Annotated in this window: 53 protein-coding genes (2 of these 53 cut by a window edge); 38 read left to right on the top strand and 15 right to left on the bottom strand. The window is 39.8% G+C overall.

The window, feature by feature from the left end:
• Positions 1 to 498, bottom strand: partial view of a hypothetical protein gene (locus tag BSR19_RS09245; protein ID WP_060973392.1) — the 5' portion only. Its footprint begins 207 nt before the window's first position; the window shows 498 of its 705 coding nt (coding positions 1-498); its start codon is at positions 496 to 498; its stop codon lies off the left edge, out of view.
• A 141-nt stretch (positions 499 to 639) separates the two neighbouring features.
• Here BSR19_RS09245 and BSR19_RS09240 point away from each other — a divergent pair, with 141 nt between their 5' ends.
• The 5 genes from BSR19_RS09240 (at position 640) to BSR19_RS09220 (ending at position 5,290) form a co-directional block, all read left to right on the top strand.
• Positions 640 to 1,839: a phosphoglycerate kinase gene (locus BSR19_RS09240; protein ID WP_002884739.1), complete on the top strand. Its 1,200-nt coding sequence runs from the start codon at positions 640 to 642 to the stop codon at positions 1,837 to 1,839.
• 188 nt (positions 1,840 to 2,027) lie between these two features.
• Entirely contained in the window at positions 2,028 to 2,531 is a 504-nt protein-coding gene (locus tag BSR19_RS09235; protein WP_037602725.1) for an FUSC family protein, read from the top strand.
• Positions 2,532 to 2,704: 173 nt separating this feature from the next.
• Positions 2,705 to 3,079, top strand: coding sequence for a MerR family transcriptional regulator (locus BSR19_RS09230; RefSeq protein ID WP_008535631.1), 375 nt, complete (start codon positions 2,705 to 2,707; stop codon positions 3,077 to 3,079).
• 48 nt (positions 3,080 to 3,127) lie between these two features.
• Positions 3,128 to 4,471: a type I glutamate--ammonia ligase gene (glnA, locus tag BSR19_RS09225; protein ID WP_002884322.1), complete on the top strand. Its 1,344-nt coding sequence runs from the start codon at positions 3,128 to 3,130 to the stop codon at positions 4,469 to 4,471.
• A 186-nt stretch (positions 4,472 to 4,657) separates the two neighbouring features.
• Positions 4,658 to 5,290, top strand: a complete 633-nt coding sequence (locus BSR19_RS09220; protein WP_002891908.1) for a CHAP domain-containing protein — start codon at positions 4,658 to 4,660, stop codon at positions 5,288 to 5,290.
• A 100-nt stretch (positions 5,291 to 5,390) separates the two neighbouring features.
• Here the strand turns inward: BSR19_RS09220 and rnjA are convergent, their stop codons facing one another.
• Together rnjA and BSR19_RS09210 are read right to left on the bottom strand one after the other, a co-directional pair.
• A complete protein-coding gene (gene rnjA, locus BSR19_RS09215; RefSeq protein WP_002884294.1) occupies positions 5,391 to 7,073 on the bottom strand; it encodes a ribonuclease J1 in 1,683 nt (560 codons plus the stop codon).
• Between the two features lie 4 nt (positions 7,074 to 7,077).
• Complete coding sequence (locus BSR19_RS09210) at positions 7,078 to 7,308, bottom strand: DNA-dependent RNA polymerase subunit epsilon (protein ID WP_002884752.1); 231 nt, start codon at positions 7,306 to 7,308, stop codon at positions 7,078 to 7,080.
• Between the two features lie 260 nt (positions 7,309 to 7,568).
• On the opposite strand from BSR19_RS09210, the gene tsaB reads away from it, so the two are divergent.
• Genes tsaB through BSR19_RS09185 form a run of 5 tightly spaced genes read left to right on the top strand, consistent with a single transcriptional unit; the run spans position 7,569 to position 10,740 of the window.
• Positions 7,569 to 8,255: a tRNA (adenosine(37)-N6)-threonylcarbamoyltransferase complex dimerization subunit type 1 TsaB gene (gene tsaB, locus BSR19_RS09205; protein ID WP_060973391.1), complete on the top strand. Its 687-nt coding sequence runs from the start codon at positions 7,569 to 7,571 to the stop codon at positions 8,253 to 8,255.
• Positions 8,215 to 8,670, top strand: a complete 456-nt coding sequence (gene rimI / locus BSR19_RS09200; RefSeq protein ID WP_060973390.1) for a ribosomal protein S18-alanine N-acetyltransferase — start codon at positions 8,215 to 8,217, stop codon at positions 8,668 to 8,670. The genes tsaB and rimI overlap by 41 nt, the downstream gene beginning before the upstream one ends.
• On the top strand, positions 8,670 to 9,683 hold the full coding sequence (gene tsaD, locus BSR19_RS09195; RefSeq protein WP_060973389.1) for a tRNA (adenosine(37)-N6)-threonylcarbamoyltransferase complex transferase subunit TsaD: 1,014 nt from the start codon (positions 8,670 to 8,672) through the stop codon (positions 9,681 to 9,683). Before rimI ends, tsaD begins: the two co-directional genes overlap by 1 nt.
• Before the next feature lie 51 nt (positions 9,684 to 9,734).
• Complete coding sequence (locus BSR19_RS09190; protein ID WP_156247034.1) at positions 9,735 to 10,427, top strand: AzlC family ABC transporter permease; 693 nt, start codon at positions 9,735 to 9,737, stop codon at positions 10,425 to 10,427.
• Entirely contained in the window at positions 10,414 to 10,740 is a 327-nt protein-coding gene (locus BSR19_RS09185; RefSeq protein ID WP_060973388.1) for an AzlD domain-containing protein, read from the top strand. The genes BSR19_RS09190 and BSR19_RS09185 overlap by 14 nt, the downstream gene beginning before the upstream one ends.
• Before the next feature lie 87 nt (positions 10,741 to 10,827).
• On the opposite strand, the gene BSR19_RS09180 is transcribed toward BSR19_RS09185, so the two are convergent.
• The 4 genes from BSR19_RS09180 to rnhC form a co-directional block, all read right to left on the bottom strand.
• Positions 10,828 to 11,763, bottom strand: coding sequence for an IS30 family transposase (locus BSR19_RS09180; protein ID WP_156246646.1), 936 nt, complete (start codon positions 11,761 to 11,763; stop codon positions 10,828 to 10,830).
• Positions 11,764 to 11,852: 89 nt separating this feature from the next.
• The gene (gene recD2 / locus BSR19_RS09170; protein WP_060972422.1) at positions 11,853 to 14,357 is read right to left on the bottom strand and encodes an SF1B family DNA helicase RecD2; all 2,505 of its coding nucleotides are present in this window, start codon (positions 14,355 to 14,357) and stop codon (positions 11,853 to 11,855) included.
• A gap of 60 nt (positions 14,358 to 14,417) precedes the next feature.
• Positions 14,418 to 15,041, bottom strand: coding sequence for a signal peptidase I (gene lepB, locus BSR19_RS09165; protein WP_013991198.1), 624 nt, complete (start codon positions 15,039 to 15,041; stop codon positions 14,418 to 14,420).
• An 18-nt stretch (positions 15,042 to 15,059) separates the two neighbouring features.
• Complete coding sequence (gene rnhC, locus BSR19_RS09160) at positions 15,060 to 15,950, bottom strand: ribonuclease HIII (protein ID WP_060972421.1); 891 nt, start codon at positions 15,948 to 15,950, stop codon at positions 15,060 to 15,062.
• Between the two features lie 316 nt (positions 15,951 to 16,266).
• Between rnhC and zapA the strand changes: the two genes are divergently transcribed.
• Both zapA and BSR19_RS09150 read left to right on the top strand, forming a co-directional pair.
• Positions 16,267 to 16,581, top strand: coding sequence for a cell division protein ZapA (gene zapA, locus BSR19_RS09155; protein WP_004183554.1), 315 nt, complete (start codon positions 16,267 to 16,269; stop codon positions 16,579 to 16,581).
• Positions 16,578 to 17,120, top strand: a complete 543-nt coding sequence (locus BSR19_RS09150; protein ID WP_070654666.1) for a CvpA family protein — start codon at positions 16,578 to 16,580, stop codon at positions 17,118 to 17,120. The genes zapA and BSR19_RS09150 overlap by 4 nt, the downstream gene beginning before the upstream one ends.
• Before the next feature lie 102 nt (positions 17,121 to 17,222).
• Here BSR19_RS09150 and BSR19_RS09145 read toward each other — a convergent pair whose 3' ends face one another.
• A complete protein-coding gene (locus tag BSR19_RS09145) occupies positions 17,223 to 19,571 on the bottom strand; it encodes an endonuclease MutS2 (RefSeq protein ID WP_156247033.1) in 2,349 nt (782 codons plus the stop codon).
• Between the two features lie 204 nt (positions 19,572 to 19,775).
• Here BSR19_RS09145 and BSR19_RS09140 point away from each other — a divergent pair, with 204 nt between their 5' ends.
• From BSR19_RS09140 to BSR19_RS09110, 7 genes are all read left to right on the top strand, one after another.
• On the top strand, positions 19,776 to 20,510 hold the full coding sequence (locus BSR19_RS09140) for an ABC transporter ATP-binding protein (RefSeq protein WP_002889290.1): 735 nt from the start codon (positions 19,776 to 19,778) through the stop codon (positions 20,508 to 20,510).
• A gap of 9 nt (positions 20,511 to 20,519) precedes the next feature.
• Positions 20,520 to 22,538, top strand: a complete 2,019-nt coding sequence (locus BSR19_RS09135; RefSeq protein ID WP_013991193.1) for an FtsX-like permease family protein — start codon at positions 20,520 to 20,522, stop codon at positions 22,536 to 22,538.
• A 471-nt stretch (positions 22,539 to 23,009) separates the two neighbouring features.
• Complete coding sequence (locus BSR19_RS09130; RefSeq protein WP_156247032.1) at positions 23,010 to 25,016, top strand: FtsX-like permease family protein; 2,007 nt, start codon at positions 23,010 to 23,012, stop codon at positions 25,014 to 25,016.
• Positions 25,017 to 25,070: 54 nt separating this feature from the next.
• Positions 25,071 to 26,627, top strand: a complete 1,557-nt coding sequence (locus BSR19_RS09125; protein ID WP_002891869.1) for a sensor histidine kinase — start codon at positions 25,071 to 25,073, stop codon at positions 26,625 to 26,627.
• Complete coding sequence (locus BSR19_RS09120) at positions 26,608 to 27,204, top strand: response regulator transcription factor (RefSeq protein WP_037598477.1); 597 nt, start codon at positions 26,608 to 26,610, stop codon at positions 27,202 to 27,204. Before BSR19_RS09125 ends, BSR19_RS09120 begins: the two co-directional genes overlap by 20 nt.
• 80 nt (positions 27,205 to 27,284) lie before the next feature.
• Complete coding sequence (gene polA / locus BSR19_RS09115; protein ID WP_021143606.1) at positions 27,285 to 29,924, top strand: DNA polymerase I; 2,640 nt, start codon at positions 27,285 to 27,287, stop codon at positions 29,922 to 29,924.
• Between the two features lie 416 nt (positions 29,925 to 30,340).
• Positions 30,341 to 31,441: a DUF6287 domain-containing protein gene (locus BSR19_RS09110; protein ID WP_156247031.1), complete on the top strand. Its 1,101-nt coding sequence runs from the start codon at positions 30,341 to 30,343 to the stop codon at positions 31,439 to 31,441.
• 295 nt (positions 31,442 to 31,736) lie between these two features.
• Here the strand turns inward: BSR19_RS09110 and mutY are convergent, their stop codons facing one another.
• Both mutY and BSR19_RS09100 read right to left on the bottom strand, forming a co-directional pair.
• Positions 31,737 to 32,888 (bottom strand): A/G-specific adenine glycosylase, encoded by a 1,152-nt coding sequence (mutY, locus tag BSR19_RS09105; RefSeq protein ID WP_156247030.1) that lies wholly within the window; start codon positions 32,886 to 32,888, stop codon positions 31,737 to 31,739.
• 1,176 nt (positions 32,889 to 34,064) lie between these two features.
• Positions 34,065 to 35,018: a hypothetical protein gene (locus BSR19_RS09100; protein ID WP_156247029.1), complete on the bottom strand. Its 954-nt coding sequence runs from the start codon at positions 35,016 to 35,018 to the stop codon at positions 34,065 to 34,067.
• Positions 35,019 to 35,221: 203 nt separating this feature from the next.
• Between BSR19_RS09100 and rpsF the strand changes: the two genes are divergently transcribed.
• Genes rpsF through rpsR form a run of 3 tightly spaced genes read left to right on the top strand, consistent with a single transcriptional unit; the run spans position 35,222 to position 36,323 of the window.
• Complete coding sequence (gene rpsF / locus BSR19_RS09095) at positions 35,222 to 35,512, top strand: 30S ribosomal protein S6 (protein WP_003093185.1); 291 nt, start codon at positions 35,222 to 35,224, stop codon at positions 35,510 to 35,512.
• Positions 35,513 to 35,523: 11 nt separating this feature from the next.
• On the top strand, positions 35,524 to 36,042 hold the full coding sequence (locus tag BSR19_RS09090; protein ID WP_002891844.1) for a single-stranded DNA-binding protein: 519 nt from the start codon (positions 35,524 to 35,526) through the stop codon (positions 36,040 to 36,042).
• Between the two features lie 41 nt (positions 36,043 to 36,083).
• Positions 36,084 to 36,323 (top strand): 30S ribosomal protein S18, encoded by a 240-nt coding sequence (rpsR, locus tag BSR19_RS09085; protein ID WP_000068665.1) that lies wholly within the window; start codon positions 36,084 to 36,086, stop codon positions 36,321 to 36,323.
• Between the two features lie 130 nt (positions 36,324 to 36,453).
• On the opposite strand, the gene BSR19_RS09080 is transcribed toward rpsR, so the two are convergent.
• From BSR19_RS09080 to BSR19_RS09070, 3 genes are all read right to left on the bottom strand, one after another.
• Positions 36,454 to 37,335: a DUF4300 family protein gene (locus BSR19_RS09080; RefSeq protein WP_156247028.1), complete on the bottom strand. Its 882-nt coding sequence runs from the start codon at positions 37,333 to 37,335 to the stop codon at positions 36,454 to 36,456.
• A 116-nt stretch (positions 37,336 to 37,451) separates the two neighbouring features.
• A complete protein-coding gene (locus BSR19_RS09075; protein WP_048790099.1) occupies positions 37,452 to 38,123 on the bottom strand; it encodes a DUF1129 domain-containing protein in 672 nt (223 codons plus the stop codon).
• 68 nt (positions 38,124 to 38,191) lie between these two features.
• Entirely contained in the window at positions 38,192 to 39,136 is a 945-nt protein-coding gene (locus BSR19_RS09070; RefSeq protein WP_004183470.1) for a magnesium transporter CorA family protein, read from the bottom strand.
• Positions 39,137 to 39,430: 294 nt separating this feature from the next.
• Between BSR19_RS09070 and uvrA the strand changes: the two genes are divergently transcribed.
• The 11 genes from uvrA (at position 39,431) to nusB (ending at position 49,176) form a co-directional block, all read left to right on the top strand.
• Entirely contained in the window at positions 39,431 to 42,256 is a 2,826-nt protein-coding gene (gene uvrA, locus BSR19_RS09065) for an excinuclease ABC subunit UvrA (protein ID WP_156247027.1), read from the top strand.
• 95 nt (positions 42,257 to 42,351) lie between these two features.
• Complete coding sequence (locus tag BSR19_RS09060) at positions 42,352 to 42,594, top strand: DUF3923 family protein (protein WP_082759633.1); 243 nt, start codon at positions 42,352 to 42,354, stop codon at positions 42,592 to 42,594.
• Positions 42,595 to 42,768: 174 nt separating this feature from the next.
• Positions 42,769 to 42,918, top strand: a complete 150-nt coding sequence (locus BSR19_RS11510; protein WP_171966959.1) for a hypothetical protein — start codon at positions 42,769 to 42,771, stop codon at positions 42,916 to 42,918.
• 503 nt (positions 42,919 to 43,421) lie between these two features.
• Positions 43,422 to 44,282 (top strand): thioredoxin family protein, encoded by an 861-nt coding sequence (locus BSR19_RS09050; protein ID WP_060972520.1) that lies wholly within the window; start codon positions 43,422 to 43,424, stop codon positions 44,280 to 44,282.
• 129 nt (positions 44,283 to 44,411) lie between these two features.
• A complete protein-coding gene (locus BSR19_RS11505) occupies positions 44,412 to 45,233 on the top strand; it encodes an ABC transporter ATP-binding protein (protein ID WP_060972521.1) in 822 nt (273 codons plus the stop codon).
• On the top strand, positions 45,223 to 45,945 hold the full coding sequence (locus BSR19_RS09040; protein ID WP_231605965.1) for a hypothetical protein: 723 nt from the start codon (positions 45,223 to 45,225) through the stop codon (positions 45,943 to 45,945). Before BSR19_RS11505 ends, BSR19_RS09040 begins: the two co-directional genes overlap by 11 nt.
• A gap of 132 nt (positions 45,946 to 46,077) precedes the next feature.
• Complete coding sequence (locus BSR19_RS09035; protein WP_002891832.1) at positions 46,078 to 47,139, top strand: M24 family metallopeptidase; 1,062 nt, start codon at positions 46,078 to 46,080, stop codon at positions 47,137 to 47,139.
• A gap of 18 nt (positions 47,140 to 47,157) precedes the next feature.
• Entirely contained in the window at positions 47,158 to 47,613 is a 456-nt protein-coding gene (locus BSR19_RS09030) for a deoxycytidylate deaminase (RefSeq protein ID WP_037598468.1), read from the top strand.
• 115 nt (positions 47,614 to 47,728) lie between these two features.
• Positions 47,729 to 48,289 (top strand): elongation factor P, encoded by a 561-nt coding sequence (efp, locus tag BSR19_RS09025; protein WP_002891830.1) that lies wholly within the window; start codon positions 47,729 to 47,731, stop codon positions 48,287 to 48,289.
• Between the two features lie 70 nt (positions 48,290 to 48,359).
• Positions 48,360 to 48,749, top strand: coding sequence for an Asp23/Gls24 family envelope stress response protein (locus BSR19_RS09020; RefSeq protein ID WP_002884704.1), 390 nt, complete (start codon positions 48,360 to 48,362; stop codon positions 48,747 to 48,749).
• Positions 48,742 to 49,176, top strand: a complete 435-nt coding sequence (gene nusB / locus BSR19_RS09015) for a transcription antitermination factor NusB (protein ID WP_002884506.1) — start codon at positions 48,742 to 48,744, stop codon at positions 49,174 to 49,176. The genes BSR19_RS09020 and nusB overlap by 8 nt, the downstream gene beginning before the upstream one ends.
• Before the next feature lie 89 nt (positions 49,177 to 49,265).
• Here the strand turns inward: nusB and BSR19_RS09010 are convergent, their stop codons facing one another.
• Both BSR19_RS09010 and BSR19_RS09005 read right to left on the bottom strand, forming a co-directional pair.
• A complete protein-coding gene (locus BSR19_RS09010) occupies positions 49,266 to 50,231 on the bottom strand; it encodes a LacI family DNA-binding transcriptional regulator (protein WP_002891828.1) in 966 nt (321 codons plus the stop codon).
• An 8-nt stretch (positions 50,232 to 50,239) separates the two neighbouring features.
• On the bottom strand, positions 50,240 to 51,682 hold the full coding sequence (locus BSR19_RS09005) for a sucrose-6-phosphate hydrolase (protein ID WP_002891827.1): 1,443 nt from the start codon (positions 51,680 to 51,682) through the stop codon (positions 50,240 to 50,242).
• A 188-nt stretch (positions 51,683 to 51,870) separates the two neighbouring features.
• Here BSR19_RS09005 and BSR19_RS09000 point away from each other — a divergent pair, with 188 nt between their 5' ends.
• The 5 genes from BSR19_RS09000 to secA all read left to right on the top strand — a co-directional run.
• A complete protein-coding gene (locus BSR19_RS09000; RefSeq protein WP_022496300.1) occupies positions 51,871 to 53,772 on the top strand; it encodes a sucrose-specific PTS transporter subunit IIBC in 1,902 nt (633 codons plus the stop codon).
• Between the two features lie 182 nt (positions 53,773 to 53,954).
• Positions 53,955 to 54,848 carry a fructokinase ScrK gene (gene scrK, locus BSR19_RS08995; RefSeq protein ID WP_002891824.1) on the top strand — a complete coding sequence of 298 codons (894 nt, stop codon included), beginning with the start codon at positions 53,955 to 53,957 and terminating at the stop codon, positions 54,846 to 54,848.
• Positions 54,849 to 54,913: 65 nt separating this feature from the next.
• Positions 54,914 to 55,861, top strand: a complete 948-nt coding sequence (gene manA / locus BSR19_RS08990; protein WP_156247026.1) for a mannose-6-phosphate isomerase, class I — start codon at positions 54,914 to 54,916, stop codon at positions 55,859 to 55,861.
• 2 nt (positions 55,862 to 55,863) lie between these two features.
• Positions 55,864 to 56,208 carry a hypothetical protein gene (locus tag BSR19_RS08985; protein ID WP_231605964.1) on the top strand — a complete coding sequence of 115 codons (345 nt, stop codon included), beginning with the start codon at positions 55,864 to 55,866 and terminating at the stop codon, positions 56,206 to 56,208.
• A 182-nt stretch (positions 56,209 to 56,390) separates the two neighbouring features.
• On the top strand, positions 56,391 to 57,671 hold the 5' portion of the coding sequence (gene secA, locus BSR19_RS08980) for a preprotein translocase subunit SecA (protein ID WP_004183450.1). 1,269 nt of this gene lie beyond the right edge of the window; the window shows 1,281 of its 2,550 coding nt (coding positions 1-1,281); the start codon lies at positions 56,391 to 56,393; its stop codon lies beyond the right edge, outside the window.

The raw sequence follows: 57,671 nt of genomic DNA, 5'->3' as shown, positions 1-57,671 counted from the left end.
TGGAAAACGTATGCGTATCTTTTCAGCGATGACTACATAGTTAAATCCTTCCCAGAATCCCCAAATAAGACAGATGAATAGGTATGCTAGGATATTACTAGGAAATGATTGTATCATTACTTCTTTTGTTAATTGTATTGATTGAAGAGGTAGATAGGAATGAATCTGGTGAGTAACTACTTTCAATATGATAAGTGGTAAGGCTATAAGAAGAGATTGAAAAAGGGTAGGAACTAGATTTTTTGTGATTAATCTAAAGTATCTGAAAGATTCTTTACGATAAAGCATAACAGTGCTGGTTCCCAAGCCTGCAATGGCAAATTGACAACTGGCTAATAAGATTAATCGAAGCCATAGTGGTACTGAGGTTTGCTTAGTGTAGGAAAAAAGAGTTGGTTTAAAAGTAAGAAAGAGTAGAAGAGGAACAAGGGTAAGAATGAGGATTACATTTAGATCATAGTCAGCTTGTTGCTGCCTATTGTTTAGTTGTTTTTTCATAGCTTTTTTACCTTTCTATTTTGATTATATGATAAATGTATTATACTAGCAATAAGCTAGAAATCCTTCTGATTTTGCTATCTCTTTTATGCATTTTGTGATATAATGAAAACGTATTAAAAAATTAAGGAGTCTGATCAAATGGCTAAATTGACTGTTAAAGATGTTGACTTGAAAGGGAAAAAAGTTCTCGTTCGTGTTGACTTCAACGTACCTGTAAAAGATGGCGTGATCACTAACGATAACCGTATCACTGCTGCTCTTCCAACTATTAAGTACATTCTTGAACAAGGCGGACGTGCAATCCTCTTCTCTCACCTTGGACGTGTAAAAGAAGAAGCTGATAAGGAAGGAAAATCACTTGCTCCTGTAGCCGCTGACTTGGCTGCGAAATTGGGTCAAGACGTTAAATTTATCCCAGGCGTTACACGTGGTGCAGAATTGGAAGCAGCTGTTAATGCTCTTGAAGATGGACAAGTTCTCTTGGTTGAAAACACTCGTTTTGAAGATGTTGATGGCAAGAAAGAATCTAAAAACGATCCTGAACTTGGTAAATACTGGGCATCACTTGGAGATGGTATCTTCGTAAACGATGCATTCGGTACAGCTCACCGTGCACACGCATCTAACGTTGGTATCTCAGCAAATGTTGACAAAGCTGTTGCTGGCTTCCTTCTTGAAAACGAAATTGCTTACATTAAAGAAGCAGTTGAAACTCCAGAACGTCCATTCGTAGCTATCCTTGGTGGTTCTAAAGTATCTGATAAGATTGGTGTTATCGAAAACCTTCTTGCAAAAGCTGATAAAGTTCTTATCGGTGGTGGTATGACTTACACGTTCTACAAAGCACAAGGTATCGAAATCGGTAACTCACTTGTAGAAGAAGATAAACTTGATGTTGCTAAAGCTCTTCTTGAAAAATCAAACGGTAAATTGATCTTGCCAGTTGACTCAAAAGAAGCTAATGCATTTGCTGACTACACTGAAGTGAAAGACACTGAAGGTGAAGCAGTAGACCCAGGTTTCCTTGGTTTGGATATCGGTCCTAAATCAATTGCTGAATTCGATAAAGCCTTGACTGGTGCGAAAACAGTTGTATGGAACGGACCTATGGGTGTATTTGAAAACCCTGACTTCCAAGCTGGTACAATCGGTGTGATGGACGCTATCGTAAAACAACCAGGCGTTAAATCAATCATCGGTGGTGGTGATTCAGCTGCCGCAGCTATCAACCTTGGTCGTGCAGATAAATTCTCATGGATCTCTACTGGTGGTGGTGCTTCTATGGAACTTCTTGAAGGTAAAGAACTTCCAGGATTGGCTGCACTTACTGATAAATAAGTCTATTAGAATGATAAGAGTTGGGAAACCAACTCTTTTTTGTGTCATCTCATTGAGTGTTTGATAGAGGCTAAAACTATTATTGGAAAGTAAGTTTCTCTCTAAAAATTGGCGATTATTAGTTAGAACTTTGCAGTAACATACTGTATAAGTAGCCAAATGGTTCATAATCATGTTAAAATGGTAAAATGGGATTGAAATTTGAACCGAAAAAATTTAAATTTGGTATGCGTACACTTAAGACGGGACTTGCTGTCTTTCTTGTTTTAGGTCTTTTTTCTGCTTTAGGTTGGGAAGGGCTTCAGATTGGTTGTTTGACAGCAGTCTTTAGTCTTCGAGAAAACTTTGATAGAAGTATTCAGTTTGGTAAATCACGTATTTTTGCGAATACGGTTGGAGGTCTTTTGTCGTTATTATTTTACTTTGTGAATATGTGGTTTCATCATTCAGTTTGGGTGACCTTGCTATTGGTTCCAATTTTGACAATGTTAACGATTGTCATTAATGTGTCTTTTAATAATGCTTCTGGTGTTATTGGTGGTGTGGCTGCACTTTTGATTATTACCTTGTCTATTCCGCCTGATAATACCTTTACTTATGTTATTGCTAGAGTCTTTGAAACTTTCTGTGGAGTCTTTATAGCAATCCTTGTCAATTATGATTATGATTGGCTACTTAAACATTTAAAATAAGAATGATAGGGTTCTATTGGACTCTATTTTTTATGATTTTTCGATAAAATCCTTAAATTAGAGCGAATATACAATGTAATGTTCGGTAATTGCTTATTGTGTAAGAAAAAGTGACATAAACTGTTGACATGTAGAAATATTCAGAATATAATTGTTAGGAAAGGAGGATGATCATGGCAAGAGAGAAAGAATTAAGGCGTTCTCTAGCTGTTTTTCCGATTGGAACAGTTATGAAGTTGACGGATTTAACCGCTCGTCAAATTCGTTACTATGAAGATCAAGGTTTAATTCAACCTGAACGTACAGCTGGAAATCGTCGGATGTACTCATTAAATGATATGGATCGTTTATTGGAAATCAAAGATTTTTTGGATGATGGTTACAATATTGCAGCGATTAAACATGAGTACGAAGAGCGTGAAGTTCGTGCCCAACAAAAACAAGTGGCTTTAACAGATGCGGACGTTCGACGTATCTTGCATGATGAACTCCTTCAGCAAGGCCGTTTTACGACCCCGTCACAACAATTTGGTAACTTGCGTATCTAATTACGCTTTGAACTTTTATTTTTGGTTTTTATAAAGGAGACCCCTATTATGGCAATCACAGCAGCTGATATTCGTCGCGAAGTCAAAGAGAAGAATGTTACTTTCTTGCGTTTAATGTTCTCTGATATCCTTGGTGTTATGAAGAACGTTGAAATTCCTGCGACAGATGAACAGTTGGATAAGGTACTTTCAAATAAAGCTATGTTTGATGGTTCATCAATCGAGGGATTTGTTCGTATCAACGAATCTGATATGTATCTTTACCCAGATCTTGATACGTGGACAGTTTTCCCTTGGGGCGATGAAAATGGTGCAGTAGCTGGTCTTATTTGTGATATCTATACTTCTGCGGGTGAACCATTTGCTGGTGACCCTCGTGGTAACTTGAAAAAAGCTTTGCGTCATATGGAAGAAGTTGGTTATAAATCATTTAACCTTGGACCAGAACCAGAATTTTTCCTTTTCAAATTAGATGAGCAAGGTAATCCTACGCTTGAAGTTAACGATAAAGGTGGTTATTTTGACCTTGCTCCAACTGACCTTGCAGACAACACACGTCGTGAAATCGTTAATGTGTTGACAGAAATGGGATTTGATGTTGAGGCATCTCACCATGAAGTGGCGGTTGGTCAACATGAAATCGACTTCAAGTATACAGATGTTTTGAAGGCTTGTGATAATATCCAAATTTTCAAATTGGTTGTTAAGACAATCGCTCGCAAACATGGTCTTTATGCGACATTTATGGCGAAACCTAAATATGGTATTGCTGGTAGCGGTATGCACTGTAACATGTCTCTCTTCACTGAAGAAGGAAATGCATTCTTTGATCCAGAGGATCCACGTGGTATGCAATTGTCTCAAGACGCTTACTACTTCCTTGGTGGTTTGATGAAACATGCATACAACTATACTGCAATTATTAACCCAACAGTTAACTCTTACAAACGTTTGGTTCCTGGATATGAAGCTCCTGTATATATTGCATGGGCAGGTAGCAACCGTTCACCATTGATCCGCGTTCCTGCGTCTCGTGGTATGGGTACGCGTTTGGAATTGCGTTCGGTAGACCCAATGGCAAACCCATACTTGGCACTTGCTGTTCTTTTGGAAGCTGGTCTTGATGGTATTATTAACAAGATTGATGCTCCAGATCCAGTTGAAACAAACATTTACTCAATGTCTCCTGAAGAACGTAAAGAAGCAGGTATTATTGATTTGCCATCAACACTTCGTAACGCCCTTAAAGCATTGGAAACAGATGAAGTGGTTCGTCAAGCTTTGGGTAATCATATCTATACAAACTTCCTTGATGCGAAACGTATGGAATGGGCAAGCTATGCTACCTTTGTTTCACAATGGGAAATTGATAACTACTTGGACATTTATTAAGGAATTAAATTTGAAAATCAGGTTATGCCTGGTTTTCTTTTTCTTTTAAATTTATTAAGTTCTTGGACAAATTACGTAGTTTTAACTGAGCTGTTTTCTTTTGTCATATTTCTTTATTCCTCCTTAATCGCATTAAAATATGAGAGTGTTAAACTAATTTCATATTAATCTTATTCAGGGGGAAATATGAAAACTACAAAAAAAGCTGCTTTGGCAGCAGCCTCAAGTGCATTATTGCTCGGTCTTACAGTCGCACAAACAGTTAATGCTGATACTTATACAGTTCAAAATGGAGATTCATTCTTCGGGATTGCTAGTCAATATGGTGTAGATCCTTATCAATTAGCAGCTGAAAATGGCATGACTATTTGGTCAACAATTGTTCCTGGTGGAAGCTTGGAAGTTTCAGGAGCTACTACGGCAGTTGAAGAAACAACAGAAGTTTCTTCTTCAGAGGTAACAGCTACTGATTCAGATGCTACTTGGAATCGTTATCCAGTTGGTCAATGTACATGGGGTGTTAAGGAAGTAGCTCCATGGGCAAGTAACTGGTGGGGTAATGGTGGCGATTGGGCCGGAAGCGCTGCTAGCCAAGGTTATGCTGTAGGTTCAACACCTGTGACAGGATCAATTGTATGTTGGACTGATGGTGGTTATGGTCACGTTGGTTATGTAACACAAGTTGGTCAAGATGGTCAAATTCAAATCTTGGAGTCAAATTATCAAGGTCAACAACAAATCAATAACTATCGTGGTTGGTTTGATCCACAAAATTCACTAACACCAGGTTCAGTATCTTACATTTATCCAGGTGCATAAAACGAAAAGAAGCGCTTATAGCGCTTTTTTACTTACTGAAGGATTGTGTATTGGACTAGATTTAAACTTAAAAAATGGTAGCTAGATGGCTACCATTTTTTTATTTATCAGGTGTGAGAATCATTGGAATAATGATTGGTTCACGTTCTGTTTTTTCATATAGGAATGGTCGTAAAGCATTGACGATAGCTCCGTTAACAGATTGGATGCTAGCATCTTTATTCTTAAGAGCGATACGAATAGCATTGAATAGAATGCGTTGGCTTTCGCGGATAAGATCGCCAGATTCACGCATATAGATGAAGCCACGACTGAGGATGTCTGGACCAGCTAGAATCATCTTAGACTTGAAGTCAACAGTAGCTACGGCAAGTACGACACCATCTTCAGAAAGATCACGACGGTCACGAAGAACCGCGGCTCCGATATCCCCAATACCATTACCATCAACATAGATATCTTGGGCATTGAAGTGACCTGCACGACGAGCAGAGTCTTTTGTTAGGGCTAAGACATCACCATTTTCCATAATGAAGATATTATCTTTTGGAACGCCACAATCAACAGCAAGACCTGCGTGGACTTTCTGCATGCGGTATTCACCGTGAACAGGCATGAAGAATTTTGGTTTGATCAAACGAAGCATTAGTTTTTGCTCTTGTTGACCACCGTGTCCAGAGGTATGGATATTGTTGATTTTACCGTGGATAACATCAACACCAGCTTCTTGAATGGTATTAATCAGACGGTTAACGCTAGTGGTGTTCCCTGGAATAGGACTAGATGAGAAGATGACAGTGTCACCAGGTTGTAGTGTCACTTGGCGGTGCATCCCATTGGCGATACGTGCAAGGGCCGCCATAGGCTCCCCTTGAGAACCGGTACACATGATGAGGATCTCACTGGCGTGGTAGTTTTTCATTTCACTAGGATCAATGATAGTCCCTTTTGGAACCTTGATGTAACCTAATTCAACCCCATTGACAATGGCTTTTTCCATAGAACGTCCGAAGACAACAATCTTACGGCCAGTTTTTACAGCGGCTTCGGCAGCTTGTTGAAGACGGAAAATGTTTGAGGCAAATGAGGCAAAAATAATACGTCCGTGGATGCCTTCAATAATTTTCATAATGGATTGGCCAACAACCTTCTCGGAATTAGTGAAAGTTGGTACTTCAGCATTGGTTGAGTCTGAGAGGAGGCAAAGAACACCTTCCTCACCAAGTGCAGCCATACGGTGAAGGTCTGCTGGTTCACCTACTGGGGTGAAGTCGAACTTAAAGTCACCGGTACACACAATTTTACCTTGAGGTGTATGGATGACAATACCGAGAGGTTCTGGAATTGAGTGAGTAGTGCGGAAGAAGGTCACGCTCATATTTTTGAAAGTAAGCTCTGTATTAGCATTAATTTCGTAGAGTTGTGCGTCACGAAGTAGTCCGTGTTCTTCCAATTTTCCTTTGATAAGAGCAAGAGCAAGCGGTCCTGCATAAATTGGGATATTTGCCTGTTTAAGAAGGAAGGGAATCCCACCAATATGGTCTTCGTGACCGTGGGTAATGACAAGTGCCTTTACACGATCAACGTTTTCAACGATGTAAGAATAGTCTGGGATGACATAGTCGATTCCGAGAAGATCGTCTTCGGGGAATTTAATACCCGCATCGACGATGATAATCTCATCTTGGTATTCAATACCATAGGTGTTTTTACCGATTTCCCCCAAACCACCAATCGCATAAACCCCAACTTCTTCAGGTTTTAGATTGATTTTTGATGCCATGGTCTTAGAACTCCGTTACTTCAAAAACGCCTGTTTCTTTTTCGTATTCAAGGGCTTTTTCTGAGAGGAGCTCGATGAATTCGATGTTATAGGCAGTGTTTTTTTCGATGATTTGACGAGCTTGGATACGTCCCTCAAGTTCAGTTTCTGCATCGATATCTAGGTAGAGTGATTTTGTCTGTTCACGGCGTGGATTACGCTCTTTAGTTTCTTGGTAAAAGACTTTATAAATCATGGTTTTCCTTTCTTTCCAAAAGGCTCTGCCATTCTATAAAAAAACCGGTCAAGTTAATCTTTCTATGATTTACTTGACGTTATGATATTCACTTTATGAGTAATAGCTAGTAGCCTTGATTCGTTTAACAATTACTATTATTGTACCATAAGATAAGGGCTAGATAAAGAAAATGGCGGAAAAAGTTGGAAAATGTTCGTTTCTGGGAAACAGTGACTTGTGTTATAATAGAAAAGCATAAAAGGAAACAAGGAAAAAAGATGAAAATATTAGCATTTGATACTTCTAGCACTGCTTTATCAGTAGCCTTGTTGGAAGATGAGAAACTAGTGGCAGAGACAACTGTCACAGTAAAAAAGAACCACAGTATTAGTCTAATGCCCACCATTGATTTTTTAGTTGCTCAGGCAGGCTGGCAGCCGTCTGATTTAGAACGTATTGTGGTTGCACAGGGGCCTGGATCCTACACCGGGCTTCGTGTGGCTGTCGCAACAGCTAAGACGTTAGCCTATGCGCTTGACATTGATTTAGTGGGGGTTTCAAGTCTACAGGCGCTGACAAACCTTTCGGTTGACGGTGTTGTGATTCCTATCATGGATGCCCGTCGTAATAATGTTTACGTTGGTTTTTATGAAAATGGTCAGGCTATCGTTCCTGATCGTCATGCTGCCTTTACAGATGTTCTTGAGCAAGCTAAAGTTTATGAAAAGGTGACATTTGTCGGTGAAGTAGCTCATTTTGTGGATCAGATTAAGGAAAGTCTTCCAGAGGCAACGATCTTGTCTAACCTTCCATCAGCTCAGTTAATTGGTCTTTTAGGCTTGTCCTTGCCTTCTGTTGATGTGGATGCTTTTGTTCCACATTACTTGAAGCGGGTTGAGGCAGAGGAGAATTGGCTTAAGACGCATGAGGAGACTAACCGTGACAACTACATCAAGCGCGTCTAGACTGAGTAGCCAAGAGCAAGCCCAACTGATTTATCAGATTTTGTCGGATGTTTATGACAAGTCTCCGTGGACGATGGAACAAGTCGTAGCAGACTTGGCTTTAGATACTACGGAATATTTCTATGTGTATGATCAGGAAGAAGTTGTTGGTTTTTTAGCCCTTCAAAATTTGGTGGGTGAGCTCGAGGTGACCAATATCGCCGTTTTAAAAGCTTATCAAGGGCGTGGTTATGCTAGTCAGTTGATGAAGCATTTGGAAGATCGTAGTGAGCCTATATTTCTAGAAGTGAGGACTTCAAATCAAGTCGCTCAAGCGCTTTATAAAAAATTTGGTTTTGAAAGTCTAGGAATTCGGAAAAATTATTATCATGAGCCTCAAGAAGATGCAGTTATCATGAGGCGAGAGGAAGTCTAATGGCAGATAGATTTATTTTGGCAGTGGAGAGCTCGTGTGACGAGACTTCAGTTGCCGTTTTGAAAAATGAGAAGGAACTTTTGAGTAATATTATTGCCAGTCAGGTGGAAAGCCATAAACGTTTTGGTGGTGTTGTCCCTGAGGTGGCTAGTCGTCACCATGTGGAAGTGGTGACTCTTTGCATTAAGGATGCCCTTTCAGAGGCGGGTATTACTGCTGAACAACTAGATGCTGTAGCAGTAACCTATGGTCCTGGTTTGGTCGGAGCGCTCTTGGTCGGGATGGCAGCGGCTAAGGCCTTCGCTTGGGCACATGGATTGCCTTTGATTCCAGTTAATCATATGGCTGGGCATCTTATGGCAGCGCGTGAGGTGCAAGAGTTGGAATACCCCCTCCTAGCCCTTTTGGTGTCTGGTGGACACACAGAGTTGGTTTATGTGTCAGAACCAGGAAATTACAAGATTGTTGGTGAGACACGTGATGATGCAGTTGGTGAGGCCTATGACAAGGTCGGGCGTGTGATGGGTTTGACCTACCCAGCTGGGCGTGAAATTGATGAATTGGCTCATAAAGGGAAAGATGTTTATGATTTTCCACGCGCTATGATTAAGGAAGACCACTTGGAGTTTTCATTTTCAGGCCTAAAGTCAGCTTTCATCAATTTGCATCACAATGCAGAACAGAAGGGAGAAGTTCTAGTCAAAGAGGACCTTTGTGCTTCCTTCCAAGCTGCTGTGTTGGATATTCTCCTAGCTAAGACTAAGAAAGCCTTGGAACGTTATCCTGTTAAGACACTTGTTGTTGCTGGTGGCGTAGCAGCTAATCAGGGCTTACGTGAACGTTTGGCTGAAGAAATTACGGATGTAGATGTGGTTATTCCGCCTTTACGTCTCTGTGGTGATAATGCTGGCATGATTGCCCTAGCAGCTGCCATTGAATGTGATCAGAAACATTTTGCTGAGTTGGACTTGAATGCAAAACCAAGTCTTGCCTTTGCAGGATTTGAAGAATAAGAAGAACCTCTTACTAGTCTGGTAAGAGGTTCCTTTAGAAAGGAATTGAGTATGTCTGCCTTTCGTTTAGGTGTAAAAGCTGCAGTACCGACAGCCCTAGGATATGTGGCTATTGGCCTAGCCTTTGGTGTTGTAGCGGCGGCTTCTGGTCTATCGGCCCTTGAGGTTGGCCTCATGTGTGCCTTGGTCTATGGTGGCTCGGCTCAGTTTGCTATGTGTGCATTAGTAGTTGCAGGAGCTAGCCTTGGTGAGTTAACCTTGACTGTTTTCTTAGTTAATTTGCGTAACATGTTGATGAGTTTACATGCAACGACGATTTTTACAAAAACAAGCCTCTGGAATCAGCTGGGAATTGGTAGTCTGATTACGGATGAAAGTTATGGTGTCTTGTTGGGAGAATATGTGCATCATAAAGATATTTCTGCGAACTGGATGCATGGGAACAATATTTTCAGCTATCTAGTTTGGATTGTATCATCAGTTGTTGGGTGTTTGATTGGTTCTATGATTTCTAATCCTGAGCTTTTTGGTTTGGATTTTGCCTTGATTGCCATGTTTATAGGTTTGTTAAGTAGTCAGATAGATGCTTTGTTAGGTAAAGGCGTACGTAAGCTATTCTTGATTTTACTATCTATTGCTGTGGCTTATCTGAGCTTTAGTGTCCTCTTGTCGGAATCTTTGGCTGTTTTAGTGGCTACTTTAGTTGGATGTAGTGTGGGGGTGATGTGTGATGGTCGTCAATAAGTTTATTCTCATTGCCATTCTACTTGGGTTTGTGGTTAGCTGGGTGCCCCGTGTTCTCCCCTTTGTTTTAGTGAAATACAAGGGTTTACCAGATATCGTTGTTCGATTTTTGTACTACTTACCAGTTTCTATCCTCTTTACTCTGATTCTCTCTAGTCTCACGACTGAGAAGATTGGTCACTTGCCACAGTTTAAGTGGATGGAAATACTGGCTACTGTGCCAACGGTAATTGTAGCATTTAAGAGCAAAAATCTGCTCTATGCAGTAATCGTCGGTATAGTGTCTATGGCCCTGATTCGTTTAGTGTTTTAGTAAATGAAAAGACTTGGAGTTGCTCTTAGTGAGTTGCTTTCCAAGTCTTTTTTAGTTATTGATAAATTGCAAGAATAAGTGCAACATTTACTCGAACTCATCCTCTAGAGCTTCACAAGCAGTTCTGTAAGCTAAACATTTTCGCGGTCTGTGATTGATATCATATAAGGCTTTGTTCAAAGCCTCCTCAGAGATAGCGGCTAAATCTGTTTTCTTTGGGAAATATTCTCTTAGTAAGCCATTTGCGTTTTCATTGCTTCCTCTCTGCCAGGATGAATAGGCGTCCGCAAAGAAAAAGGAAGTTCCTAAGTTCTCTACCAGAGGATAGCAGGCAAACTCTTTTCCCCTGTCTGAAGTGAAGGTTTTAAGAGCCTCTTTTGGAAATAGCTTACAAAGTTGTTTGATGGCTAAAAACATGGATTTGGCTGTTCTGTCTGGTATCTTGAAAGCTAAGTAAAAGCGCGTTTTTCGCTCCAGAAAGGTCGCTAAACAGCCCCTGCTTTTGCCTCTGGAAGACACCACAGTATCAAGCTCCCAGTGGCCAAAAGTCTCACGATTCCTGACCTCTTTAGGACGTTTGGCAATTGATGTGCCAATCCTAAATGTCCCACGTGTTTCTTTGGGTTGTCGAGTCTTTCCTTTACGACGCAGGACGCTTAAATCCAGATCAATCAAACCGGCGTAGAGCCAGTTATAGATGGTTTTAAAAGCTACCATTGGCTTTTGTTCAAGCTGATAGCGGCCACAAATCTGTTCAGGCGACCAGGAGGATTTTAAACCGTCCTCAATTTCCTTTTTCAACTCTGGTGTCAAACAAGACTTCCGACCTTTTTGTTTAGCCCTGTGGTCGTACTGTTCCTGTGCTAAGGCTGCGGAATAGCCATTTTGGCATCGTCTTAACTCTCTTGAGATGGTGGATCTATGTACGCCAAGTTTGTTGGCAATTTGGCAAGGTTTCAAACCTAATTCCAAATAGGCTTCTATCTTTATTCGCTCGGTTATGGTAAGATGGGAGTAGCTCATAGTGTTTCCTCGGGTTCTGTTTGTGTGGTTACTTACAGTTTACACCAATGAAACGCTATGAGTTTTTTTGTTGCACTATATTTTACAATTTATCTATTGTTAAAAAAGGCAGCAATATCGTCTTCACTGAGACCAATCATTGGATCTATAGTTGACCAATTATCTTCCGTTAAACGATAGTTTTCTTCGGTTTGCACAGGTTTGTTAACAGACTTATCCACAGGCTGTGAATAAGTGTTAATAAGAGTTGGAGATGGATTTATATTTCCCGAAATATCTTTGTTTTCAAGGGGTTCTGAGGATCCGTTGTTTTCCTTTTTGGTTTGATTGGATGCGTCTGTTGCCTCGTTTGTAACAATCTTCTCGACAGACTTATCAACAGCTTGTGTATAAGTTTGTTCAAAACGTTGGATGAGATAAGTATTTCGTTTAGCCCCCTCGTTGTGAACAGCATAATCGAAGGCTGCGATTTCCCCTAGCATGACTAGTTTACTCTTGGCGCGTGTGATTGCGGTGTAAATGAGATTACGTTGTAGCATACGCCCACTTTGGCGTGTGATGGGAAGGATAACGACTGGGAACTCACTCCCTTGGGATTTGTGGATTGACATAGCATAGGCCAGAGTAATCTTATTCCATTCGTTACGAGGATAGATAACCTCATTGCCGTCGAAGGACATGTAAATTTCGTCCTGTTTGCTTTCAGTATATTTACCAGGAATGAGATCAGTAATGACTCCGATGTCGCCATTGAAGACATTGAGTTCTGTATCGTTGACCAGATGGAGAATCTTGTCGTTCTTGCGGAAGAAGATATCATTAAAGGCGAACTGATTGGCCTTTTCTTGGGGATTAAGTAGGTCTTGCATAATGGTATTGAGATTGTTAATACCAGCCTGTCCTCGGTACATGGGGGCTAGAATCTGAACATCCTGAGCTGCAATCCCACTCTTTATCGCAGCAGAGACGATTTTAGGAACCATCTGTGGAATATGGTTGGCCTTGGCCTCAAAGTAAGAGCGGTCAGCCTTTTTCTCTGTGAAATCAGCGGGTAGTTGGCCTTGGCGCATCTGGCTAGCTAGGGTAACGATAGTGGAATCCTCGGATTGTCTGAAAATTTTGGTTAGGGAAACCTTAGGCAAGTTATCAATCTGCAAAAGGTCAGCCAAGACTTGGCCAGGGCCTACGGAAGGTAGTTGGTCTTGGTCACCCACAATGATAACTTGGGTTGAATCAGAGATACTTTCAAAGAGTTGATTGGCCAACCAAGTATCAACCATAGAGAACTCATCGATGATAATCAAATCGCAATCGAGATAGTCCTCTAAGGTCTTAAAATCGTCCTCGCTATTGAGGCCTAAATGTCTATGAATAGTGGCGCTAGGGAGTTGGGTGAGTTCGTTCATCCGACGAGCAGCCCGTCCCGTTGGTGCTGCTAAAATAATAGGTAAATCAGACTTTTTGAGATCTAGGCCATGAAGGTCAGCATAGGTTTTAATAATGCCGTTAATAACAGTGGTTTTCCCTGTTCCGGGACCACCTGTCAGGATGAAGACCTTACTTTGTAGGGCTTTGATAATGGCATCTTTTTGAACCTTATCATAAGTAATACCAAGCTCCTCTTCCACCCCTTCAAGGCTGTCTAAGATTTTGTCTTCAGAGCTGACGTCAGGTTGGTCCTTCATGATACGAGTTAGGTGGGTATAGATGCCCTGTTCCGCAAAATATAGGGTATTATCAAAGATTTTAGTCTCTACATTTTGCACCTTATCCTCTTGGATAAGATTGGTTAATTGGTTAGCGACCAAGGCGGGGTCAAGTTCAATCGGACGAGCACCTTCCAAAAGAATGATGGTCCGTTCAAGCAAGGCTTTGGCTTCTATGTAGGTATCGCCTTCTTCCATACTGGCTTCTAGTAGACAATGAATCAAGGCTGCTCGTAAACGCTCAGGGGCATCACTAGCAATTCCAAGACGTTCAGCTAGTTGGTCGGCCATTTTAAAACCGATTCCTTGAATCTCCTCTACTAATAGATAAGGGTGTTCCTCAATAAGATTTAGTGACTCTTCCTTATATTGGTTGAAAATTTGTGAGGCGGCCTTTGGTGTGAGGCCATAGCTAGAAAGTTTGGACAGGATTTGCTCGGCTCCATAATTGATTTTTAACTTAGCAACAAAGGCTTCTCGATTGACCTTGGATAGGTTGGGAATCTGCTCTAACTCGCTAGGATCCTCGAGAATCTTGTCAATAGGGTCTTCTCCGTAAATTTCGACAATACGCTCGGCCGTTTTCTTACCGATTCCTTTGAAATTGTCGCTGGCAAAATATTTGATAAGACCGCTGGCAGAAGGTTTTGAACGCTCGTAGCGGGTCATTTGTAGCTGTTCCCCATATTTAGGGTGATTGGTTAGTTGGCCCCAGAAGGTATAGTCTTCACCCTCCATGACATCCCCCATAGTTCCTGTGACAATGATTTCGTAGTCTTCAAAATCACTGTCCGTTTCGTCAATCTCTAAGAGTAAGATACGAAAAAAATTACTAGTGTTTTCGAAAATGACGCGTTCGATAGTTCCTGAAAAATAAAATTCTTGCATGTGTTTTTCCTAGATACATAATAAGGCTGGGTTTCCCCAACCTTATCTTATTTAGTGGTTTTAGTTGTCTTCAACGGTACCAATTTTATTAAGTGGCCAGAAGCGGAATTTGACTTCCCCTACAAGAGCACTCTTGTCAAAGTAACCAACTTCGCGGCTATCTTTTGAAACGATACGGTTATCTCCAAGTAGGAAATATTTGCCTTCAGGAACAGTAACAGAGAAAGTAGTGTTTTTGTCCGCGTTGACAGTGAAGGCCTTAGATTCTTTAGCCAGTTGTTGGAAGTAATCGCGGTATGCATACTCTTTTTGTAGCTTATCTTTGGCAAAGGCAGCCTGGAATTCTTTGAGGTATTCTTCCTTGACTTCTTTACCGTTGACAGTAAGTTTATCGTTTTGATAGGTAATGGTATCACCTGGCATCCCAATGACACGTTTTACGATTTGTTTCGTCTTACCATTTTCAACCTCCTTGGCAACGACAATATCAAAGCGTTCAATGGACGTGTGTTTCAAAACAATAACACGCTGGTTATTGGCGAGAGTTGGATCCATTGAGTGGCCGTCAACCTGAACAGGAAGCCAGAGGAAGAGGCGAGTCAAGAGGAAGAATGTGATAAAGAGGATAAAGAGTCCCCATTCACGAAGGAAAATGAGAAAGTATTGGGTCCATTTGTTTTTCATAGTTAAGGCCTTTCAGGGTTATTTTAAGCGTTGGTAGGCTTTTTTAGTATTGGCGAAATGATATTTAGCAGTAGCTTGGAGAGCCTGATCTCCGTAGGCTTGAAGAAGCTTGGCTGCGATCTGGTCAGACTTAGCACCAGCACCTGAAGGAAGGGTGTAGCCAACCTCTTGGCTGAGTTTGTCCAAATTTTCCAGGAAGAGATTGCGAGCGATGATAGAGCTCACCGCGACAGCTAAGTATTTCCCCTCAGCCTTTTCTTCTAAAGTAATAGGAAAGTCAAAGCGATTGCGTTCATTCTTGAGGTATTTTTGATAATTTTTCTCACTGGTGAAGGCATCAATGACAATCTTATCTGGTTTAGCACCTGATTGTAACAATAGGAAGATAGCCTGATTATGGAGGGCTACTTTAACGGACACAGCATTATGACTCTTACCGTCTCCAACCACTTCATTGTATTTTCTAGGCGAAAGAAGGAGTGCCTTGTGAGGAATTTTCTCCTTCAAAATAGGTGCGATCTGACGAATCTTGATATCGTTAAGATTTTTAGAATCATCAACTCCTAGAGATTTCAAAAAGGCATGGTCAGCTGGGGTAACTAGACTAGCTACAACAGCTAGACCACCAAAATAGGAGCCATTTCCGACTTCGTCTGATCCAATTAGGGCTAGGTTTTGCCCATCAGGTGAATGCTCAGGTTCAGCTTGGTATCCAAAACGGCTAGCTAGGATTTCTGGCTTAGCACCTTGGAAAGTTACCTTTCCTGAAGTATAGGCGATGACACTTATTCCATCGACCTTGGCTGAAAAACTTGCATAAGGATTTTTAGTAGCAGTCGCATAGCTTGCTAGGTCCTTCTGGAGTGTCGAAATCTGCTCTGCTGTCATTTTTAATACGATTGTGCCCATGAAATCTATTTTAGCACAAAAAAGGAGAATTGGTAGATATTTTACAGACTCGGAATCCCTGAAAATTATTTTTCTAGAGAAGTGCAAAGTCTAAAATTTACGAAAGTTAAAATTTAGGATATAATGATTAGAAAGAGAATGCCTAACCCTGCTCTTTTTTCCACAATTAGAAGAAAAAGGTTGGCATTTAAGTGTCGAACACGCCTCAGAGTAAGTGTCTGAATCTTGCTAAAAAATGGCGATATAAAAGCAATAAAATAAGGAGAAGCTGCGGTGGCGAATCCGTGACCACCATTGATTGGCAGTTAACAAGCAAATGGCAAATAAGAACCGTTACAAATTTCATTTTGGAGAGAAGAATCTCACGCTAACAACTGATAAGGATAACCTATTCATGGAAGAGGTTGAGCGTGTTGCCCATGAGAAATATAAAATTATCAAAGAGCAGATGAAAAATGCTGACAATGAAACGATTGCTATCCTAATGGCTATCAATTCTTTGTCGACTCAGTTGGAACGTGAAATCCAAGTTGAAGATATGGAAAAAGAGTTGGAAACGTTGAGAGCTAAGCAACTTGAACAACTTAAGGTCAAGGCGACAGCTACAAATGACGATGAGGATGACGCATGATTGGACTCCTTGTCTTAGCTATCGTGGCTTGGAATTTCTACATTGGCTACCGTCGAGGCCTCTTTATGCAAGCTTATTACGTGGTTTCAGTCATTATTGCCATGTGTGTAGCGGCCTACTTTTACCGGTCGCTAGGAGAGGCTATCAATCTTTGGGTACCTTATACCAATCCAACCAAAGATGCTAGTATAGCTTTCTTTAAAGATCAGAACATCTTTTCGCTTGACCGTGTCTATTATGCAGGTGTGGCTTATTTTGCCATTTACTGTGTGGCTTATTATGGTTTGCGCTTTCTTGGGATTTTCTTCCATTTTGTGAGAATTGAGCGACTTGATCAGAGACGTTACCAAGTGGTAGGTGGTGTCTTGGCCTCCTTAGTGAGTCTTGTGCCTTTGACTATGTTGGGGAATATTCTTGCGACTGTTCCCATGAATAACATTCAAACGGTCTTGTCATCTAGCTGGGTTTTGCGCCTTTTGATTAATTGGAATTTTCCAGTTAGTCAGATTATCCAGCACTTGTGGACAAGTGTGATATAGAAAATAGAAGTCTTCCTTGATTAAGGGAGGCTTTTTTGTTCTTTGTTTTGGTAACATATGAAAAAAGACTGAACACAAGGTCTCAGTCTTTCTTATCTATTTTTACCCTAAGGTTGCAATGGTACATCCGGAACCACCGGCACTTTGTGGGGCATATTCAAAACTTTTAACATGGCGATGACGGCGGAGATATTTGGTAACAGCATCACGGATGACACCTGTACCAATACCGTGGATGATGTCCACCTGACTCATGTTATTAAGTAGGGCTTGGTCAATAAAGGCATCAAGCTCTTGTATGGCTTCTTCGTAACGTTTCCCACGAAGGTCTAGACGGGCACGAGGACCGCCAGATGTCTTCGTGGCTTTTTTAACCACGTTAATCTGTTTCTTCTTAGGTTGTTGGGCTTCAGCTTGGGCACGAACCAGAGTGAATTCATCCGCCTTTAGTGTCATCTTGATGAGACCGACCTGAGCTTCCCAGTTACCATTTTTGGCTTGACTGGTAAGGGTACCACGTTGCCCATAGGCGGTAACGATGATATCATCTCCGACACGAGGGGCACGCGCAGCCTTTTCTTTCTTAGCCTTACGAAGGACCTTATTCTTAGAGAGGTCCACTTGTGGGGCAAGTTTCTTGAGTTTTCCTTTGGCGTCGATAACTTCATGAGGTTTGAGTTGACTCTTATCGTGGAGATTTTTGAGAATACTATTGCTCTCAGCCAAAGCGGTATCAACCATCTCTTGAATTTCTTTTTGAGCCTTTTCGAGTTCCTTGTCGTATTCATGGGAGAATTCGTTATAGAGTTTCTTGACCGCACGGTTGAATTTAAGGTTCTCTTGCTCCACGTCCTTGATGTGTTCCAGACGTTTTTGTGTTTCCACAGTTTGGGCTTCAAGTTGCTCGATGATACGGTTGACATCACTATCAGTATCCGTGAGGTTTTCTGCCTCCTTGACAATAATCTCATTCAAACCGAGGCGTCGAGCAATTTCAAAGGCATTAGAACGACCAGGAACCCCTTGCATAAAACGATAGGTAGGGCTTAAAGTCGCTGTGTCAAACTCCATGCTGGCATTTTCCACATGTTGTGTCTCAATCCCATAGGCCTTAAGCTCAGGATAGTGAGTGGTAGCCATGGTCTTAATCTGACTTAAACGGAGGTGCTCTAAGATTGCCATGGCTAGACTAGCTCCTTCCTGAGGGTCGGTACCAGCCCCAAGCTCATCGACCAAGACCAGACTGTTACTGTCGGCAGCATTCAGAATCTCAACAATGTGGGTCATGTGACTAGAGAATGTTGACAAACTCTGTTCGATAGACTGTTCATCTCCGATGTCCGCAAAAATCTCTTGGAAAATGGCGACACGGCTGCCCTTATCAGCCAAAATTGGAAGACCAGATTGAGCCATTAGTTGTGCTAGTCCTAGCGTTTTAAGCATGACCGTTTTACCACCAGTATTGGGACCTGTGATGACAATGGCCGTAAGGTCCTCATCAAAGTGCAAATCGTTGGCTACAGGATTGACCAAGAGAGGGTGACGGACGTTAAGCAGTTGGAGTGTTTGGTTGTCACTAATCTTTGGAATAACCGCTTTTTTATCATGGAGATAGAGGTATTTTCCTCGAATGAAGTCCATGTGACCCAAAATCCAAGCGTTGTTAGCGATAGCAGTAGCTTGTGGGCGCAGTTGATCAGACAGTTCATGCAGGATACGAGCCATCTCGTGGCGTTCGTCTGCACGTAATTGTGTAATTTCTTCGTTAAGCTGGATAACGGCACGTGGCTCGATATATACTGTGTTTCCAGAGCTTGAGATGTCATGCACAACTCCAGCAATACGGTTACGGTAGGTGTTTTTGACAGGAAGCACCGAACGACCGTTACGACTAGCAATCAAACTCTCAGCCAACATGTGGCCAGATTTCTTGAGAATGTCTTGTAAGGTCTGGCGAATGGCATCATCACAAGATTTGAGTTGACGACGAATATTTTGCAACTCTGGGCTAGCAAAATGCTCAATAAAACCACCGTCATTGATGCTCTGAAGACTGCCTTGTAGACTTGGGAAGGCTTCAATCTTTTCGAAAAGACGTTTAAGGGCGATAAGTTCTACATTTTCAAGGTCAGCGTAAAAGCGACCGAGGTCAGCTGAAGCTTGTAGCACCTTCTTGATGGCAATGAGCTCCTGAATGTTGAGGTCAGCATCCAGTTCCAAACGACGCAAGGGCTCAGAAATATCTCGCAAGCTACCAATGGCAAAGCCATGGTGCTCTACGAAAATCTCTGCCATTTCTTGAATTTCTGTAAATTGATTTTGAATTCTTTCTGGATTGGTCATAGGCACCAAGTCACGCAACTCCGCCTGAGCCTGTTCAGTCTGCAGGTATTCTGTGAACTGGTCCTTGACCTTGTTAAATTCTAATTGGTCTAAAATCTTTGTGTTCATAGCTTCTATTATAGCACACCCTGTCAAGAGGGGCGGGGTGGTGGAATGAATTGATTTGCTCACAAAAATAGTAAATTTATGCATATTTTACTCATGATTATTTACAAATACAGTGTTAGCATTTTACTGCATGAATTACTCATGCCAATGTAGGTCAGCTGACTTATACTGTTTATGAAAATAAAAAAGTAGGAGGATTGGCTAATGAGTCAATTAATTGTAAAAAATGTCAGTAAAATATTTGGTGAGGATGATAATCTTGTCCATGCTTTGTCCAATGTTTCATTTGATGTAGATAAAGGTGATTTTCTCGCTATTATGGGGTCCAGTGGTAGTGGTAAGACCACCTTATTGAATTGTATTTCTACTATTGACGAGCCAACTTCTGGAGATATTTCTTTCGAAGGGTTTGATATTGTTCATGCAAAAGACAGTGAGTTAGCTGATTATCGGTCACAAAACATTTCCTATATTTTTCAATCCTATAATTTAGTAGAGACGTTGACAGTATATGAAAATATTGTCTTACCATTGCAAATTCAAGGAAAGAGAGTTAGTTTATCTAAGAAAAAAATTGAGGAAGTTTTGGAAAAATTATCTATTTCAAAACTTAGAAATAAATTCCCAAATCAATTGTCAGGTGGACAACGGCAGCGTGTAGCTACAGCAAGGGCGCTGGTAGATGATTCTAAGCTTTTAATCGCTGACGAACCTACGGGGGCTCTAGATTCTGCAAATTCGGAAAATCTGATGGCTTTATTACAAGAAATCAATCAAAAATTTGAGATCACTATTATTCTGGTTACCCATGATCCTGCGGCAGCTAAATATTCATCGCGGATGCTTTTATTAAAAGATGGTCATATTATCGAGGATTTGTATCGCAATGGCATGTCTAATGATGCATATTTGGAAACTATTTATCAAAAGACTAGATAAGGGGATAATATGTATCCAAAATTAATTATCCGTAACGTTTTGCGTAACATACAAACGTATAGCATTTATTTTTTTAGTTTAACATTAATTTATAGCCTGCTTTATGCTTTTAATGCTCTTCCAAATCATCCAGTTATGACTAGTTTGTCTGGTTCTAAAAAAATGTTAACAACCATTATGACCCAATATATGGGAATAGTATCTTATATGGTTGTTGGAGCTGTTATTTTTTTGATTGTTTATTCGACAAATTTTGTTCTAAAACGAAGACAGAAGGAATTAGGTCTCTATGCGAGCTTGGGAATGAAGAAATGTCATATTATGGGAGTTGTTTTTTGTGAGACCTTGTTCATTAATTTGCTCTCATTAGTAGTTGGGCTCTTGTTTGGATTGATGATATTGATTCCTGTCTCATCTCTTGCTTCAGACTTCTTTATGGGAAATTATTTTGGAAGAAAATTATTTTGGGACAATTATTCAGTTGAATTGTTAGTTGTCTGTTACTTGGTGACGAGCCTTATCATTGGTGCACTGGATGTGTTATCTTTTAGAAAGCAAAAAATTATCAGTCTCATCCAAGATAATGAAAAAAAAAGAACTATTATTTCAAAAGCTCATGGTAAATGGCAGATATTCCTGTTTACAATAAGTACGATATTGTTTTGTGTGATTTGCTTTTATCTTTCAAATTATAGTCATTTGAGATTTTTGAAAAATCATGCCTTAGCTTTTATTGTACTATTTCTGATTGTGGTTGTTTTATTTTATACTTCCTTGAGTCAGTTTATTTTGAGGTTGATTAGTACCACACCGAAACTATATTTTCAAAGATATAACAGCTTTAAAGTTCGTCAGTTTTCAAAGCAAGCGGATAACAATTCTATTGTCATAGCAGTTTTGTCCCTTTTTATGACACTCACATTAACACTACTGATTTTTAGTGGCAGTACCTATACAAGTATGGAAAAGGATATTGAGACCTACACTCCATACGATATGGAAGTCTCTCTTTATCGAGGCGAGGATTTTCATTATTTAAATATGACGACCAAGGATTGTTTGAAAGCAGATGGCTTTAACTTCAATGTGGTTGATACAGAGTATCAATATACTATTCATAAGGCAGATAGTACTTATAAAGATATTATTGACACCAATCATCTTTGGCCGCATGATAAGTATCTACCTGATACTCCTTTGAAAGTAATCAGTTTGTCAAGTTACAATCATTTAATGAAGATACAGGGAAAAGAGGGAATTGCCCTCAAAAATGATGAATATGCTGTAAATCAACATTATAAAGGAACAGAAAAACAAATTAAAGACTTTCTTAAAAAAGGTGAAACATTAACTATTGGTGGGTACAGTTTGAAATCGTTCTCTAAAACACCTCTTGAAAATGTGTATTTTCTTTCATCTGTCGGCACAAATGATTTTGGTACCTTTATTGTTCCAGATAAAGTTGCAAAAGAACTGTCAGTAGATAGCATGGCTTATGTTGCAACATATAAAGAAAAAACAGATATGCGTCAAGTCGAATTATTTTTGAAAAACTGGCTTGAAGGATATTATTTTAAGACGAGTGAGGGAGAGAGTAATGACTTTACCTATCAAACAAAGCTTGGTTTATCGGAACTGAGTATCAGTTCCATGGGGGTTATTGTTTTTGTTATGATATTCGTAGCAATCGTGTTTACGGTAATTTCCTTTAGTATTTTATCGTTGCAGGCCTTGACAAATTCTCTCGATAGCGCTGGTGATTACAAGATTCTATATTTGTTGGGAAATAGATATGGATCCAACAAGAAACTTTTATTCCAACAAATTCTTTTATATTTTCTGACACCCTTTATATTGGCCATCCCACTCAGTATTGCTTTTGGAAATAGTTTATTAGGATATTTTACACATTTTGCCAATACAGATGTTGTTGTAGATTTAAGATATCTCGGATTGACGGTTGTGTTATTTATTGTTTATCTGATACTGACTCATAGGATTTGTAGTAGAATAATACAAAATAATTAATGTGTATATTTTTCATGATGTTCGTTGTAAATAAAGCGATGATGTCAATTGACGCCTTAAAAGATAGTTTGTTAAAATAAGTGGTAGGTAAAATTGACTTCTTATAGTTTGTAACTGTATTTTATGTCATTGAGTTGCTTATTATGATTTGTAGAGTAGTTTAGTGTATGAATAGGAGGATGTTTTATGGCTGCACTGCTTGGTACATTTGAATTTTATGCTCCTATTTTCCTCTTAGGAGTACTAATCATCGGGATTGTCTATTTCATGAAGAGAAGAAATAATCGGAAGAAATAGACTCAGTCTAAAAGAGTTGAGAAGACCATGAAAAAGTTTTCTCAACTCTTTTTTTGCCGAAAATACTCAGGCTTCTGGATTAATAAAATGGTACGATATTGGAAAGGGTAGGGCTGTGAATTCCTACAGAAATACGAAGCTATAAATTTTAACTGTTAGATGAGGTGGTAAACTATGCTTTTTAATTTAATATTGAGAAACGTAAAGAGAAACCTACAGGTTTACTTAATATATTTTTTAAGTCTATCTATCATATATGCATTACTGTATGCCTTCAATGCAGTTCCGCATCATCCTGTTATGGGGAGTTTAAGTGGTGCAAAGGCAAATATGACTAACATTTTTGGTCAGTATATGGGGATTCTAGCCTATGTCATTATTATGATCGTTATCTTTTTGGTGGTCTATTCTACCAATTTCGTATTAAAGCGAAGAAAAAAGGAATTGGGTTTATATTCGGTTTTAGGTATGCGTACTCCTAAGATTGTCAGTATACTATCATTTGAAACCTTAATTATTAATCTTTTGTCTCTTGCTTTAGGATTATGTGTTGGGACAGGTTTTCTCAGTATACTTGCGAAAATAGCAGATATCATGTTTCAATCAGGGTACACTGGGGGATTATTTTATATTGATTTGCCATCTATTTTGCTCTTAGTCATAGCCTACGGATTGACTAGCTTTATCATTGTGTTGATGAACATATTAACATTTAGAAAAAAACGACTCATTTCCTTGATTACTGAATATGAGGGAAGTGATTCGATCCTTGTCGCAAATAATAGGTTTGTAGTCTTATGTGAATTTATCATATCAGTTGTTGTTATCGTCTTCTCCTTATTTTTCGTTAGTAATGAACAAAATTTTCAATACTTTAAAGGTTGGGGAGTACTTCTAGTTTTGGCTTTTGTATTGGCAGTGATATTTTTCTATAGCACTATGGGCGATGCGATGGTGAGAATCATTAAACGATTTGATAGTATTTATTTCCATAAATATAATTCATTTAAAGTTAGACAATTATTTAAACAAGCTGATCAAAATGCAATCACCATAGCAATTTTATCATTTTGTATGGCTTTATCAATGACTCTGCTGACAGTGAGTGGAAGTGCCTATAATGCTGTATCAAATGAACTACAAAAGTATATCCCCTATAGCATGTCAATTATCCAAAGTGTGGATGGTTCAAACAGTATGGTAAGTATTTCTATTAAATCTAAATTGAGGGAAGATAGTTTTGATTTCTCAAATATCAAGAAGGATACGGAGATTACTATCTATGCAAGTAATCTTTTGTATAAAGACGTTTTAGATACCAGTCAGTTATGGTCACTAGACAAGGATTTGGGAAATAGAACAGTTCCTATTATCAGTGTTAGTGATTATAATAAGACGTTAAGTCTTCAAGGGAAAAAAGGAATCTCATTAAATGATGGTGAGTATTTTGTTAATGCCAATTATAAGGGGACAGAAAAACAGATACAGAAATTTGTTAAGAGTACTAAGACTCTTTTGATTGGAAATCAAAAACTTAAGCTTGCATCACCACAGGTCTTGTCTAATGTTTATGTCATGACGTCAGTTGGAAATAATGATAGGGGAACCTTAGTTGTTCCAGATAATACTGTAGATGGGCTATCTATTTACCAAAGAAACTATGATGCTATCTATCGGAAGAACGCTAATAAAGACTATATTAAGGATTTCCTTGAACACCTGAAAAAAGAAGATGTGGTTGGAAATGAACAAACCTACGTTTATCAGACCAAAGATCGACTGATTAATATGTATCTTGGTTTTGTTGGTGTAGTTGTTCTTGTATTGATTTTTGTCGGACTCATTTTTACCATTATTTCACTGAGCATTCTTTCCATTCAAACTCTTGCATCGACCTTGGATAGCCAACGAGACTACGACATTCTATTTTTATTAGGAAGTAAGCAAAATAGAGGACTTCTTTTTCAACAGATTCTTTTTTATTTTCTTGTTCCAGAGTTGATTGGGTTACCAGCATTTATAGCTTTGTCAAAAGGTATGTTAGGATATTTCGCAAATTATGCCAATACTGAAGTTGACTTTAATTTCAGTTATTTAATGATCTATTGGTTATTGTTTGGGCTATATATTGCGTTCACATATACTATTAGTTTACGATTGTTGCGTATAGAGAAGCGTTAACGAGAGAAAAAAGGGATCTTACTACTGTGGTATAATGGAGATAGGTGATGCTATATGATAAGAAATAATATTTTGTCAAGATATCCATTAATCTTGTTTTGGTTAACATCCTTAAGTCAGGTGTTGGCGCTACTGGTGATTTATCAAGGAGTTTCCCCAATCACATTCCAGACAGTCATGATGTTTTCCATTGTAACTATTCTGGTTATCTTTAGCTATGTGTGTTCTGTTGTCCATTTTAAATCAATCCTGCTGAAATTTTTTTTATATGTCAGTATCAATTTATTGATGTGGCAGCTCATTTTAAACAGTTCCATAAGTAGTTCTGTGATGTTATTAACAGATTTATTGAATCCCATTATTTTTTTCATGATGATTTTTAGTGCTATTTCAATTATTTTACTTGGAAAACAATGGGTTGGTAAGGAGTTATTTGTAACCTACTTCCTTGTTGTTCTGATAACAGAGGGCTTGTTCTTTATTAATAAGGGATTATTTGTTACTTTCTCTTTCTTTTGTTCACTGTTTACTTCGCTTCTTCCTATCATATTTCTAGTTATGTATGCCAAAGAATTAAAAACTATATTAGGAAGTCAGCGTCGCTATTTAGTGATACTCTCAGTATGGGCTACTATATTTCTTATTCTTACTTATGAAGTTAGTAATGTTTCATTACTAATATGGTATTTGGGAACGTTCATCTTAATAAGCTTTTTTCACCTAAGGATTATCTTTGAAAAGTTCAGTCAAGTTGTTAAAAACGTAAAAAAAGAATATATTGGACTGATATTTCGGATATTTTTTGGATCGATTATTACGTTTATTGTCTCTTGTTTATTTTTGCAACTTGATGCAAAATTAAGCTTCCTACTACTTAATTTTTATATTCTGATTTTTGCTTTTGCCTTTATACAGTCCTTCCAGGTTTTTGGTAAAGAATTGAATGAAGGAAGCTCTGAGCATTTCAAAACCTTATTTTTAAAAAGAAATACAATGGTAAAAGAGCTACTGGAGGATGAAGAGTATAAAAATCAGTTTTCAGAGTTCCTACATAATGACATTCTCCAGAGTGTTATTGCAATTAAAAATTTTAATAAGCAGGGGGATAAGCCAATCTTTAGGGAACAGATCAATCAAATTAGCCAATCTGTTATTACAGAAATAAGAGAACGTTTAGATACTTATCAACCATTTGTAGAGGGAAAACAAAGTATAGCCCAAAGCTATCGTGAGATGATAGCTAGAATTGTGGCTAAGTCACATACGGAGCGGGAAATTCATTTTCAGGTAGATGATAACATTATTCTGTTGTCTCCATATGACCTCATCGTGTATAGATTATTGGAAGAACTTGCAAATAATTCCATTAAGCATTCAACTAGAATGGTTAGTAATTTGGAACTTTGGACGGCGAATGATATGATTCATATTCATTTAGAAAATGGTTCAGATGAGTCTGTGAACAGGATCGGCTATGGATTGAGATTTATTGAACAGCGTACACTGGTGTTAGGCGGTAATTATTCGATAACAAATGAAAACGGAACATTTAGTGTCTATATTACTATTCCAATTGATAAGGGGTTGTGCCATGAGAATTTTATTGATTGATGATCATAAGTTGTTTAGTAAAAGTATTCAAATGAGCTTGGAGATTTACGATGACTTCGAAAAAGTAGACACCGTGGACGAAATCACAAAATTACAGTATCCTTTGAGTGATCATTACGATATTGTTTTGGTAGATATCAATCTAACAACGCTATATGAACAAGATGGTTTAACCCTGGCAGAAGAAATTATTGCAGAAGATCCTGCTGTTAAGATTGTTATGCTAACGGGATATTCCAAACCAATGTACAGCCATCGTGCGAAAGAAATGGGTGCTAGGGGTTTTATTGATAAAAGTATTGATATTGAACAGTTGGTTTTCCTATTAAAAAACATTGATCAAGGTGGAATTGTCTTTACAACAGATGATATGATTGACATCCTAACAGACAGAGAAATCGCTATTTTGAAATTAGTAAGACAAGGTTTGAGCATTGAAGAAATTTGTGAACAAGCTTTTGTGAGCAAACGGACAGTGTCCAATCATCTAGGTAATATTTTTTCAAAATTGGCTGTGAATAATAGACAGGAAGCCATTTTGAAAGCAGAGATGCTCGGATATTTTTCACCGGATTAGAACCTAGTGCAGGAATTGTTCCTGTGCTTTTTAAATACTCTCATCCCATCCATTTCTCCCATCTATGCTATAATAAACCTATGACTAATCAGAAAAAATTACTCCTAATCGACGGTTCATCCGTTGCCTTTCGTGCCTTTTTCGCACTCTATAATCAAATTGACCGTTTTCGTAACAATAACGGCCTTCATACCAATGCCATCTACGGTTTCCACCTCATGTTGGACAACCTACTTGAGCGAATCCAGCCGACCCATGTTTTGGTAGCCTTTGATGCTGGTAAAACAACTTTCCGTACAGAGATGTTTGCGGACTATAAGGCTGGTCGTGCCAAGACTCCAGAGGAATTCCGTGAGCAGTTCCCTTATATCCGTGAGATGTTGGCTGCACGTGGCATCGCCTATTATGACTTGGCTCAGTACGAAGCAGATGACATTATCGGTACCTTAGCTAAGATGGCTGAAAATACCAGTGAGAACTACCAAATCACAGTTGTTTCTGGGGATAAAGACTTGATTCAGCTGACTGACGAAAATACAGTCGTTGAGATTTCGAAAAAAGGTGTGGCTGAGTTTGAAGCCTTCACACCTGACTACCTCATGGAGAAAATGGGGATTACCCCAATGCAATTCATTGACCTTAAAGCCCTTATGGGTGATAAGTCTGATAATATTCCAGGAGTGACTAAGATTGGTGAAAAGACAGGTCTCAAGCTCCTCTTGGAACACGGTTCCCTTGAAGGTATCTATGACCACATCGATGAGATGAAGAAGTCTAAGATGAAGGAAAATCTCATCAACGACAAGGATCAAGCCTTTCTTTCTAAGACCCTGGCGACTATTGATACCCAGTCTCCTATTGAAATTGACCTAGATGATACGGCCTTTACGGGACCTGACCTTGAAAAATTGGCAGCCTTTTATGACGAGATGGGCTTTGTTCAGTTTAAAAATGCCCTTGGTGGAGAGGCTGTGCCACAAGATTTTGATGTGGCCTATACTGAGCCAAGCCAAGTGACAGAAGATCACTTCAGCCCTGATGATTTCTTTTATCTTGAAATTCTTGGTGAGAATTATCACACGGAGCCTATCATTGGTTTTGCTTGGGGGAATGACAAGCAGATTTATGCATCTACAGATACTGACCTCCTCAAATCAGACGCCTTCCAGGCAGCTCTTTCTAAAGCTGTTAATATCTACGATTTCAAGCGCAGTAAGGTCCTTTTGAGTCATCTAGGCATTGACTTGCCTACGGCTAATTTTGATGCACGTCTGGCCAAGTATCTCCTCTCAACCGTTGAGGACAATGAATTGTCAACCATTGCCCGTCTCTATACAGACTTGCCGCTTGAAACAGATGAAGTGGTCTATGGTAAGGGGGCTAAACGTGCCGTGCCTGAAAAAGAGGTCTTGCTCAGCCACCTAGCTAAAAAAGTCAAGGTCCTTCAGGTAGCTAAACCTGTCATGCTTGAAAAATTGGCTGAACACGGCCAATCAGAGCTCCTCTTTGATATGGAGTTACCACTGGCAAATGTGCTAGCTAAGATGGAAATCGCTGGTATTAAGGTTAAGGGACAAACCCTTAACGAGATGGCAGTGGAAAACCAAGTAGTCATCGATAAATTGACTCAAGAAATCTATGAGATGGCGGGCGAAGAGTTTAATATCAACTCGCCAAAACAGTTGGGTGTCATCCTCTTCGAAAAGATGGGACTACCTTTGGAATACACTAAGAAAACCAAGACCGGTTACTCGACAGCTGTTGATGTCCTTGAACGTTTGGCACCAATTGCTCCAATCGTAGCTAAGATTTTGGAGTACCGCCAAATCACTAAGCTTCAGTCTACCTATGTCTTGGGGCTTCAGGATTATATCCTTGAGGATGGCAAGATCCATACACGTTATGTGCAAGATCTAACTCAGACAGGTCGCCTCTCATCAGTGGATCCAAACTTGCAAAATATCCCTGTTCGCTTGGAGCAAGGTCGTCTCATCCGTAAGGCTTTTGTCCCATCGACTGAGGACGCAGTGCTTTTAAGCTCGGATTACTCACAGATTGAGTTGCGCGTGCTTGCCCACATTTCGGGAGATGAGCATTTGATTGCTGCTTTTAAAGAAGGGGCAGATATCCATACCTCTACAGCCATGCGTGTTTTTGGCATTGAAAAGCCAGAGGATGTCACACCTAACGACCGTCGTAACGCCAAGGCTGTTAACTTTGGTATCGTTTATGGCATTTCTGACTTCGGACTTTCTAATAACCTTGGCATTAGCCGTAAAAAGGCCAAGGAGTATATCGACACCTACTTTGAGCGTTATCCTGGTATCAAGGCCTATATGGATAATGTGGTTCGTGAAGCTAAGGATAAGGGCTACGTAGAAACTCTCTTCCACCGCCGTCGTGAGTTGCCAGATATCAATTCTCGTAACTTTAATGTTCGCAACTTCGCAGAGCGTACAGCCATCAACTCACCTATCCAAGGAAGTGCCGCTGATATCCTCAAGATTGCTATGATTAACTTAGACAAGGCTTTGGTAGAAGGTGGCTACAAAACTAAGATGCTCCTCCAAGTGCACGATGAAATCGTCCTTGAGGTGCCAAACGATGAACTTGTAGCGATGAAAGCCTTGGTTAAAGAAACCATGGAAGCTGCAGTCGAACTCGCTGTCCCACTCATTGCAGATGAGAATGACGGCCGTACATGGTATGAGGCAAAGTAAAACATGAAAGAAAATTTTCCATTTACCTACTTTCTCTTGCGTTACATGCTAGGATTCCTGGCCGTTGTCCTAGCTATCGTAGCAGTATTGGTGATTATCACCTACTTTATGACCAAGTAGAAATAGACAGATGAAAGCAGGACTGAGGTTCGGCTTTTTTTGATGCAGATATTTGTAAATGAAAAAAGAATCACTAATTAATATCTAGACATTTTAATCAAAACTCTAATTTAATTGAGGATGGAATTGTTGGATTATAGTGAAAGTTATGATTATATAAGCGTTCTTGATAAATAAATATAAATTAATTTTTCAAAAAATACTTGACTTATCAACCATACAATTGTTAACATAATGTCAGAGAGATTTAAATGATTTAATATTTATATTAGGTCGTTTCTTATGAAAGGATAGTTATGAAAAAGAAATTAACAGGATTTGCGCTCTTATCAAGTTTGTTCTTGCTGACAGCTTGTAACGCAACAAATACGGGTGGTTCAGGCTCAGGCGACAGCACTTCTAAGTCTGAACAAGTGAGTGGTGATTCATCTGAAACGGAGGAAGTGAGCTACGATGAGCTCTATGCTTCAGTCTTGGATCTCTATCGCCCTATTGCTCTGAACGGCGATACATCAGCTGTTCCAAGCAACCTCTCAACTGAGGAAGCTTATTCAACTAATACGATTTTTGAAGCCAATAGAGTGGGTGAAAAAGTTCAATATAGCTATGTAGATATCAATGATGATGGCTCGGCTGAGCTTTTGATTGGTACTCCTGATAGTGTTCATGCGCTATATTATCTTGATAACGATGACAAGCCTGTTTTTGCTATAAGTGCTGGAACCTTTGCCAAGGGTGGTTACTTGAGTACCATGAAATTTTATAAAGATGGTACGATTTACTGCCAACAATTCCAGCGTATGAGACCTGAGGCCAAGGCTGAGACCTATGAAATCAAGGATGGCGCCTTTAACCAACTTCAATCGGTTGATTTCAGTATGTCTGAGACAACTGATGGTGCAAGTAAGGTTGGCTTAGGTGACGCTCAGACTCTGGATTTGTCTTCCGAAGATTGGCATGATTTTGACGACTCAAGTAGTGACGAGACAGAAGCAAGCAGTAGCGACAGCAAATCAAACAAAGAGACTGGTATGGATATCAATGCTATTCAGAATGGTGATTTCTCAAGTATCGCTGGAACTTGGAAGAACGGTAAAGGCTATACAATGACCTTTGACAAGAACGGATTGGTTAGTGATACAGAAAGAGTAGATGTTGAAAATTCTAAAGTGACTGATGGTTACCTTAAATCGAGTACAGGTCCGAAATCTGGTGTTGGAGTTGGCGGAGGAGCAATAGCATTCTTACCCAAAGGAGTATCTTTGACTGGTTCTGTAATGTCATCACCAAATGAGAAAGCTGATGATCAGTCAGATAAAAGTAAGGATCGTATCTGGGGTGGGCAGTCACTTTATGGCACCACAGACGACAGTTACTTCTTTTACAAAGTAGACTAATAACTCCAAAGCTGAAACTTGAATGTTTCGGCTTTTTTGTTCCCCATAGTGACATTTATGTCACTATTCTTTATTGGCCATCTTATCTACAATAGAAGTATAACTGAGAACAGCGACAGGAGTTCTTAATAAAAAGGAGTGTCGTATTATGATTGAATTTTTTATGTCAAAAAATGTGACTTATTTGGAATTGTTTTATATCTTTTTGGGAGTAGTTCTTTCAAAAGTATACCTTGCTTTGCGAGGCCGTAAGCACGATAAACTTGATGTATAAGAAAAAGGGTAGCACACAATGCTATCCTTTTTTACTGTCTTCATAAGTTTTAATCATCTTCTTCTGTGGTGTGGCCATTGGGAACTGGTCAAAGTCTTGACTAGCCACCCAGCGTAGCTCCTTATCGGAAGTAGGTTTACCGTTCTTAACGTTGCCTTCCACCATTTCGATGGTCCATTTTTGATGGCTGAAGGTATGCTTTACGGGTGCAAAATTATTGCTAGACCACTCTGGTTTGAGGGAATAATCTTTCTCAAAAATAGCTTTTTGAGAGACTGTCTCGAGAATACAATCATCCTTTTCAAAAAGGCTGAGTTGTTGGCCAATAAAGTCTGTTTCCACGATAGGGAAGGACCAGAAACCACCTAGCAGACGCCCTTCGATATTTTTTTCGAGCAGAAACTCACCCTTTGCATTTCTGATAATAAAAGCCTGAATTTGCATAGGTTTAGGCTTTTTCTTTGGCAATTTGATGGGGTATTTGTCATAGGTTCCATTGAGATAGGCTGCACAGAAAAAGCGAATAGGGCTTTCGTCGGGTCTTGGATTTTTAGCTGATTCGATGTCAGTCCCAAGGTCCATAAGCGCCTGGTTAAAGTCACCTGGACGATTAGGGTCAATCAAAATGTCCATAATCGCTTGGAAAATCTTACGATTTTTGGCGTCTCCGATATCGTAGTTAACTTCAAAGAGACGAGCCATAACTCGCATAACATTACCATCAACAGCAGGTTCTGGGAGCCCAAAAGCGATGCTAGAAATAGCACCAGCAGTATAGGGTCCGATGCCCTTGAGTTTGGCAATGTTTTCATATGTATCTGGAAACTGACCATCAAAGTCATCCATGATTTGTTGCGCAGCCTTTTGCATGTTTCGGACACGTGAGTAGTAACCTAGTCCCTCCCAAGCTTTGAGAAGCTTCTCTTCTGGGGCTTCGGCCAAATCCTTAACTGTTGGGAACCAGTCTAAAAAGCGCTCGTAATAGGGAATAACAGTCTGAACCTGGGTTTGTTGTAGCATGATTTCACTGACCCAGATATAGTATGGGTTTCTAGTCCTACGCCAGGGGAGGTCTCGTTTCTCTCGATCGTACCAGTCCAGGAGGGTGCGACGAAAAGACGCGATTTTCTCAGCATCCCACATGACAATGCCGTATTCTTTTAAATCTAACATGTCTCTATTGTAGCAAAGAAATCTTTTTTCAAAAAATTATGCGTTTTTCCGACAAAAGGATTGACAAAAGTAAGCGTTTACATTATACTAAAAGTGTAAAGAAGATAAGGATTCATCAAGGAGGTAAGAGCCATGGTGAGAGTAAATATTTCAAGGTACAAAAATGGAGACTAAGATCTCTAAACAAAACAGTAGGCAAAACAAATAACTTTACCAATCATCTCTGAGGAGCGTGACCGCATGACAGTAGGGCGTTACAAGAATGGAGATTAATTCAGTCGCATAAAATAGCTACAAGGGAGTGATACCACCAGAAGTCGAAAGCCAAACTCAAATCTGTTAACTTAAGAAAAGTGAGGTAAAGCTCATGAGAAATGTTAGTAGGTATAAAAATGGAGACACATAGGTTGTTGCGTAAAATAGCCTAAGGAGTGATACCCATGCCACACGAAACGTAAATCCTATATTCTTAAGATGAACGAGGTGAGTTCATGAAAAATATGAGTAGGTATAAAAACGGCGATTAATAATGTTGCATAAAATAGCTACAAGGGAGTGATACCACCAGAAATCGAAAGCTAAACTCAAGATTAACGTCAAAAAGTGAGGTAAAGCTCATGAGAAATGTTAGTAGGTATAAAAATGGAGACACTTAAGCTGTTGCGTAAAATAGCTTAAGGAGTGATACCAATGCCAAATGAGTAATCTATCGACAAAAGTTAAATGCTTAAATCTTGTAACAAAGTACCGAGGTGACGCTTATGTTGATGTTTGATGTAAGTCGTTATAAGAACGGCGACAAGTAAACCTCATTGAGTGGTCAATGGGGAGATAGGTCTCAAATCATATGAATCAGAGGTGATTACTATGATGATGAATTTAGGACGTTATAAAAATGGAGACACTTCAAGTTATTGCATAAAATAGCTTAGGGAGTGATACCGATGTAATAGAAAATTTACAATGCTTGAAAGTTGTTTGTAAGTTGATGGAGGTAATCTATGATTGCTAGGTATAAAAATGGTGACACACAATGACTCCTCCTTATGAAAATATTTTTTACAAAATTCCAAAAGGATGTTCTAATGACAATTGAAGAATCTTAAAAGCTCATTCTAGCGTGTAAGAATGAGCTTTTTGATATGTTGAATATTAGTGGATTTTAGTGAGAGACTCTTAGTCCTTTTTGTTCAACCGAACCTTCCGTAGGAGAGCAAGCCTTTTTTGTTCTTTTACTAGAGTCATAAAGATTTGGTATTGATTTTTAAGATGCGGTAGGAAACTCTTAGGGATTTTACTATCGAAGTTTAGGTTGTTCAGAAATATGGGGGCACTACTGTCTCTATAGATTTGTCCTTGGAAGAAGTAGTTGTCGGTCACGATATCAACTGAGATACGTGATGAGCGCCATCGACGTTTGCGCATGTACTTGGGTTTCCAACGAATCTTAAGTTGCTGGTCCTTGATATACCACCCCATGATGTCTATTTTGGCGGTCTGTTTCGTTTTGTCATCAAAGTAGGTTACTGGTACGCTTAAAACCTGCTGGCTTCTTGGTGAGGTTAAGAAGGGGTGAAAATCAGGAATGAAGTCGTAGTCCTTGCTAGACACTTCCGCTAGACCGTCTTCTTCTCGTATTTTGCCACGGCTGACGTACTTGAAGAAGTCAAAACTCTTACCTTGTCTTTCTAGTCGTTCAGCCTCTAATTGATATCTTGTCACCTGATCACCGGTATTTTTAGTCGTCTTGAGGTAACGCATGATTTCTGCATCCTTGTAGTAAAGAGCAACGAGATTTTTTAGACGTTGACTAGGGTTCAGAGAGTGTAACTTGTCTGGAAAGGACAAGATTTGTATGTTTTGGACAGCGGCTAAAGGAACAGCAGCGATACCAGATAAGAGCTTGTCTAGTTCAAAGAGGGAGACGGTATCAAAATGACTGGTATGACCAAGCTGATGTGTTATGTCAACAACAAAGAGGTTATTGTCCTGTTTGAAAGTGATAATGTAGACGTCACTCTGACCTAAGTTTTTTAAATCATATTCTAGGGAAGTAATAGGGATATTATAGTAGTGGTTAAAGGTTGGAAGCCCTAGTTTTTCTCCTAATTTCTTTTTATGATAAAGCATTCTCTTATTTTAGCATGAAGTTTGGCCGGAGAAAAGACGACTCATAAGGCTTAATTTTTTTCTTAGCGATTCAAATTTCTATCTATTCACTTTTCCCTTGCATTATCCTTCAAACTTTGGTAGAATTATATCTTGTGAGTGCACCTCACTTACTCGTGGCGAAAGACCATGAGTCATTAGACCAAAAGAGGAGGAAAATATCAATGGCTAAATACGAAATTCTTTATATCATTCGTCCAAACATTGAAGAAGAAGCTAAAAACGCTTTGGTAGCACGTTTCGATTCTATCTTGACTGACAACGGTGCAACTGTTGTTGAATCAAAAGATTGGGAAAAACGTCGTCTTGCATACGAAATCCAAGATTTCCGTGAAGGACTTTACCACGTTGTTAACGTTGAAGCAAACGACGATGCAGCTCTTAACGAGTTTGACCGTCTTTCAAAAATCAACGGTGACATTCTTCGTCACATGATCGTTAAACTTGACGCGTAAGAAGGTAAATTATGATTAATAATGTCGTACTCGTTGGTCGCATGACCCGTGATGCGGAACTTCGTTATACACCAAGTAACGTTGCTGTTGCAACATTCAGCCTTGCGGTTAACCGTAACTTCAAGGGTGCTAATGGTGAACGTGAAACAGACTTTATTAACTGTGTTATCTGGCGCCAGCAAGCTGAAAATTTGGCTAACTGGGCTAAGAAAGGCGCATTGATTGGAATTACAGGTCGTATTCAGACTCGTAACTATGAAAATCAACAAGGTCAACGTGTTTACGTAACTGAAGTTGTCGCTGATAATTTCCAAATGTTGGAAAGCCGTGCGGCACGTGAAGGTCACAGTGGTGGTTCTTACAACGCTGGAGGATTTGATAATTCAAATTCATTCGGTGGTGGAGCTTCAACTGGTGGTTCATTTGGTGGATCACAACCTGCGCAATCTACACCAAACTTCGGTCGTGACGAGAGTCCATTTGGTAATTCAAATCCAATGGACATTTCAGATGACGATCTCCCATTCTAAGAATGGACAAAACGAATTAAATATATAAAGGAGAAATAAACATGGCTCAACAACGTCGTGGCGGATTCAAACGCCGTAAAAAAGTTGATTACATCGCAGCTAACAAAATCGAATATGTTGATTACAAAGATACTGAGCTTCTTAGCCGTTTCGTTTCAGAACGTGGTAAAATTCTTCCACGTCGTGTAACAGGAACTTCAGCTAAAAACCAACGTAAAGTAACAACAGCGATTAAACGCGCTCGCGTTATGGCACTTATGCCTTACGTAAACGAAGACTAAAAATAATACCCTCGACTGAGGGTGTTTTTTTTCTGCTCACTTGATCATGTAGGCTTTTGTCCTTTCTAGGACTGACAGAGGAGGGTTTTGTTTTATATTTTGGGGAAAAAAGAAAAACCAACTGGCCTTCTCATTCGTCTTGATGAGCTAGTTGGTTGTTTTGTGGTATATAGAGTGTGTTTTCTAAGAAATCATCAAATTTTTGGTCATTAACAAGGATATCAACATTGTCTTTGAAGACCTTGAAGCGGTTTGATAACCAGTGTGTTTTGATATCCGCCCAATTATCGAAGCGGCTCCATCTGTAAGGAAGTGTAGGGTCCTGTTTTTCAAAGACATAGATACTACCATCTTTTTCGTAAGCTATAGCCGTGTGGAAATTGCTGACATCACCAGGGCTATTTTGAAAGACCGATAGGAGTTTAACCTTCTCTGGAAACTTGAGTCCAGCTTTTTTCCAAGCTTTAAGGAGATCGTCTGTAGACTGATAGCTGATATTATCACCAAAAAGGAGACTGTAGAGAGCTTGATCCTTGGCAGTTAACTCTTTGTGGTGTGACTTAAGATCTATAAATTCGTTTTGAAGGGGGAGTTCTAATTTGGTGAGGTCCTCTGAGCTTGTAATAAGGTCGTGAAGAAGGAGGAAAGATGTTCGTCGACAGTTTAAGTCGTCAGTAAAGTGTGATTTATTCTCTTCAAAAGTTTTTTCATTAAGGAAGGTGACGAATTGGTTTTGATCTTTGCCGATTTTACTTTTGGTCCATTTTTTGACAACTGACTGAAGGTTTGTATTTTCCTGATTATAACGAGTAATATAGGGGGCTAGATTGTCCCAGTCTTTGGTCGGTATGCCTTTGCTTTTTAAGGCTTTGGCTAGCTGTTTTTCTTGAGTGGGAGTCGTCACGTTGTTGAAACTATAGTAAGCTTGATAGTTTTTCTGAGTATTCTTGTGGCTGCATGCCATAAGCAATAGGCAGCAAGCAATGATTAGTAGAGGGAATTTGATACGCATCTATTGGAATTCTTTCTTTTGTCTATTAACTTTAACATTTTAGTATAGAATAGCCAACTGTGTCAAGATTTCTGACGTAAAAAAGCACCCATAAGGGTGCTTGAGGTTGAGATTGATTAAGATGCAGGTGCGTAAGTACTTTGAACGTTGTAGTGACGTTTGAAGAAGTATTTGGCAACACCAGCGATGACACCAATGATAAGGATTACAATTGGTGAAAGACCAGGGTTGAGGTAGCTTGGAAGAAGGGCTGTAAGACTAAAGAGGGCAAACCATGCAATAAAAGAGAGAGTGATGATGGTCATGCTGAACCACCATTTTGGACGTTCTTCTTTTGGTTTGTTATTGTGACGGTAGATGTAGTGGTAAGGGGTATACATAGCAAGACCGCCAATGAATGACACTGAAAGAAGGGTTGTGAGGCCGTAGCTGGTTTGTGTACCTGAGAAACCAAAGATTGCGTTCATGATTGCAACGATGGCTAGAAGGAAGAGTGAGGTATCAAGCCACATTTTCCAAGGTGTTTTATCTGTTTCTGGTACTTCTTTGTTAGGTTTACCAGTTTCAGGTTGTTGGTGTTTTTCAGGGGAGAAGCTAGCTGCCCAAACAGTTGGAGCACCAAGGAGTCCACGTCCTGTGATTCCTTTTTTCTGGTTTTCGATAAGTTCAGGAATAATATCGCCAAGGATATCTTTGATTTCTTGGTCTGACTTACCATCTTTGATGAGTTGGTTGGTTGCGATGTGGATAAATTCTTGGTTTTTCTTGGTGAGTTTTTGGATGTCCATGAGATGACCTTTCGATAAATAGTATTATTTTTTAGTTTTGTAGTTTAGGGAAAAGAAGAGGCTCTATGTTAGAACCATTTTTTCCTGATAAAGTAGATAACAACGCAAGATGACCCGAAGGCTGCGATGAAAAAGATAACCCAAAAAGCATTATCTAAATCGTTTAGAGGCATAGAATTATTTTTAAAGTTCATGCCGTAGGCGGAGAAGATAACGGTTGGGATGTCCAGAGCCATAGTCATGAGAGCGAGTGTCTTCATGATAGTGTTCTGGTTGTTGCCGATGATAGAAGCAGCGGTTTCAGCCATGGCATTCAAGACATTTTCATAGATGCCTGCCATCTCAATGGCCTGTTGGGTTTCGACCAGTGTATCTTCCAAGAGATCCTCGTCCTCGATATATTTCTTCAAGCTAGAGGCGTTACCTGTTAGCTTTTTGACAATTCGCTCATTCATCTTAAGTGAGGCTTTTAGATAGACAATGGATTTTTCCAATTCCATCATGTCAATCAAGTGCTCGTTTTTAGTCGCATTTTCCAACTGAGCTTCCAATTTATCGCTCTGACGGTCGATAGAACGTAGGGCGGTTAGGAAGAGTTGAGCATTGCGATAGAGAATCTGAAAGACAAAACGGGTCTTCATAAAGGTGTAGAAGTTACGTACACGGTGGTTGAGGAAGTTGTCCATGAGGCTGATGTCCTCGAGACAGGTTGTAACAACCACCTCATCGGTAACGATGATACCCAATGGAATAGTGACGTAGTAGCTTTTGTTATTACGCTCTTCTTGGGTTGGGACGTCGACCAGAATCAGGGTGTAGTCATCTTCGACATCGATACGTGATGTTTCTTCCACGTCCAGAGGGGCACGGAGGTCTTGAATATCAATGTTAAAACGTTCTGCGACCTTCATGGCTTCTTCTTGGGAAGGGTTCACCAAATGAATCCAAGCACCAGGCTCGAATGTTTCAATTTCTTTGAATTCTTTTCCGGTGGATAAGAACATTTGTTTCAATGGGAACCCCTCCTTTGTCATTAAGTAAGCGCTGGCGTCTTGATTATAAAAGGATTTGTAGAATCGCTTTTAAGTCCAATAAACACTGCTCTTAGCTATTTTAGTGCTGTCAAATGAGGCTTGGGATAATGTTCCTTGCCTTTTTTAGACACTTCACCATTATACTACATTTGAAACATTTTTGGGCTGGATAAATTGAAATTTTGTTATAATTATGAGAGAAAGTCGGGATGGATTTTCCATCCGTCTGTAGAAAGGAGTGGCCGTAGCTTCTGGGTTAGGGTCTCTTAAAATATGCAAGATAAGTTAGTGATTCATGGAGCAAGAGCTCACAATTTAAAAAATATCGATGTGGAGATTCCGCGTGATAAACTGGTGGTGGTGACGGGTTTGTCAGGTTCTGGGAAGTCTTCCTTGGCCTTTGATACCATCTATGCAGAGGGGCAACGTCGTTATGTTGAAAGTCTCTCGGCTTATGCTCGTCAGTTTTTGGGTAATATGGAGAAACCTGATGTGGACTCGATTGATGGTTTGAGTCCTGCCATCTCCATTGATCAGAAAACAACAAGCAAAAACCCTCGTTCGACGGTCGGGACGGCAACGGAGATTAATGACTATCTTCGTCTCCTTTATGCACGTGTGGGTGTTCCCTATTGTCCTAATGGTCATGGGGCCATTCAGTCGTCCTCTGTGGAACAGATTGTGGACGAGGTTCTAGCTCTTCCTGAGCGTACGCGTATGCAGATTTTAGCGCCGATTGTTCGTCGTAGAAAAGGGCAACACAAGGCCGTTTTTGAGCGTGTACAAAAGGACGGTTATGTTCGTGTTCGTGTAGATGGTGAGATTTACGATGTCACAGAAGTGCCAGAGTTGTCTAAGTCTAAGATGCATAATATCGAAGTGGTTGTGGACCGCTTGGTGAATAAGGAGGGTATCCGTAGTCGTCTCTTTGATTCGGTGGAGGCGGCCCTTCGTTTAGCAGATGGCTACTTGATTGTGGATACTATGGATGATAATGAGTTGCTTTACTCAGAGCATTATTCTTGTCCAGTTTGTGGCTTCACAGTGCCAGAGTTGGAGCCGCGTCTCTTTTCATTCAATGCACCGTTTGGCTCTTGTCCGACCTGTGACGGTTTGGGTAATAAACTGGAAGTTGATATGGATTTGGTTATCCCTGATGCTAGTAAAACCTTGCGTGAAGGTGCTCTGGCGCCTTGGAATCCTATATCATCCAACTATTATCCAGCTATGCTTGAGCAGGCCATGGAGCAGTTCGGCGTGGATATGGATACGCCATTTGAAAAACTGAAAAAAGAAGAACAAGATTTGGTCCTCTACGGATCTGGGGATCGTGAATTCCATTTCCATTATGTTAATGATTTTGGTGGGGTGCGTGATATTGACATTCCTTTTGAAGGGGTTGTGACTAATATTAATCGTCGCTACCACGAGACCAATAGTGATTTCACTCGCAATGTCATGCGAGGTTATATGAATGAGCTGTCATGTCCAACTTGTCATGGCTATCGTCTTAACGAAGCGGCACTCTCGGTTCGTGTTGGTGGTGAGAATGGCCTCAATATTGGTCAAATCTCTGATTTGTCTATTTCAGATCATCTTCAGGAAATCGATAGCCTTGAATTGGGTGAGAATGAAGGAGTGATCGCTCGTCCAATTGTTAAGGAAATCAAGGATCGCTTGACTTTCCTAAATAATGTAGGTCTTAATTATTTGACTCTCTCTCGTATGGCTGGAACCCTTTCTGGGGGTGAGAGTCAGCGTATCCGTTTGGCAACACAGATTGGCTCTAACCTTTCTGGAGTCTTATATGTTTTGGATGAGCCTTCTATAGGGCTTCATCAGCGTGACAATGATCGCTTGATATCAAGTCTTAAAAAGATGCGTGACCTGGGCAACACCTTGATTGTGGTGGAGCATGATGAAGATACCATGCGTGAGGCTGACTGGCTTATCGATGTGGGACCTGGTGCGGGTGCTTTTGGTGGTCAAATCATGGCCTCTGGGACCCCAGAGGAAGTGGCTAAGAACAAGAAATCAATCACTGGGCAATATCTGTCAGGTGCCAAATCAATTCCTGTACCGACGGAACGTCGTGTAGGTAATGGTCGTTTTATCGAGGTTACAGGAGCTAGCGAAAATAACCTTAAGAATGTATCTGTCAAGTTTCCACTTGGAAAGTTGATTGCAGTCACAGGTGTTTCTGGTTCAGGAAAATCGACTTTGGTTAACGGAATTCTTAAGAAAAAAATTGCCCAAGAGCTCAATCGCAATAGTGAGAAACCTGGTAAACACAAATCAGTGACAGGCATTGAGTATATCGAGCGTTTGATTGATATTGACCAAAGTCCAATTGGGCGTACACCTCGTTCTAATCCAGCGACTTACACAGGTGTCTTTGACGATATTCGTGATCTGTTTGCCCAAACCAATGAGGCCAAGATTCGCGGTTACAAGAAGGGGCGTTTCTCTTTCAATGTCAAGGGTGGCCGTTGTGAAGCCTGCTCTGGTGATGGTATTATCAAGATTGAGATGCATTTCTTGCCTGATGTTTATGTCCCTTGTGAGGTTTGCCATGGCACACGCTATAATTCTGAGACCTTAGAAGTTCGTTATAAGGGGAAAAATATTGCTGAAATTCTGGATATGACAGTTGATGACGCAGTTGACTTCTTTGCGGCTATCCCTAAGATTGCTCGTAAGGTGCAGACCATCAAGGACGTGGGGCTCGGATATGTGACTCTGGGACAACCAGCGACAACCCTATCAGGGGGTGAGGCCCAGCGTATGAAACTGGCTAGTGAGCTTCACAAACGATCTACTGGGAAGTCTTTCTACATTCTGGATGAACCTACAACTGGTCTCCATACAGATGACATTGCTCGTCTCTTGAAGGTGCTTCAGCGTTTTGCGGACGATGGCAATACTGTTCTCGTGATTGAGCACAATCTAGATGTTATCAAGACCGCAGACCACATCATTGATTTGGGTCCTGAAGGCGGTGTCGGTGGAGGTACTATCGTAGCTACAGGGACTCCAGAGGAAGTAGCAGCTGTTCCAGAAAGCTACACAGGACAATATTTGAAAGAAAAATTGACATAAAGGAAAAAGGGCTCTCTGAGTCTTTTTTTGCTTTAGGCTGGTTTAAGTTGAGCTTGCTATTCTATGGTTAAGAAAAAAGATACAGGAGTCAGACTATGGTTAAAAAGCGTTTTTTTATAGGATTTAATGGTATTCTTCTAGCCTTATTTCTAGATATTTGTCTTTTAATTAGCATTCGTACAGTGGATCATCACGGCCATTTTCAATCAGCAACAGATAAATGGGAAACTTTGCTTTATGTTTTAGGAATTTATTTTAGTTTTCTTCTTTTTGAAGTTATTTTTTATCTTATTCTGAAACACCGTAGAAGTAAACAAGTTTTAGAACAGGTCTTATAAAGACCTGTCTTTTTGTGTTCAGTGGTAGTGACATTTATGTCACTATTTTTTTGAAAAGGGAGAACTTATAATGACCTTATACCCAAATCCACTAGGTCTTCAAGACGACTAAATCTTTGTATAGTCCAAGTGGTTATTGCTGTATTTATTTTTGAAAAGAAAGGAGAAATAAGAATGCGAACTAAGGCATATGGTGAAGAGCTCAATGCTGAAACCTTAGAAAATGTTACAGGGGGTGGTTTTGTATCTAAACCTCAAACCTTACCTGAACGATTGGGTTGGAACAAATGGTGGTTGAAAAGAAGACCTCCTTATGGCGATTAGAAGTTACCATGAGCACCAAATATGGGAAAGAGAAATATGGATAAACAGAAGAATAATCTTATTAGAAGTTTAAGCATTGTTATCGTGATCGTCTGGCTATTTATTGTGATGATAAATGTTACGTTAAGTTTCACCGAAGGCGTTGCCTTTATTGACCATTGTCTCGTCTGGTCAACTTTTTCACTAGCTTTTTCTTTGTTTGCGCTTAGAGTAGCGAGTAAGGATAAGGAGAAATGATTTTCTCTGCTGATTATTATAGTCTTAGGTTGAGTTTATTTGCTTAGCCTTTTCTTTTTATCTTTAATCCTATGGAATAGTGACATTTATGTCACTATTTTTTATTTCGTTAAGCTCTTATAATGAAGTCATAGCTTGGACTTAGTGGCTAAAGTATTAATATAAATAGAAAAGGAGAGGAACATGGTAATTAGTGTCATGGTACCATTGCTTTTGTTAATTGGTAAAAAGTAAGATGTAACACAGTAAACAAATAAGGAGAATACATGAAGAAAATACAATTTATTTTGATGGCGAGTTTTGTTTTAGGTACTTGCCAGTTAGCAGTGCTTAGTGGAGCAGCGGATGAGTTAGATGTTAAGGAGTCTACAGTCGAATTATCCAATAATTCTGTTGAGAATGGTGAAGTAGAGAATGTGGAAGTTTCTTCTGAAACAGCTTCTCAACAGGTAGCTGAGAAAGTTGAATCTATTAGCGAGACAAAGGAAAATTCGCTTCCTCAATCATCACAGACAGGAGTGGTTGAGACAGAAGTAAGGTCCGAAGAGGTCTCGGTTGAAACTTATGAAAAGAATCTTGAAAACCTGAAGCCAGTCTCTTATAGTGATGTCACAAATATGTTGACTGAAGATGGCGGGGACCATATCCTTTATGTTGGCCGGCCAACCTGCTACTATTGTCGTCAAAATTCTCCAGTTTTGAAGGATTTCAATACCCTGATTGATGGTCAGCTTCTTTATTACAATACAGATTCAGATCAGTTGGACCGTGAGTCTCGTAAAATACTATTTGATAAGCTAGGAATTCCAGGGACTCCAAGTGTCATTCGTCTCAAAAATGGTCAATTGGTTTCTGGCTATCTTGGCAGTGCTCCAGATGCCCGAGATATTTATCAGGCTGTTTTCAAGGAAGAAACTGAGAAAACAGAGACACCAGAGAGAACAGAAGTAGTAGAGAAGGTGGAAAATCCCTTGCCTGAGTCCCCTTCTGAAGATACTATCAAGGATAGTGATAAGGATGTAATTAATCATACTGAAGGGTCTGTTACTAGCCTAATGTCTCAAATTAAGCAAGTTTTTAGGAATCTAACAGATCTGTTTATAAGTCTTTTAGGGAAATTTATCTAACAGACTATTTTTTAAGTTGGAGAAATAAAAGAATTTATCAAATATGATTTCATCTGACTTGGTCCAAGGTCATTTCTTCGTGTATCATAAGCGATTGGGCTAGTTATTTAAACAAAGAAAGGTAAATACATGACAGTGCTAGCGGTGAAAGGCTTAACCTATAGTTTTGGAAAGCAAACCGTTTTGGATAATATCTCGTTCACGTTAGAGAAGGGGGATATTGCTGGTTTGATTGGTAATAATGGTGCAGGGAAGACGACCCTGATGAAACTAGTTTCGGGTATCTTGGCAGAACCCAAGGATATTATTGACTTAAAAACAAAAACAGTAGGAGCCTTGATTGAAGCTCCAGCCCTATATCCCAATATGACTGTTGAAGCTAACCTTAAATTTTATTGTAAATTGTACAGTAAAGATTACGCGTTGATTGACCGTTATAAAGACGAGTTGGAGGTGGCGGCCTATCTTAAACGCAAAGCTTCCAAATTGTCTTTGGGAATGAAGCAACGTGTGGGTTTGTTTATCGCCTTAATTGCTTCAGATGAACTCATCCTTCTTGATGAGCCTACAAATGGTTTGGATCCTAATGGAATCAACAGTCTCCTCACATTAATTAAAAAGTTAGCTAAAAACCATGGTCTAACCTTTATTATCTCAAGTCATATCCTGTCTAATCTTGAACAGGTTTGTACGAAAAATTATTTGTTGAAGAATCATAAGCTAATTTACTTAGATGATAGTGATAATGTCAAATATAAGATTTATACTGAGGATTTAAGTTTGAAGTCATTAATGACCCTACTCAAATTAAATGGTCTCGTTTTTGACCGACAAAAACATGATATCTTAGTCAAAGGATTAGCAGCTGTTAAGCAAGTTATGGATCGGGAGGGAATTCCTTTTACTTATGAAAAAGAAGGGTTAAGTGAGGTGCTATTCAATGAAAAATAAATTAAGAACGGTATTTTTGAAGCAGGAATGTATGACAAGAAGCGTCTTTATTTGTCTTGGATTGGTAGCATTGATTGGTGCAATTGTCATCTTTTGTGATGGCTATAAGGGAGCTTACCTTGGGGCATCTGCGATTATTGCCAGTTATTCTTTTATCGTGGATATCGTCTTTGCTTATCTAGCAGTATCTAGTCTTGGACGAGAATTTCAGAATCGAACAATTAATATGATTCGGGTATCTTCCTTATCTGGATGGGAGGTCATTCTTCGAAAACTCTTAAGTTTCCTTGTATTGTCTATAGTCGCCGCGACTATTCTGGTTTTAGAGTTGGCTTTTTATAAGTATTCTGTGCAACATGTGGATTTTCCTTTGTGGGATTATATCAGAAACATCTATATTGATTTTCTACTCTATGGAGCCTTTATTTATATGATTTCCTCTTTGCTTGTCTTGTTTGTGAAGAATACCTTAACGGCCTTTGTAACGGCTTATTTTGGAGTAACAGGAATGACTTTCTTCACGCTCTATTTGGCTAGTTTAGGGGATACCATGACTAAGCTGATGACTTATGTGCCATTTAGTTTTATGCGAGCAGTCTTTACTAGTGGTCAAGAGTTCTTTAATCTTCGCGAAGCCTTTGTTTTGTTTGTTTGGACTATGGTTTTGCTCCTTTTTATGCCAACTATCTACGAAAAGCGAGCCTTTGTGTAATGCTAATAAAGTCAGAGTTTGATCTGGCTTTTTCTTTATGACCTCAAAAAAACAATCTAAAATGTCAATTTAATCCTTTAAAATCTGAAAATTTGGTATAATTAACCTAAAATACCAAAGGAGTAATTCATAATGCAACGTAGACTTGAACGATTTGATGCCAAACTTGCCCAATCAGGCCTTGATGCCTTGTTGGTGACAGGACAAAACAATATTTATTATTTGACAGATTTCTGGGGGACAAATGCGACTGTCTTCATCACTAAGAATCGTCGCCTCTTCTTAACCGATTCACGTTATACCCTCATTGCCAAACAATCCGTGCATGGCTTTGATATTATCGAAAGTAAGGACCCACTTAAGGATATTGTTAAAATTATCGAGGCTGATAAACTGGAAACAATCGGATTTGATAATCAGGTATCATTTGCTTACTATCAAGGTCTTCAAGCGATTTTTGAAGGCTACACTTTATCACCACAAAGCAACTTCATGGAAGAGTTGCGTATGATCAAGGACGAAAAAGAATTGGCAACTATCCGTAAGGCTTGTTCTATCTCAGACCGTGCCTTTACAGATGTACTTGATTTTATTAAACCAGGTCAAACAACAGAACTACAAGTGGCAAACTTCCTAGATTTCCGTATGCGTGAGTACGGAGCTTCAGGGGTTTCCTTTGAGTCTATCATTGCTTCAGGTTACCGTTCTGCTATGCCTCATGGGGTTGCTTCAGAAAAGGTTATCCAATCTGGTGAAACCTTAACGATGGACTTTGGTTGCTACTACAACCACTACGTTAGCGATATGACTCGTACTATCCATATTGGTGACACCACTGATGAGGAGCGTGAAATTTATGATATCGTTCTACGTTCTAACCAGGCCTTGATTGACGCAGCTAAGGCTGGTATGACACGTCGTGACTATGATAAGGTTGCGCGTGATGTTATTGTCGAAGCGGGGTACGGTGACTACTTTACACATGGTATTGGACATGGTATCGGTCTTGACATTCACGAGATTCCTTACTTTGGTAACTCTGATGAGACTATCGAAGCTGGTATGGTCTTGACGGACGAGCCAGGTGTTTATTTGGCTGACAAATACGGTGTTCGTATCGAAGATGACATCATTATCACAGAAAATGGTTGTGAATTGATTACCCTTGCGCCTAAGGAATTGATTGTTCTCTAAGATTTGGAGGAATACTTTATGCCAAACCGTTTATCTTGGCAAGATTATTTTATGGCTAATGCAGAGCTGATTTCTAAGCGTTCTACGTGTAATCGTGCCTTTGTTGGAGCTGTTTTAGTCAAGGACAAGCGTATTATCGCTACAGGTTATAACGGCGGAGTTTCTGAGACTGATAACTGTAACGAAGTAGGCCACTATATGGAAGATGGTCATTGTATTCGTACGGTACACGCAGAGATGAATGCCCTTATCCAATGTGCCAAAGAGGGGATTTCTACCAAAAATACAGAGATTTATGTGACTCATTTTCCTTGTATCAACTGCACCAAAGCCCTCTTGCAAGCTGGTATTGTTAAGATTACATACAAGGCCAATTATAGGCCCCATCCCTTTGCGATTGAATTGATGGAACAAAAAGGCGTTTCTTATTTGCAACATGATGTTCCAGAGGTTCACTTAGGAATGGATGACTAGTTTGTTCTTTGAAAAAAGCCTGAGGATTGGGCTTGAATCTATAAAACATTTGAGCCATGCTATCATTTATGGTAAAATAAACTGATAATAATTTTTTACAAAGAGGTATTTAATAATGATTGAAGCAAGTAAACTCCGTGCGGGTATGACTTTCGTAACTAACGATGGCAAATTGATCAAAGTTCTTGAAGCTAGCCACCACAAACCTGGTAAAGGTAACACAATCATGCGTATGAAATTGCGTGATGTTCGTTCAGGTTCAACTTTTGATACTAGCTATCGTCCAGAAGAAAAATTTGAACAAGCAATCATCGAAACAGTACCAGCACAATACTTGTACCAAATGGATGATACTGCATACTTCATGAACACTGAAACATATGACCAATATGAAATCCCAGTAGCCAACGTTCAAGAAGAATTGAAATTTATCCTTGAAAACTCAGACGTAAAAATCCAATTCTACGGAACAGAAGTTATTGGTGTTCAAGTGCCAACAACTGTTGAATTGACTGTTACTGAAACACAACCATCAATCAAAGGTGCAACAGTTACAGGTTCAGGTAAACCTGCAACACTTGAAACTGGTCTTGTGGTTAACGTTCCAGACTTTATCGAAGCTGGTCAAAAATTGGTTATCAACACAGCTGAAGGTACTTACGTATCACGTGCCTAAGCCCAACTAAGTCTTTCAAACCACTGGTTTGAAGGCTTTATTTTCCAAACTAACGGAAAGGAAACATGCGATGACTACAGAAAATATCGGTGAAATTGTAATTGCCCCTCGCGTGCTCGAAGTGATTACAGGTATCGCTGCAACTAAAGTGGAAGGTGTTTACGCCCTTCAAAATAAAAATGTTACGGATAGTCTCAGCAAAACAAGCTTGGGACGTGGTGTTTACCTCCGAACAGAAGAAGATGGTACTGTAAATGCTGATATCTACGTCTCACTTCAGTATGGGGTTAACGTACCAGCGGTTTCAATTGAAATTCAAAAGGCTGTTAAAGCAGCTGTCTATGATATGGCAGAAGTGGCAATTTCAGAAGTCAATGTTCACGTTGAATCTATTGTTACTGAAAAGTCACAAAAACCAGACTTGGCTGAATTGTTTAACGAGGATTTTTTGAATGACTAATATCTTTAAAGATTCACGTCGTGACCTTCGTGAGCGTGCTTTTCAAACGCTTTTTGCCCTTGAATTTGGTGGAGAAGCTCTGGAACAAGCACATTTCGCTTACACTTATGACAAGCCAATTGACGAAGAAACTGAAGTTGATGTACCAGCCTTTCTTCTTAGCCTAGTAACAGGTGTCCGTGAAGAGTTGGCCCAACTTGATAGTCAAATTGAAGAAAAGTTGAAAGAGGGTTGGAGCCTCTCACGTTTGATTGTGACAGATCGTACTCTCCTTCGTTTGGGACTTTATGAAATCACGTCATTTGAAGAAACACCAGGACGTGTAGCTATTAACGAAATCATTGAAATCGCTAAAAAATATTCTGATGAAACATCTGCTAAGTTCATTAATGGTGTACTTAGTCAGTTTGTGACAGATGAAGCATAAGCAAAAGAAGTTGAACGTTGTTTCAACTTCTTTTTTTCTACAAATGTAACAAGAAAAAGTCGCAAGCGGAGATTTCTTGCGACTTTCATTTATATACTGCCACCAGCAATCAGACTCACTGGAAGTACATAATCACGATTAACTGTTTTGCCTTTCATTTTCTTGAGAAGAATTTCGACACAAAGCTTAGCAATTTCATCCAAAGGTTGTTGGATAGTTGCTAACTCTGGGTAGAAGTGACGGATAAAGGCGGTACCGTCATAACCGATGATTTTTAGGTCATCTGGGATAGAAAGTCCCAATTGTCTAGCTATCTTCATAACCAAGATAGCTGTTAAATCGTCCGAAACAAAGATGCCATCTGGTTTTTCACGAGAGATAATAGATTTGATTTCTAATTCTCGTCGCATGAGAGACAAATCGTTTGGAACAGGACAAATAATACCTTTCTTGTCCAATTCATAATTAAAACCTAGTTGACGAAGTCCTGTTGGAGAATCCGAATTATCATAGCCTGTAATCATGACAATGCGTTGACAGCCAGCCTTGACCATAGCTCTTGCGGCTAACTTGCCACCTTCAAAGTTGTCAGACGAAACAATAGGAATCTTTGGGGCGAGATTACGGTCGAAGGCAACGATGGGAGCTTCAACCTTCTCATAATCCTCAATACCAAGATTGTGACTAGACGAGATGATGCCGTCACATTGGTTGGCGGCAAGCATCTCCAAATAGTCTCTCTCCTTGTTAGGATCATGCTCACTATTACAAATAATGGTTTTATAGCCTTGCTTAAAGAGTTCATCCTCAAGACGTTCAATAAGTTCGGCATAAAATACATTGGAAATATTTGGGAAAATCAAGCCAACGAGTTTGGCCGACTTTCCTTGGAGGCCTCGAGCTAAATTATTTGGTTTATAGTTGAGTTCTTGCATAGCAGCGTGAACTTTGTCAATGGTCTTTTGTGAGAGGTAGCCCTTTTTGTTTATGACGCGAGAAACTGTGGTTGGGCTCACACCAGCCAGTTCGGCAACGTCAGTAAGCTTTGCGACCATAAATCACCTTAGTATTTCAAGTCGAAGTAGTGTCCAGAAACGTTTCCTGACGTTACTTTGATACCAGTTTGTTCTGCACTTGGGAAAACACGACTAGTGAAGACTTTCTCACCTTTGTTGAAGTAAATTTCAACGATTGAGTTATCTACAAAGATGTTTGCTGTTGCAGCTTGACCGGCATCAAGTGTACATTCACGACTTGTTCCAAAGTCAGTAGCATATTGTTCACCAGCTTTAGAACGGTCAAGGATAACTTTTCCGTTCTCAGTATCAACAGTAAGTGACAAGCCCTTTCTTTCTTGGTCTGCGAAGAGGACAAGTTCTGTTTGAGTGTTAGCTTCAAAGTTAAGTTCAAGCTCGTAAGTGTTAGTTGTTGCCGTTTTTTCAGAGAAATCTTCTTGACTAGCACGTAAGCTTGTAATAGCTTCTACTGGGTATTGGTAGAGTTTACCATCTTTGATAGATAATTCTTTAACCAAGCTCATAGCACCTTGATAGTCGTATTTGTCAGTTGGATAGTCCACGTCTGGGAGACCAATCCAGCTAACAATAAGGGCACGACCATCAGGAGTGTTAAATCCTTGAGTAGCATAAGCTTCGAACCCGTAGTCCAAGTTAATAATTGGTGTGCCATCAACAAGGGCAGGTTTCTCAGGGTCGAAATCTTGGAAAATCTTATAAGTATTAGGGTAAATATTGCCATAGTCAAGTTCAGCTTTATCAAGACCTTGTGGGCTATAAAGAAGAACAGGTTTGGTATCTACAAAGACAAGGTTAGGACACTCAATCATGTATTCTGAGCCAGTACCACCAAAGTCTAGGTCTCCAACTTCAACCCAGTTTTCGACATCATTATCAACAGCTTTGTAAAGTTTGATAAAACCTTGTTTATCGTGGTTTTGAGCACCTACGATAGCATAGAATTGTCCCTTGTAATCGAAGATTTGAGGGTCACGGAAGTGCCCAGTAGCGTCAGCAGGTTGTTTGATAAGAACCTTGTCGAATTTTTCGATTTTGCCGTCTTTATCCATCCAAGCGCCGATTTGACGTGGGTCACGAATCCAGTTTTCATCACGAACGTTCCCAGTATAGAAGATAAAGAGTTTATCACCGATTTGATAAGCAGAACCTGAGTAGGCACCGTGGCTATCATTTTCATGGTCTGGCAAGAGTTTGACACCAGTTTCTGTAAAGTGAACCAAATCTTCAGTTTCAGTATGCACCCATTGTTTCAAACCATGAGCAGCTCCAAATGGCCAACTTTGGTAGAAAAGTTGGAACTTACCATTAAAGTAAGAAAAACCGTTTGGATCATTAAGAAGCCCTGTTTCTGGTTCGATATGGTAACTTGCACGCCAAGGTGATTTAGCGACATTTTCTCTAATCTTTGTTTTTTCTTCGTCTGTCCAATCTGCGTATGGACGGTAACGAACTTCTGTTGGTAGATTCATATTTAGTAATCTCCTAATCTATTTGTTAATAATATAGTAAACGTTTTACCTATAAAAATCAACGATTTATAACAAAAAATAAAAAAATATGCTAAACGGTTGACATATGGCAGAAAGATGCTAAAATAGTTATCGTAAAGAAAAGCTAAACGCTTTCATACCAAATTTTATTAAGGAGAATTTTGCAAATGGATAACAAACAAATTGCAAAAGAAGTCATCGATGCCCTCGGTGGACGTGAAAACGTCAACAGTGTTGCTCACTGTGCGACTCGTCTACGTGTGATGGTCAAAGATGAAAACAAAATCAATAAAGAAAAGGCTGAGAACATTGAAAAAGTTCAAGGTGCTTTCTTTAACTCAGGTCAATACCAAATGATTTTTGGTACAGGTACTGTTAACAAGATTTACGACGAAGTCGTTGCTCAAGGTCTTCCAACAGCATCTAAAGACGAACAAAAAGCAGAAGCTGCTAAACAAGGTAACTGGTTCCAACGTGCTATCCGTTCATTTGGTGACGTTTTCGTTCCATTGCTTCCAGCAATCGTAGCGACTGGTCTTTTCATGGGTATCCGTGGAGCAATCAATAACGATACAGTTCTTGGTTTGTTCGGTACAACATCAAAAGCTTTTGCTGCTACTGATTTTTATACTTACACAGTTGTATTGACAGATACAGCCTTCGCCTTCTTCCCAGCCTTGATTTGTTGGTCAGCCTTTAACGTATTTGGTGGTTCACCACTTCTTGGTTTGGTTCTTGGTTTGATGATGGTTAACAACGCCCTTCCTAACGCTTGGGATGTTGCATCAGGTGCTGCTAAACCAATTTACTTCTTTGATTTTATTCCAGTAGTAGGTTACCAAAACTCAGTGCTTCCAGCCTTCTTCGTAGGTTTGCTTGGTGCTAAGTTCGAGCAATGGGTTCGTAAATGGGTTCCAGACGTTCTTGACCTTCTCTTACGTCCACTTATCGTCTTCGCAGTAATGTCAGCTTTGGCCCTCTTTATCATTGGCCCTGTCTTCCATACTGTTGAAAGCTATGTTCTTGCTGCTACAGAATGGATTCTTAACTTGCCATTTGGTCTTGCTGGTCTTGTTCTTGGTGGAGTTCACCAAGTTATCGTCGTTACAGGGGTTCACCACGTCTTTAACTTGCTTGAAGCTAACCTCATTGCTAATACTGGTAAAGACCCACTTAACGCTATCATCACAGCTGCTATGACTGCCCAAGCTGGTGCGACACTTGCAGTGGGTGTTAAAACTAAAGATGCTAAATTGAAAGCACTTGCTTTCCCTGCAACTCTTTCAGCGGTACTTGGTATCACTGAACCAGCTATCTTCGGGGTTAACCTTCGTTTCGGTAAACCATTTATCATGGGTCTTATTGCCGGTGCTGCTGGTGGTTGGTTGGCATCAATCCTTAACCTTGCTGGTACAGGATTTGGTGTAACAATCGTTCCTGGTACACTTCTTTACCTTAACGGTCAAGTACTTAAATATGTTCTTATGGTACTTGTAACACTTGCTCTTGGTTTCGCTCTTACTTGGATCTTCGGTTACAAAGAGGAAGAAGTTGAAGCTCAAAAAGAAGTTGTTGCTGAAGATATTGCATCTGCAGAATCAGCTCCAGTTGCATTGCAAGCTGAAACAATCGCTGCTCCACTTAAAGGTGAAGTTGTAGCTTTGGAAAATGTTAATGATCCAGTCTTCTCATCAGGAGCTATGGGTAAAGGTGCCGCTATCAAACCTTCAGGTAACCAAGTAGTTGCACCATTTGATGGCGAAGTGCAAATCGCCTTCCCAACAGGTCACGCTTACGGTCTTAAATCTGATAAAGGTGCTGAAGTGCTTATCCACATCGGTATCGACACTGTCTCACTTGACGGTAAAGGATTTGATGCTAAAGTTCAAGCAAATCAACGTATTAAAAAAGGTGATGTCTTGGCTACCTTCGATAGCTCAGTAATCACTGAAGCAGGTCTTGACGATACAACTATGGTTATCGTTACAAACACTGCAGACTTCGAAGATGTTTCATCAGTAGCGACTGGTTCGGTTGCTGAAGGTGCAGACTTCATCGCAGTTAAATAATAAGCTAGAAAAGTCGAAGCCAATTCGGCTTTTTTAGTTAAATGGCTCATAAAGATAAGTGTGAAGCAGAGCAGTCGGTGCCTCCTTAAACAAGGTCTCATTTAGATTGTCTTTTGCCTAGCTTTTCTTTATAATAGTATGAAATAGTTATTTATTGATTACAAAAGGAGATAGCTTTACCTATGGCTAAACTTTACGGAAGCTTGGAAGCTGGTGGTACAAAATTTGTTTGTGCTGTTGGCGATGAGAAATTCCAAGTCGTTGAAAAAACTCAATTCCCAACAACTACACCTTATGAAACAATTGACCGTACGATTGAATTTTTCAAACGTTATGAAGATCAATTGGCTGGAATTGCAATTGGTTCATTTGGACCAATTGATGTTGATCCAAACTCTGAAACATATGGTTTTGTGACTTCAACACCAAAACCACATTGGTCAAATGTCGACCTTCTTGGTTTGATTGCTAAAGAGTTTAATATTCCTTTCTACTTTACGACTGATGTTAACTCATCTGCTTATGGTGAGACACTTGTTCGTAAAGGTGTTAAGAGTCTTGTTTACTACACTATCGGAACTGGTATTGGAGCCGGTGCTATTCAAAATGGTGAGTTCATTGGTGGTATGGGTCACACTGAAGCTGGTCACGTATATGTACCTCTTCACCCAAATGATGTTTCCAATGAATTTAACGGAACTTGTCCATTCCACCGCGGATGTTTGGAAGGTTTGGCTGCTGGTCCATCACTTGAAGCCCGTACAGGTATTCGTGGCGAATTGATTGAGCAAAATTCTGAGGTTTGGGATGTTCAAGCTTACTACATTGCTCAAGCTGCTGTCCAGGCAACTGTGCTCTACCGTCCAGAAGTTATCGTATTTGGGGGTGGTGTTATGGGACAAGAACACATGCTTCGTCGTGTCCGTGAAAAATTCACAGCTCTTTTGAATGGTTACCTTCCAGTGCCAGACGTGACTGAGTATATTGTGACACCTGCTGTTTCAGGTAATGGCTCTGCAACACTTGGTAACTTTGCACTTGCCAAAGATGTAGCTGACAAACACTCACGCAAATAAGCAAAATATGTAAAATCGCTTTAAGACGTGATCTTAAGGCGTTTTGCTCTATACAGGAGGATGTAATGGAACCTTTATTTTTAGATTCGCCAATGCATGAAAAAATCTGGGGAGGTAATCGACTTAAGACAGAGTTTGGTTACGATATTCCCAGTGAACACACTGGTGAATACTGGGCAATTTCTGCCCATCCTAATGGTGTATCCTATGTCAAAAACGGAAAGTATGCTGGTTTTCATCTGGCAGAACTTTACAAGGATAAACCAGAACTTTTTGGAAATCCCAAGACTAGTGTTTTTCCTTTGTTGACAAAGATTTTGGACGCTAATGACTGGCTCTCAGTACAAGTACCCCCTGATGATGCTTATGGACTAGAGCATGAAGGTGAGCTAGGAAAGACAGAATGTTGGTATATTATTGATGCTGAAGAGGGTGCAGAGATTATTTATGGTCACAAGGCTAAGACAAAGGAAGAATTGGCGTCCTTAATTGAAGCAGGTGATTGGGACGGACTTTTGTCGAAAACTCCTGTTAAGAAAGGTGACTTTTTCTTTGTACCAAGTGGTACCATGCATGCTATTGGTCCAGGTATCCTTATCTTAGAAACTCAACAATCTAGCGACACGACTTACCGTGTCTATGATTTTGATCGTAGGGATGATCAGGGTAATAAACGTGAGCTTCATATTCAACAGTCTCTTGATGTCTTGGATCTAGGGGACCCAGAAAATAGCGTCCCAGCAACTGTTAAGACCTTGCAATTAGAGTCGACTTGTTTGACATCAAACTCCTTCTTCACCGTATATAAATGGAAACTCAGTGGCTTGGTTGACTTCAAACAATCAGCTCCTTATTTGCTTTGTTCGGTACTTTCTGGCAATGGGACTATGACTATCGATTCACGCATTTATTGTCTAAAAAAAGGTGATCACTTCATTCTTCCAAATGATGTGACAGATTGGGAAATTGATGGACAATTGGAGATGATTGTCAGTCACCCTAACGAGGCTTAAGTATGAGTAATGAAAAAGTTTTAGCTGCACTATTTGAGCGTATTGAAATCGGCAAATCCTATTATTTTGAGGGAGCTTACTATAGTCTGAAAGATTATGGAGATCACATTTATGGCTTACAACGGGCCATTCCGGGTATGTGCGGTGAAAAAACGGCATCCCCTAGCATCAAATTTTACTGGAAAAATGGTGTCTTGGACTATCAATTCTACGTTGATTTTGAAGCTAGCCCTATGATAATGAAGGCCTATAGCGGTACCGACCATGCCTTCTTTGAGCAGGCTTTTGAAAATCTCTTGCATGATTTTGAGGATATCCTAGAGAGCCAAGAGAACTCTAAGAAGTAGTTTTAAAGCATTATTGTCGATATTTTCAGTGAATCTAATAAAAAAGTTTTCGTTTATTTGCAAATCCATTGTGAAAGCCCTTAAACTAGGGCTTTTTTCTTTGTCAATCCTTGAGTGATTTCTTGTTTAAAGGGGGCTTTTGTGGTAAAATATGGAGATAAAGACTGTCGAAAGGAAAAAAGATGGCAAATATATTACGCAAAATCATTGAAAATGATAAAGGCGAAATTAAGAAACTAGAAAAAACTGCCAAGAAAGTCGAGAGCTATGCTGATGCAATGGCAGCTCTTTCAGATGAAGAACTTCAGGCAAAAACAGAAGAATTTAAAAAACGATATCAAAACGGAGAAAGCCTAGACCAACTCTTGCCAGAGGCATTTGCAGTTGTTCGTGAAGGGGCAAAACGTGTCCTTGGACTTTTCCCATATCGTGTGCAAATCATGGGTGGTATTGTTCTTCACCATGGTGACGTCCCAGAGATGCGTACAGGGGAAGGGAAAACCCTGACTGCGACAATGCCTGTTTACCTAAATGCTATTTCAGGTGAAGGTGTGCACGTTATCACTGTTAACGAATACCTTTCAGAGCGTGATGCGACTGAAATGGGTGAGCTTTATAGTTGGCTTGGTTTGTCAGTAGGGATTAACCTTTCAGCCAAATCACCAGCTGAAAAACGTGAAGCTTATAACTGTGACATCACTTACTCAACCAACTCAGAGGTAGGTTTCGACTATCTTCGTGATAACATGGTTGTTCGTAAGGAAAACATGGTACAACGTCCATTGAACTATGCCTTGGTCGATGAGGTTGACTCAGTTCTTATCGACGAAGCTCGTACACCATTGATTGTATCAGGTCCTGTAAGTTCAGAAACTAATCAGTTATATCACCGTGCGGATGCCTTTGTTAAGACCTTGACAGAGGATGATTATGCCATTGATATTCCAACAAAAACGATTGGTTTGAATGACTCAGGTATTGACAAGGCTGAAGAATTCTTCAACTTGGACAACTTGTACGATATTGATAATGTTGCCTTGACTCACTATATTGACAACGCCCTTCGTGCCAACTACATCATGTTGCATGATATTGACTATGTGGTCAGTCCTGAGCAAGAAATTCTTATCGTTGACCAATTTACAGGTCGTACCATGGAAGGACGTCGTTTCTCAGATGGGCTCCACCAAGCCATTGAGGCAAAAGAAGGTGTGCCAGTTCAAGAAGAAACGAAGACATCTGCCTCAATCACTTACCAAAATATGTTCCGTATGTACAAGAAATTGTCAGGGATGACTGGTACTGGTAAAACTGAGGAAGATGAATTCCGTGAAATTTACAACATGCGAATCATTCCGATTCCAACTAACCGTCCAATTCAACGTATTGACCACGATGACCTTCTTTACCCTACCTTGGATGCTAAATTCCGCGCTGTGGTACAAGATGTTAAACGTCGTTAT

Origin of the sequence: Streptococcus salivarius, assembly GCF_009738225.1 — a bacterium.
Lineage (GTDB): Bacteria > Bacillota > Bacilli > Lactobacillales > Streptococcaceae > Streptococcus.
The sequence above is the reverse complement of the archived record's forward strand: the minus strand, read 5'-3'. Positions and strand labels throughout refer to the sequence as shown.

What these genes read in the sequence shown, in the direction of transcription:
- mutY (WP_156247030.1), bottom strand. Translation starts at nt 32,888, where the DNA reads ATGTTAGATTTAAAAGAATACGGCATTGTCATGTGGGATGCTGAGAAA.
- rnhC (WP_060972421.1), bottom strand. Translation starts at nt 15,950, where the DNA reads ATGGGCACAATCGTATTAAAAATGACAGCAGAGCAGATTTCGACACTC.
- recD2 (WP_060972422.1), bottom strand. Translation starts at nt 14,357, where the DNA reads ATGCAAGAATTTTATTTTTCAGGAACTATCGAACGCGTCATTTTCGAA.
- BSR19_RS09220 (WP_002891908.1), top strand. Translation starts at nt 4,658, where the DNA reads ATGAAAACTACAAAAAAAGCTGCTTTGGCAGCAGCCTCAAGTGCATTA.
- BSR19_RS09005 (WP_002891827.1), bottom strand. Translation starts at nt 51,682, where the DNA reads ATGAATCTACCAACAGAAGTTCGTTACCGTCCATACGCAGATTGGACA.
- BSR19_RS09135 (WP_013991193.1), top strand. Translation starts at nt 20,520, where the DNA reads ATGTATCCAAAATTAATTATCCGTAACGTTTTGCGTAACATACAAACG.
- polA (WP_021143606.1), top strand. Translation starts at nt 27,285, where the DNA reads ATGACTAATCAGAAAAAATTACTCCTAATCGACGGTTCATCCGTTGCC.
- rpsF (WP_003093185.1), top strand. Translation starts at nt 35,222, where the DNA reads ATGGCTAAATACGAAATTCTTTATATCATTCGTCCAAACATTGAAGAA.
- rimI (WP_060973390.1), top strand. Translation starts at nt 8,215, where the DNA reads ATGAGGAGACTAACCGTGACAACTACATCAAGCGCGTCTAGACTGAGT.
- BSR19_RS09240 (WP_002884739.1), top strand. Translation starts at nt 640, where the DNA reads ATGGCTAAATTGACTGTTAAAGATGTTGACTTGAAAGGGAAAAAAGTT.
- BSR19_RS09190 (WP_156247034.1), top strand. Translation starts at nt 9,735, where the DNA reads ATGTCTGCCTTTCGTTTAGGTGTAAAAGCTGCAGTACCGACAGCCCTA.
- BSR19_RS09090 (WP_002891844.1), top strand. Translation starts at nt 35,524, where the DNA reads ATGATTAATAATGTCGTACTCGTTGGTCGCATGACCCGTGATGCGGAA.
- glnA (WP_002884322.1), top strand. Translation starts at nt 3,128, where the DNA reads ATGGCAATCACAGCAGCTGATATTCGTCGCGAAGTCAAAGAGAAGAAT.
- BSR19_RS09075 (WP_048790099.1), bottom strand. Translation starts at nt 38,123, where the DNA reads ATGGACATCCAAAAACTCACCAAGAAAAACCAAGAATTTATCCACATC.
- zapA (WP_004183554.1), top strand. Translation starts at nt 16,267, where the DNA reads ATGGCAAATAAGAACCGTTACAAATTTCATTTTGGAGAGAAGAATCTC.
- tsaB (WP_060973391.1), top strand. Translation starts at nt 7,569, where the DNA reads ATGAAAATATTAGCATTTGATACTTCTAGCACTGCTTTATCAGTAGCC.
- BSR19_RS09010 (WP_002891828.1), bottom strand. Translation starts at nt 50,231, where the DNA reads ATGGTCGCAAAGCTTACTGACGTTGCCGAACTGGCTGGTGTGAGCCCA.
- scrK (WP_002891824.1), top strand. Translation starts at nt 53,955, where the DNA reads ATGGCTAAACTTTACGGAAGCTTGGAAGCTGGTGGTACAAAATTTGTT.
- lepB (WP_013991198.1), bottom strand. Translation starts at nt 15,041, where the DNA reads ATGAAAAACAAATGGACCCAATACTTTCTCATTTTCCTTCGTGAATGG.
- nusB (WP_002884506.1), top strand. Translation starts at nt 48,742, where the DNA reads ATGACTAATATCTTTAAAGATTCACGTCGTGACCTTCGTGAGCGTGCT.
- BSR19_RS09060 (WP_082759633.1), top strand. Translation starts at nt 42,352, where the DNA reads ATGGTTAAAAAGCGTTTTTTTATAGGATTTAATGGTATTCTTCTAGCC.
- BSR19_RS09230 (WP_008535631.1), top strand. Translation starts at nt 2,705, where the DNA reads ATGGCAAGAGAGAAAGAATTAAGGCGTTCTCTAGCTGTTTTTCCGATT.
- BSR19_RS09120 (WP_037598477.1), top strand. Translation starts at nt 26,608, where the DNA reads ATGAGAATTTTATTGATTGATGATCATAAGTTGTTTAGTAAAAGTATT.
- BSR19_RS09035 (WP_002891832.1), top strand. Translation starts at nt 46,078, where the DNA reads ATGCAACGTAGACTTGAACGATTTGATGCCAAACTTGCCCAATCAGGC.
- efp (WP_002891830.1), top strand. Translation starts at nt 47,729, where the DNA reads ATGATTGAAGCAAGTAAACTCCGTGCGGGTATGACTTTCGTAACTAAC.
- BSR19_RS09020 (WP_002884704.1), top strand. Translation starts at nt 48,360, where the DNA reads ATGACTACAGAAAATATCGGTGAAATTGTAATTGCCCCTCGCGTGCTC.
- BSR19_RS09130 (WP_156247032.1), top strand. Translation starts at nt 23,010, where the DNA reads ATGCTTTTTAATTTAATATTGAGAAACGTAAAGAGAAACCTACAGGTT.
- BSR19_RS09145 (WP_156247033.1), bottom strand. Translation starts at nt 19,571, where the DNA reads ATGAACACAAAGATTTTAGACCAATTAGAATTTAACAAGGTCAAGGAC.
- BSR19_RS09235 (WP_037602725.1), top strand. Translation starts at nt 2,028, where the DNA reads ATGGGATTGAAATTTGAACCGAAAAAATTTAAATTTGGTATGCGTACA.
- tsaD (WP_060973389.1), top strand. Translation starts at nt 8,670, where the DNA reads ATGGCAGATAGATTTATTTTGGCAGTGGAGAGCTCGTGTGACGAGACT.
- uvrA (WP_156247027.1), top strand. Translation starts at nt 39,431, where the DNA reads ATGCAAGATAAGTTAGTGATTCATGGAGCAAGAGCTCACAATTTAAAA.
- BSR19_RS09110 (WP_156247031.1), top strand. Translation starts at nt 30,341, where the DNA reads ATGAAAAAGAAATTAACAGGATTTGCGCTCTTATCAAGTTTGTTCTTG.
- BSR19_RS09210 (WP_002884752.1), bottom strand. Translation starts at nt 7,308, where the DNA reads ATGATTTATAAAGTCTTTTACCAAGAAACTAAAGAGCGTAATCCACGC.
- BSR19_RS11505 (WP_060972521.1), top strand. Translation starts at nt 44,412, where the DNA reads ATGACAGTGCTAGCGGTGAAAGGCTTAACCTATAGTTTTGGAAAGCAA.
- rnjA (WP_002884294.1), bottom strand. Translation starts at nt 7,073, where the DNA reads ATGGCATCAAAAATCAATCTAAAACCTGAAGAAGTTGGGGTTTATGCG.
- rpsR (WP_000068665.1), top strand. Translation starts at nt 36,084, where the DNA reads ATGGCTCAACAACGTCGTGGCGGATTCAAACGCCGTAAAAAAGTTGAT.
- BSR19_RS11510 (WP_171966959.1), top strand. Translation starts at nt 42,769, where the DNA reads ATGCGAACTAAGGCATATGGTGAAGAGCTCAATGCTGAAACCTTAGAA.
- BSR19_RS09150 (WP_070654666.1), top strand. Translation starts at nt 16,578, where the DNA reads ATGATTGGACTCCTTGTCTTAGCTATCGTGGCTTGGAATTTCTACATT.
- BSR19_RS09050 (WP_060972520.1), top strand. Translation starts at nt 43,422, where the DNA reads ATGAAGAAAATACAATTTATTTTGATGGCGAGTTTTGTTTTAGGTACT.
- BSR19_RS09140 (WP_002889290.1), top strand. Translation starts at nt 19,776, where the DNA reads ATGAGTCAATTAATTGTAAAAAATGTCAGTAAAATATTTGGTGAGGAT.
- BSR19_RS09125 (WP_002891869.1), top strand. Translation starts at nt 25,071, where the DNA reads ATGATAAGAAATAATATTTTGTCAAGATATCCATTAATCTTGTTTTGG.
- BSR19_RS09040 (WP_231605965.1), top strand. Translation starts at nt 45,223, where the DNA reads ATGAAAAATAAATTAAGAACGGTATTTTTGAAGCAGGAATGTATGACA.
- BSR19_RS09030 (WP_037598468.1), top strand. Translation starts at nt 47,158, where the DNA reads ATGCCAAACCGTTTATCTTGGCAAGATTATTTTATGGCTAATGCAGAG.
- BSR19_RS09185 (WP_060973388.1), top strand. Translation starts at nt 10,414, where the DNA reads ATGGTCGTCAATAAGTTTATTCTCATTGCCATTCTACTTGGGTTTGTG.
- BSR19_RS08985 (WP_231605964.1), top strand. Translation starts at nt 55,864, where the DNA reads ATGAGTAATGAAAAAGTTTTAGCTGCACTATTTGAGCGTATTGAAATC.
- manA (WP_156247026.1), top strand. Translation starts at nt 54,914, where the DNA reads ATGGAACCTTTATTTTTAGATTCGCCAATGCATGAAAAAATCTGGGGA.
- BSR19_RS09000 (WP_022496300.1), top strand. Translation starts at nt 51,871, where the DNA reads ATGGATAACAAACAAATTGCAAAAGAAGTCATCGATGCCCTCGGTGGA.
- BSR19_RS09100 (WP_156247029.1), bottom strand. Translation starts at nt 35,018, where the DNA reads ATGCTTTATCATAAAAAGAAATTAGGAGAAAAACTAGGGCTTCCAACC.
- BSR19_RS09180 (WP_156246646.1), bottom strand. Translation starts at nt 11,763, where the DNA reads ATGAGCTACTCCCATCTTACCATAACCGAGCGAATAAAGATAGAAGCC.
- BSR19_RS09080 (WP_156247028.1), bottom strand. Translation starts at nt 37,335, where the DNA reads ATGCGTATCAAATTCCCTCTACTAATCATTGCTTGCTGCCTATTGCTT.